Source organism: Candidatus Binataceae bacterium (assembly GCA_035308025.1).
In the GTDB taxonomy this organism is placed as follows: Bacteria; Desulfobacterota; Binatia; order Binatales; family Binataceae; genus JAJPHI01.
Genome location: DATGHL010000048.1, coordinates 1 through 57,003, shown reverse-complemented (window position 1 = coordinate 57,003; position 57,003 = coordinate 1). Strand labels below are relative to the sequence as shown.

The following is a 57,003-nucleotide window of genomic DNA, read 5'->3' as shown; positions in this document are numbered from 1 at the left end:
ATTTGACGGACGATCTTGTGTAGAATCTCAACTTTTCTTTCAGCTTCCATACTGCCGTCGCCCTTTCGAATATTGTGCCCAGACGATCGCGACAATATCGAATTTGGAACGAAAGGTCAAACGAAACAACGGGAAGGGTTTCTTCGCCACTCACAGACGAAGTATTGCCGTATCGGCGTCGGGTTATTGAATACGAGCCTATTAAAGAGCTACCCTTGGATGGTCGTTCCAGTTGGTGCTGTGATGGCGGGTATGAAGAAATTCGACCGTGACGAGGTCCTCGGGCGCGCCATGACGCTGTTCTGGCAACGCGGCTACGCAGCGACCTCGATCGGCGATCTGGTCCACGCGATGGGCATCAACCGGGGCAGCATCTACGCCACCTTCGGTAACAAGCGCAGTCTGTTCCTTGCGGCGCTCGAACGTTATGGGAGGGAGTTCGCCGCGCCGATGTTCGCGGCCCTCGAAGATCCAGACCCGCGCCGCGCGATCGAGCGGATGCTGGAAGCGATTATCTCACGCACAAGCGATCTGCGATGGCCGCGCGGATGCCTGCAGACCAATACGGCGCTGGAATGCCCGGGCGTCGGCGACGCGATCGCCCGCACGATCGCGAACGGAATCGGTTGGCAGGAATCCGCGATCTACGAAGTCTTGCGACGCGCGCAGAGCGCAGGCCTCCTCGACCCGACAGAGGACGCGCGCGGCCTCGCGCGCTTCTTTGTCGCCGTCGCGCAAGGCATGAACGTCGTCAACAAGGCAACCGGCGACACCACGATGCTGAACGACATGGTCAAAGCCGCGATGAGCGTGTGGAAGCGCCCGGCCCAAAACGTCGCGGCCGGCTGAACCGTCTGTCATCACTATTTTGAAAGAGTGAGGAGTACTATGAAATACAACGGCAAATGTCATTGCGGGCAAGTCGCCTTCGAGGTCGAGGGCAATCTCGAAAGCGCGATCGAGTGCAATTGCACTATTTGCTCCCAGTCAGGCTACCTGCACTGGATGATCGAGCCGTCGCAACTGCATATGAAAACCCCGTTGGACAAGGCCAAGCTCTATCTCTGGGGCACCGGTCAGGCGCGCCATTACTTTTGTCCGAAGTGCGGAGTAGCAGTGCTGCGCAACCCGCGCACCGACCCCGACAAAAAATACTCCGTCAATGTCCGCTGTCTCGAGGGCGTCGATATCGCGAAACTCAAACTGTCGCAGTTCGACGGACTCAACAAACTCAAGGTTTAGCTTTCATCCGAGTTCCCTAAAAGCAGCCAACTGATTCCCCTGCCGCCTCGGCTTGATCTGCTGGGCGCTCGCCGCCAAGGTGTTGCAACGAGGTGATCAATGGCTGTCACAACTCTGAGAGCGCTTAGCCACACGTGGCGCCGGGCCGCCGGGATCGTCTGCGTCTTGCTGACGATCGCGCCGGCCGCGTTCGCCCTCGATAATCTTCAGGCCACTGACGGCCTCAAGGAGGCGTTGACCAACGCGACCTCCGGCGCCGCCGGACTGCTCGGACAGCCGGGCGGCTATTTCGAGAATGCCGCGGTAAAGATTCTGCTGCCCAAATCGTTGCAGCCGGTCGCGACCGGGATGCGCGCGCTCGGCCTAGGACCGCAGATCGACAAATTCGTCTTGAGCATGAATCAAGCGGCCGAAGCCGCCGCGCCCAAGGCCGTGCCGATCTTCCAGGATGCGATCACGAAGATGAGTTTTGGCGACGCCCAACGGATCGTCAGCGGCGGCGGAACCTCGGCCACTGACTATTTCAAGAGCAAAACTTCGGGCGAGCTGACCGACGCTTTTACCCCGATCGTCAAACATGAGATGCAAAAATACTCGGTCTCGCGACAATACGAGGCGCTGATGGGCAAGTCGCAGTCCGCCTCGCCGTTGGGCGGACTGCTCGGCGGCGGCGCCTCACAAAAGCTCGATATCGATCACTACGTCGTCAGCAAAGCGCTCGACGGACTGTTTTACGAGGTCGGCCAGGAGGAGAAAAAAATCCGCACCAACCCCGCCGCCCAAGTGACTCCGCTCTTGCGCCAAGTCTTCGGGAGTAAGTAGTAGAAACGACTAAAAGAGGCAGAGGAAGCAAACATGTTTGAGCCTTGGAAAGGAAATCATTATTGCGCGACGCGGTTGCTGCTCCTTGGGGAGAGTTGCTATTCTTGGGAAAAGAACGGGCAACACAAAGACCCCACACAAAATCACTCAATTGATATCATCGAAGGGGTCATATACAACTTCGCTGGCGGCAGCCACTTCTCGAAATGCCTGTCGCGAGCACTCTGCGCCGAGCATGATCCTTCTCCAAAGCGTTTGGAGTACTGTTGGGACCGGGTGGCCTTCACGAACTATGTTCCCATCGCTCTTTCTGGAGTGAATGATCGTCCAAAACCTGAAATGTGGCAGCAAGCGAAACAAGAGTTTTCCCAGGTTCTCAACCTTCTCGAACCAAAGCGCATCATCGTTTTCGGACGGACAATGTGGGCAAATATGCCTGATAACACCGTTGATTGCTTCGACAGAGAAGGCGATGTCCAAACCTACCGTTTGTCCTCGGGTGAGCTTTGCTATTGTCGGGCTGTAGACCATCCACGCGCTGGCCTCGGCTGGCAAACCTTGGCCGGTATCATTCACTTTGCGTGCGGGGATGCGTTTACCGAGCCGAAATAAGTAGTCGTTCAACTCCCGTCCGCCATAAGAGGGCGGAAGCCGATCGGAACCGTTCCGTCACTGGCGCTTAAGCCGCCGAGGGTCGCGTATAGTTCCGAGAGCGAGCGCGGGCCGTCGACGCGCTGCGGAGAACCCGAGCGGGTCAGCCAGACATTCGCTTCCGCGACACTCAACTGGCGAAACTCGATCTGCGAGAGGCATCGGCCCGGCCGAGTGACCGCGGGATTGAGTTTGCCCAGTTCTTCATTAGTAGTAATGAGAATCATCAACTTCCGCCCCTGACCGAGGAGGCCGTCGGTCAGGTTGAGCAGCCGCGAGAGTCCCTGCCCAAAACGGCGCCGCGCGTCGATCCCCATCATCTCGCCGGCGTCTTCGAGTATTATCATCCGCCATTTCGACGCATCCTCTTCATCGTCATCCTCATGCGTGAGTACTTCCATCAGATAGCTCGCGCTGCCGAACAAGCGCTCGGGATCGACTACACATTCAAAGCGGCACCAATCCCGCCAGGCCCACGCGAGCGCGCGGACGGCGTAAGTTTTCCCGGTACCCGGCCGCCCGTGCCAGAGCAGCAGCCGACCGTGATGCGCGTCCGGGGTAAAACCGTCCATCAGCGCGGCGAGCGCAGCCTGCGTCTCCCCCGCGTAGTTCGTGCTGACGTCGTCCCAGCGCACAACCGCGATCTTCCTTGCATTGGCGTTCGGCCCGCCGTCTTCGTTATGCCAGAAAATAAATGGAAGCGCGGGCTCAATGCCAACCGGGATCGGCGGAAATGCTGCCTCGACCTCGCCGACGACCTTTTCTGCGACGTCGACGGCGCTCGCCGCGACCTCGATAATAGTTCGGCTATCGCCCTGAACCACGCGGACTATCGCACCGGTATCGCGCCGGCGAATGACCACGAATCGCCACTTCGGAATTTCGGACCACATGATGAGTTCGCCGCCGATGGAATCTGGCGCCAGCCGCGTCTCGGTGGCGTCCAGGTTGCGCTGAATCAGCACGCTCAGCCCGTGGGTATAGGCGATCGATCGGAAGGCCACATCCGTGGCGTCGCTGCCGCGATTGCAATCAAGTTGCCAGTTCACCGTCGCTGGTGGATACCCTTGCTTTGCGTCCACTGTCCCCTCCGCAAAACATGCCATTATGACAGGCTGCAGGGGATCGCACAGCAAGCTTACATTGCACGATTGAATTTGCGTGCGGCGCTCCATAAAACGCATGGGAGGAGCGCGCTCATGGACCAGCACCTCACCCGCGAGATTCTCTGGACATCGCGGTCGCTGAACATGTCGGCTCAGAAGCGGCTCACAAGCCGGAGAAAAACCGATAAGCCTAGGAGCTTCGATGGTAACGCAGATTATCTTCAGCCTCTGCATCCTTGTTTCCCTGGGCGTCTTTTTCTACCAGCTTTGGCGCCGCTTTCAGCTCCTGCGGAGCGCTGCCCCAGTTTCCCGCTTCGACCGCATCCCCGAACGCGTTCGCGCCGTGCTGGTCTACGCCTTTGGCCAGAGGAAATTCGTGCGCAGCAATCCGGGCGCCGAGCGCTCCGCCGGCTGGATGCACTTTTTCATCTTCTGGGGCTTTATCATCCTCGCGATCCAGATCATCACGATGTTCGGCCGGGGCTACTCGGACTCATTCGTTGTTCCCGGCTTTAGCCTGGATCTCCTCGGCGGCCCATACTTGCTGCTCCGCGACTTCATGGAAGGGGCTGTCCTGATCGCGGTTGGGGTGGCGCTGGTGCGATGGGGAATCACGCATGCGCCGCGACTTTACGGCTTTCTTCCACCCGAACGCCGCCTGCGCGAGAAATCCCACTGGGAGGCCTATGTCATCCTGCTTTTGATCGCGACCATCATGGTGACAGGCCTCGTCTATGATGGCGGACGAATCGTTTCTGACCCGGCCAACAGGCTGATTGCTCAGGGGGCCCGCTGGGAGCCGCTCTCAGCCTTGGTGGGCCGCGGCCTGGCGAAAGTTCTGGGCGCCAGCGGGGCCTTGCAGGCGAGCAACGTCGCCTGGTGGGTGCACAACCTCGTCATTCTGGTCTTTTTGAACTTGCTCCCTCCCTCGAAACACTTCCACATTATCACCGCAATCCCGAACATCTTTTTCGCGAAACTCGAGCCCAAGGGGCAGCTCTCGAAGCAGGACCTCGAAAATGATTCCCGCTTCGGCACCTCGCACATCGATCAATTCACGTGGAAGCAGATGCTCGACATGTTCAGTTGCACAGAATGTGGCCGCTGCTCCTCGAATTGCCCGGCCACCGCCACCAATAAGCCGCTGGCGCCGCGTCAGTTGCTGCTCGATCTGCGCGACTACCTCTACCAGCATCAGGACGAGGTGATTGAAAAAAGGAGCCACCCTAACACCGCGGAGGGCGCGGAACCGGCCGAGGTCGGAGAAAATATCGTCGGTTCCGTCATCCACGACGACACACTGTGGGCTTGTACCACCTGCCGAGCCTGTGAGGAGGCCTGTCCTCCAATGATCGAGTACGTCGACAAGATCGTCGATATGCGCCGACATCTGGTGCAAGAGGAGGCCCGTTTCCCTAAGGAGCTTACCCGCACCTTCAAGAACATGGAGACGCAATCCAATCCGTGGGGGCTCGATTCCGGGCAGCGCTTCGAGTGGGCCGAACGGATGAACGTCCCGACCCTTGCCGACAAACCCGACGCCGAGTTCCTCTACTACGTGGGCTGCGCCGGCGCCTTCGATGATCGCAACAAGAAGACGACGCAGGCCTTCGTCCGCGTACTGCAGAAAGCCGGCGTAGACTTTGCTTGCCTCGCGCGGGAGGAACCTTGCAACGGCGAAACCGCCCGCCGGCTCGGAAACGAGTACCTTTACCAGACGATGGCCCAAACGCTGATCGAAACTCTCAACAACAACAAAGTTCGTAAGATCATCGTGAACTGTCCCCACTGTTTCAACACGATCAAAAACGAGTTTCCGCAATTCGGTGGTTCGTACGAGGTCATTCATGCCGCCGACCTCGTGCAGCAATTGATCGCTTCGGGGCGTCTCAAGATCTCTGAGGAATTCCCGAAGCGGACCGTATACCACGACTCTTGTTACTACGGCCGTTACAACGACGTATATGACGAGCCACGGATGTTGCTCAACCGCGCCGGGGCTCAAGTTCACGAGATGGAACGCCATCGTAAATTCGGCATGTGCTGCGGCGCCGGTGGAGGGCGGATGTGGATGGAGGAAGACCCGGATAAGCGGGTGAATCTGCTGCGCACCGAGCAGGCTCTTCAGACTGACCCCGAGGTCATCGCCGTCTCCTGCCCGTTCTGTATGACGATGCTCGGCGACGGTATCAAGGCCAAAGAGCTAGAGGAGAAGGTCCAGACCCTCGACGTAATGGAAATCGTCGACAAGGCCACCTGGCCCGGTGATGCAGAGGCTTGAAGCGACCTTCTTCGGAGAGAGGAACGCAGCTATTGTAGCGCCGCTCGATTAGATTGATAGGCGGCGTGCTTGCGCCGCACTTACGTCGTTTCTTCGCCCTGGAGACGTTAGGACCTGCCTATTACCTCCAAAAAAATCGGTCTGCTAGGGCATCACGGACCTCGCACCGATGTCAACAGAATTCTGTCCGTATCGCACCGGACAAATTGCTGAGTTCGCCTCCAATGTTCACTGGGATTGAACACGCTGTTCAATCTATTTGAACGCCGCACGTAGTGGATGCAACGGAGCAATCAAGCTCGATCGCAGCCATGCGCAAGAGGAAATAAGTCAATGAGTCAAGCTCTTTTGACCCGCTCAGATCTAACGGCGCTTTTCAACGATCTGGGTGGGGCTCAAGCGTTCAAATCCTCGCTGGCGGCCATCGGAAACGACCGCGACCTACTCTGTTTATTCGCAAGGTATGTCCACTTTAATTCTATCTTCGCCGCTGGCGTCGCCAATCTTGTCGGTGCAATCGCATCCCGTCCCGACCTCTTTCAAAACCCCATCGAGGAGACGGCGCTCACTCGTGATTGCAGCGTTCAAGTCGCGTCCTACTTTTTCGCCACGATCATTGACGAATTCGGCGGAAAAGCCGACCCGCGCCGCGCTACACACCGACTGCTCGCACAAACCGCGCTCAAGCTTTCAGCTCAGTTTTTCAACCATCCGCCGCCACATTTGGATCAACTCGCGCCATTGAATTCCGCGACCCTCGCCGCCGTCATTGCTGTTCTTGACGGCTACGGGCTGGCGCAACCGATGAATGAGGAAAAGCTCTTCAGATCGATGGGTTTTCATCTTGGCTCTGAACTGTACGCTGACCGGGAGTTTTGCGTCCTCGACGAGTTCCTTCGGTCTCACTATCCTCGGCTTGTCGAATATCTGCAGAATAGTTCTAAGCTCGACGGATATAGTGGTGACTCTTGGGTCCGCATTCACACCAGCTTGGAGGCTGATCACTTCGCCCTTACGCTGAGCGGCTGCAACAGCGCGCTTCAATATTATGCCGGCAGGTCCAGACTCGCGGATTTGAAGAGCTGGATTTTAGACGGCTTTCATCATTTCCGCTCGGTGCAATCAAGCTTTATGCGCAACTTGATGGTTGAGGACAATTCGTAAGGCCGACAAGCCCACATAACTAGTAGTAGATTATGGTTTCTGGGAGTTTGACCATGAATGCAAGTGCAGGTACCGCGCCACAGACGAGCTTAAGTTTTCGACCGCTTACCTGGCTCAAGAACAATCAACGTCTTGCGATGCTGATCGCGATAACCAGTTTAGGCTGCTTACTTGTTTTCTTGTTAGTTTTCAATGTCCAGGTTCTGACGTTTTTGTCGATTACCAAGCAGATGACCCATCCCTGGGAGCGCTGGGAGCTCGCGGCGTTAGTCTGGACATTCTCTTTTGGCTTTGTGTATTTCATAGATTTTCCTTATGTTCCGAATCGGAGCATAGCGAATAAGTTAATCAGTCTGCTCAGTTTGGTGCCCGTTATACTTACCATTCCGGCGGCATATTGCCTGTTGCGGCAGAGATTTCTACCGCACTTTTGCCTGGTGTTAGCTTTGGCGACACTGTTGTTTGTAACAGATAGTCTTTTGTATCGTCTTCACGAGGACCGGGACATTAAACTCCAATATCTCGAGACCACAGTGTTGGCGGATACGCCAATGCTCTTGGCATTAATCGTTCTAGGGATTTATTTATGGAGCTTCGGTCAGCTCAAAAGTGAAAATCCAGACGTGTTTCTTGCCGGTGCGATCGCGTTTCAGCTTGTGGCCTCAAATGCGATTTTCGTTTTGATTCAATCGCGCGTAATCCATAAAGTTCGTGAGCGGCTCGCGAGCAATCCGGCCTGAGGCATTATTTTGACACTGACCTTTAGGAAAAGTGTCCGGCACTCTTCCGCCAATGAAATTGGCTCTTGGTTTTGCCAAGGCGGAGAACACCTGGATGGAGAGCCAAGTCCGCAACGCTCGCGGTCGGCTGCCCCGTCGGTATGACCATGATGCAGGATGCGCTTAAATCCCGCTCACTCGAAGATTCAGATGCGCGTGCGCGAGCTCGCCGAGCTAATCGCCGAATCGACCGGAGCAACTCAGACGTAAAGATCAGATTGAGCCGACGGAGGGCAGGATCGGGGCTAATCTGCGGCATGCCAATGTAAATCGGCCTCTCCGCAGCTAGCATCCCGCAGGCTTTTGACGCCACCTTCCCCGGAATATTAATATGCCCATACATGCTTGTTATGCTAACCGTAACCTTTCCTGGCTTACGCGAGCTTGGGTATGATTCTCAAGGCGGAAGGAGACTGATTTGTCACGTAAGAGCTTCCCTGCCGCCTTTGGGTTGGCGCTGGCGATTGCGCTCGTAGAGCTGGGTGGTCTGGCGTGCGCGGCGACCAGTTACTCGCTCAAGCTAATCTCCACCTTCGACTTTCCCGGAGCTTCAATCTTTCCGGCCGGAATTAACAACGCCGGCGATATCGTTGGGGCGGAACAGGATAACTCAACTTTTTCAATCTTCGGCTTCGAGCGCTTCGCCGATGGCGAGTTCGCGCCGCTCGTTGACTTTCCGGGCTCGCAGACCACGGTCGCCACAGGAATCAACGATCACGGCCTCGTTGCCGGGCAGTATGGGCTGGCTAACGGTCAATTCTTTGGTTTTTTCCTGGAAACCGGCAAATACGACAAATTTGACTCGGGAACCCTTTGCGGCGGTCAGCCTTGCGACACCGACGTCAGCGGAATCAATAACCATGGTGATTTTGTCGGGAGCTTTCAGTCGGACGACGGCCTTCAGCCCTTCGTCGATGTTGGCGGCGTTGCCACTACGGTGATGGCGCCGGACTCCGCGACCGTGGCGTTTTTCAATGCCATTGATAACGGTTCTTTGGCCGCGGTCGGGAACTACCTGGACGGTGATGATAATGGCCACTCATTTATCTATATCGTGGCGACGCGGGCGATCGCCCTGATAGATATTCCCAGCGCAACACAGACCTTTTTGTCGGGCATCAACAGCCAGCGGACGCTTGCAGGATACTACGTTGACGCGGAAAACATCGGCCATGGCGTCGTCGTGGTCGGCAAAAAACTGCTTTTCTTCGATTACCCAGGTGCTATTTCCACCAGCCTCACCGGGATCAACGATCGCAATGCCATCTGCGGCAGCTACATCGACGACTTGGGCATTAGCCACGGTATGATCCTGCGACTGGTCACAACGACCACTTCGACCCCTTAAGACTCTCCCTGCAATTCACCAAACAGCCTCTTAAAGTTTTGAATAGCCGATTTCACTCTGTTTTGCCTTGGAGTAACAACAGCATGCCAATGGCTTGCACGATTCGCGAAGATCGTGCTCGCCCCTGCCGCGTGAACTGTGGCCGCCTTACTGATCAGCGCCGAGGCGACGGCCAGCGTCAGGCGGCGGCGCGAATCTCCCCTGGAATGCGTTCTCTAAGCTCGTTGAAGGCGGCTGCGACAAAGCCTTTCATCTTTTCGACGTCGGGCAGCAGCCGAGCATCCGCCATCATCGAAAAAAGGATGTTCTGGTTGTAGCTGCTGATCGCGACGCCATAACCGAGGTTACCGCCCAGCGGCAGCAGCCCGACCATGTCCACAACTTTATAGCCGGCGAAATACCATTGCGCCTGCGGACCCGGTACGTTCGTCGCGACAAAGTTGATTCCCGACGGTGGCATGGCAAAGCCGCGCGGCGTGGGTTTCCAGTCCGTGGCTTTGATCATCGCGGCCGTCAATTCCACGCCGATCGCGCTGATACTGCTCATCGCGCCCATCACCGCGGGCGGGATCGTTTCACTCATGCCGGAGAGCCGCTCCATCTTAAAAGGCGCGCCGGAAGCCTTGATGCGGGCAGTTTCGGCGGCGATCTGCTTGAGCCGCTCAACAATATCCATCGGCGCCGCCGGCGTCGTCGGCATCATCATCGAAACCCGGTTTTCTAAAACCACCTGTTCTTCGGGTCTGCGCACGTTGACCGGACAGCCGAAACGCAGCTTGCCGGTGGTCGCCCAGCCGTGATGGACCAGGTAACGGGCGGCGCCCTCGCCGAGCACGGTCAGCACGATGTCGTTGATCGTGCCGCCGAACGCGGCACGGATCGCGCGGTAATCCGCAAACGGCATCTTGAGATAGCCCAGATTGCGCTCGCTGACGGCGGGGCCAGCGTTCCACGGAGTCGCGGCCGGCGGCTCCGCCATGTCTCCCATCGATTGCATCGCTTCAACCAGCGTTTGCGCCTGCCGGATTGTGCTCGACGGATCGCGCACCAATTCGAGGGCCGTACGGGTGACGCTGTCGATCCCATCGACCACGAGATCGCGCACGGCGCTGAACAATGAAGCCCCGGCGCTCGGCAGCGGTGCCGGGCTCCACGGCTCAGCGGGCTCGTCGGGCGGCGGATGGGCGGTGAAGTCCATCAGCCGATTGAGCATCTCGAAGGCCGAGACGCCGTCGACGATCGCGTGATGCATCGCCCAGACGAAGACCGAGCGTCCCGGCAGCCCTTCGTAGAGCGTGACCCTCCACAGCGGACGCGTCCGGTCCATCAGGCTGCCGAAATGCTCGCGCAGGATTTCGTTGATGGCGTCAGTTTCGCTGATCCCCGGCGTCAGCGAGCGGCGAAAAACGTGGTTCTCGAGCTTGAAGTCGGGGTCGTCCTCGATCGTCGCGTTGGCGAGATTGAACGGCGAAAAGACCAGCCGCTGACGGAAACGCGGACTGATGTGCAGCCGTCGGCGCATGTGATCGAACAGCTTGTCGAAGGGGATCTCACCATCGAGAAAGAAGATGCTTCCGACATGGGTGGGGTTGACCGCCGATTCTCCATAAAGGAAAGAGGCGTCGAGCGGGCTTAAGCGCCGCTTCGGGCCAGTCGCGCTGTTGGGCATTCGGGTTCCTCTTGCGGGTTTCTCCTTCGGTCGTTGGGTTCTTTCGGCCGCCGAGAAGACACTGCGCTTATCGACGATGCGTCAGCCGGGTCCGCATGGTCAAGCCCGCGCGCTGCCAGGTTGTCTCAATCGCGACAGAAACGCACGATTTTGCCTATAGCGCCATCCAGTGTCAAAATCTGCCCGTGTCAAATCCGCGGAGTCCCGATTCTCAAGCTAGTGAGATGGCTGCGGCCGCGGACATTCGCCTCCGCCGATGGCATCCAGGCGACGCCGCCGCGCTGACCCGCTATGCGAACAATCACAACGTCTCGCGCTCGCTCGGCGAACCCTTTCCATTTCCATATACCAACGCCGACGCGGAAGCCTGGATTGCGCTATGCAATCAGACGGATGAGCCCGTACTCAACTTTGCCATTGATCTGAGCGGCGAGGCGATCGGTTCAATTGGTTTCGTGCGGCTTACCGATGTCCGCCGACTGACGGCCGAGATCGGCTACTGGATTGGCGAACCCTTTTGGGGACGCGGCATCGCCACCACCGCGCTAGTCGCCGCAACCACGTATGGGTTTGACGCGCTCGGACTCGCGAGAATCCAGGCGGGCGTTTTCGAGGGAAATCCGGCGTCGGCGCGTGTGCTGGAAAAGGCCGGCTACACCCTTGAAGGCCGCCTGCTGCGCAGCATCATCAAGGAAGGGCGGATTCTCGATTCGCTGCTCTATTCGCGAATCCGCTGACCTCGTCGATCGTCCGCGAGCCGCGGCTCAGCCATGCGCAGAATTGATCCGCAAAAAGGGATAGACTAAAGCGCGGGCTGGCGGCGGAAACGTCCCCTGTCGGCGGCTCGACAAAAACGATTTTTCCTGGAGTAATTATGCCCAACGCCGTTCCGAATCTCGACGAAGAATACAAGTTGGTTCGCGCCTCGCTGTTGCGCGCGGGTCTCGATATGAGCGGCAGCATCGACGCGCTCTATCGCGATTGGCGGCGCTGGCGTGACAAATCGTACGCGCGCTCGACGGCCGACCTCGCTGCGGCGAGCGTTGCCGATCAATGGTGGGCCCGCCATCTGGAGCAATTCCGCGCGCTGATCGATCGTCCGCACGTCGCCGCCCGCGCGGAACGCGTGCGGAAAGATCAGGCCCAGGGTTGAATGGGGGTCAGGAGGCAGGATTAAGGCCGGGGCCCTAGTATTGTTCGTGGGAAAGGGCTAGGATAAGTAATGTAACCGCTCGGATCGTTCTTTTCATCTAGACTCGGGAATCAGCCCGGGTTTTCTGTTCGAGAGCTTCCCGGCACTAAAATCACGGAGGGCAAATGCCCAGCAAATTGTACGTAGGCAATCTGGCCTACTCGGTAACCAACAGCGACTTGGAGAACTTGTTTGCGCAGGCCGGCCAGGTGCAAACTGCCACGGTCATCATGGACAAGTTTTCCGGCCAATCGAAAGGCTTCGGCTTTGTCGAGATGGCGAATTCGGACGAAGCCTCGAAGGCGATCGCGCAGTTCAACGATTCTGAGCTCAAGGGCAGGAATATCAAGGTGAACGAAGCCAAGCCGCGCGAATCGAGTTTTGGCGGCAACCGGAACGGTGGTGGCGGCGGCGGCGGCGGGGACCGCGGCCGCAATCGCTGGTAGTAATTAACTCCGGGGCGGGCCTGCGGGCTCGCCCCGCTTTGAGCATCACTACTAACCGCTTCAGGCGATCTCAACTTAAATCAACCAAGGACCGCGATTTGGAAAAACGCCGCCGAGAACAGACCCGCAAACAGAAGCAGCAGGACAAACAGCAGCGGCGTCTTAAGCGCGACGCTGAGCGCCAGACCAATCCCGGCATGGCTCAGGATGCCGATCTCGCCGGGATGGTTCCGGGACCGCAACCCGATCAGATTATCTCCGACTCGGCGTCAGACTCTCCCCAAGACTCATCCGACAAGTCATCTGACAACTCTTCCGGCGACTAGCAGCTATTCCGCCGCATTTGTGGCAAAATTCTTCCGCATCCTGCGATGGATGCCGGGGGGCGGACGCGGATGGCTCAGGAAATCAAGACCAAGGCGCTCGATCTGGCGTTAAGTCAGATCGAAAAACAGTTCGGCAAGGGCTCGATCATGAAGCTCGGCGAGCAGGCGATCGTGGCCGATATCGCGGTGATTCCCACCGGCTCGCTTGGACTCGACATCGCGCTCGGCGTCGGCGGGCTGCCGCGCGGCCGCGTCGTCGAAATTTACGGCCCTGAATCATCGGGCAAGACCACGCTTGCGCTGGAGTGCATCGCGGAGGCGCAGAAGCTCGGTGGTATCGGCGCGTTTATCGACGCCGAGCACGCGCTCGACGCGAGCTATGCGCGCAAGCTAGGCGTCAATGTCGAGGACTTGCTGATCTCGCAGCCCGACAATGGCGAACAGGCGCTGGAAATCACCGAGACGCTGGTGCAGTCCGGCGCCGTGGACATCCTCGTAATCGATTCGGTCGCCGCGCTGGTGCCGCGCGCCGAGATCGAAGGCGAGATGGGCGAGCCGCAGATGGGCTTGCAGGCGCGGCTGATGTCGCAGGCCCTGCGCAAGCTCACCTCGATCATTTCGCGCTCGCGCACGATCGTAATTTTTATCAACCAGATTCGGATGAAGATCGGGGTGATGTTCGGGAATCCCGAAACCACGACCGGCGGCAACGCGCTGAAATTTTACTCGTCGGTGCGCATCGATATCCGCCGCATCGGCACGATCAAGAGCGCCAACGAAGTCGTCGGCTCGCGCACGAAAGTCAAAGTCGTCAAGAACAAGGTTGCGCCGCCGTTCCGTGAGGCCGAATTCGACATTCTCTACGGCACCGGCATCTCGAAAGAGGGTGAGTTGGTGGATTTGGCGGCAGAGCACAATATCGTCGAGAAACTCGGCGCATGGTACTCGTACGGCGGCGAGCGAATCGGCCAGGGGCGCGAGAATGCGCGCGATCTGCTCAAGGCCAATCCCAAAATCGCCGACGAGATCGAAGCCAAGGTGCGCGACAAGCTCAAGGCGAAAATCGCCGCACCGGCGCCGCTCGCGGAAGACAGCGAGGCCGCAGAGGACGAACCCGCGCCATCGCCGAAACGCCGCGGCTAACCCGCGCTCGCGCGCGGCTCCGGTCGCGGGGCGCTCAGGGCGCGACACTCAGGCGGCCCACCGCGAAGATCACCTTGTAAGCCTTCGCAGGTTGATCGAGCGCGAGCGGACTTAGCTCTTCCACCGTTCCGGTATCACCCTCCAGTTCGGTGGGCGCCTCGACCAGCCGCCCCATAAACAGGCGCTTGAGGAGCTGCTTGCCCTTCATGGTTTTGGGCATCAGCCCCATCGCGATCGCCCCCTTGCGCAACGTCGCGATCGTGCGGCCGCGCATAGAAACGTGATCGATCGGAAACGCGCCTGCGAGCTGCGGCTCGAAACCTTCCGCGCGCATCAATCCGGCCAGTTCCCGCGCGCTCAGATAGCGCGTGCTGAACGGGCTTGGATTGAAGTCTGCGCGCTCGGGATTGGCCGAACAGACGATCAGAGTCCCAGCGCGATCGAGTACCCGGCGCGCCTCGCTGACGAACCGATCGGGCCGCGCAATGTAATAGATCGCTTCAAACAAAATCACGACGTCGAAACTGTGATCGGCGAAAGGGAGCGCCTGCGCATCGAGGCGCACCAAGCCGGCACGCTCGCGATAGTGGCGGCCCGCCGCCGCGATCAGCCGCGGATCGTAGTCGCCGCCAACCACACACGCCGCCCGCCTGGCGAGGATTCCCAGCCCCTGCCCGGCGCCGCATCCAGCTTCGAGCACCCGCTTGCCGTCGCAAAAGCCGGCGGCAAGGACATAGCGCGTGAGCGCCATCGCGAGCGCCTCGCGCGTGATTCTGACGCCGGCGGTCTCCGTAACCGCCTGATAATCAGCTCCAACCATCTGGCAGGACAGTGAATGCGAGCTTAATCGAGACGGGCAAGACGGCGGCAGGCTTCGTCGAGCTCGTCGTCGTGCTTGGCGAAACAAAAGCGTGCGAGGTTGTGGCCGTGATCGTCGTGATAAAAAGCCTCGCCCGGTACGCTGGCGACGCCGGCGCGCTGTAACAGATGCATCGCGCGCGCCTTGCCGGTCGCGCCGGGGAGGCGCGAGGTATCGGCGAGCACGTAGTAGGCGCCCTGCGGGATATGCGGGGTCAGCCCGGCGCCATCGAGGGCGCGGCAGATACGCTCGCGCTTGGCGGTGTATTCGACCGTCAGCGCTTCGTAATAGTCCGCGCCGAGTTCGGCGACGCCGCGCGCGACTCCGAGTTGCAGCGGCGCCGGCGCGCAGACGTAGATCAGATCGTTCATGTGACCGATGATCTCGGCGAAGCGGCGCGGCGCGACGCTGTAGCCGATCCGCCAGCCCGTGATGCTGTAGGTCTTCGAGAAGCCTGAGATCGCGATCGTGCGTTCCTTCAGTTCGGGGAGCGCCGCTGGGCTCAGATGCGGGCGGCCATCGTAGAGAAAGTGCTCGTAAATCTCGTCGGTGAAGACGAACAGATCATGACGCTCCGCAACCCGTGCGATTAGTTCGAGTTCGGCGCGTGTATAAACCTTGCCCGAGGGATTGCCCGGCGTGTTGACCATGATCCCGCGCGTGCGCGGCGTGATCGCCGCCTCGAGCTCGCGCGCGTCGAAGCTCCAGTCCGGCGGATGCGTCCGCACGAAACCGGCCACTGCCCCCACCGCCTCGATCGTGTTGAGGTGGTAGCCATAGAACGGCTCGAACAGGATGACCTCATCGCCGGGATCGAGCAGCGCCAGACAGGCGCAGTAAAAGGCCCCGGTCGAGCCCGCGCTCACCGTGATCTCGGTTTCCGGGTCGGCGATGATTCCGCTCGACGCGCGCAGCTTGCTCGCGATCGCCTGACGCAATTCCGCGAGCCCGTCGAAGCGGGTGTAGCTGTTGACACCCTCCTCGATCGCGGCTTGCGCTCCGCGCCGCACTGGCAACGGAGTCTCGGTATCGCAGACGCCCTGGGCCAGATTGATGCCGCCGGCTTTCTCGCACTCGATCGTCATCACGCGGATCTCGGCTTGCGTGATGCGCGCAGCGCGCTTGCTCAGCCCCAGGGCCATCGATGCTCTCCAACCCGGCTCAGGCGGCCGACGTCACGCGAAAAATTTCCGAATGACGTCTGCCGTATAATCGACCTGCTCGAACGTGGTCTCGGCGCTCATCGGCAGCGAGATGACTTCGCGGCAGATAGCCGCGGTCTCCGGCAAGCCCGGATTCTTCAGGCCCAGCCCCGCATGTTCCCACATCGGTTTCGGCCAATGGACCAGAGTCTCGACCCCCTGCTCGCAAAGATGCTCGCGCAGGGCGTCGCGCCGCGTCGTGCGAATCACGTAGTTCTGAAAACTGTCAAAATAGCGCTCATCGGGAAAGTGCGGCAGGCGCAAGCCGTCACAACCCTCAAGTCCCGCGCGATAGCGCTCCGCGACGGCGCGGCGATGATCGATCCACTGCGGCAAGTGCCGCAGCTTCACGTCCAGCACCGCGGCCTGCACGTTGTCGAGCAGGGCGGTATAGCCGTGATAATGGAATTCGCCGGTCTCGCGATCCTCGCCGTTGAAGCGCAGCAGCGTAACGGTTCGCGCGATCTCGGGGTCGTCGGTCGTGACCGCGCCGCCGTCGCCCAGTCCGCCGAGCGTTTTGAACGGATAAAAACTGAAGCATCCGGTGCGCCCGAACGACCCAGCCATCTGGCCCGCGAAGCGCGCGCCCAGGGCTTGCGCCGCGTCTTCGATAATTGTCAGTTGATGGCGCGTCGCGAGCTGTTGCAGCCGCTCCATATTACAAACCCGGCCGTTCAGATGGACCGGCATGATCGCCCGGGTGCGCGCCGTGACGGCCGCCTCGACCCGGCTCATATCCATGTTGTAGTCCGGCCCGACATCGATCAGCACCGGCCGCGCGCCGGCATTGACGATCGCCGAAACGCTGGCGGCAAAAGTATGCGCCACCGTGATCACTTCATCGCCGGCGCCGATCTTCGCCGCGCGCAGCGAAAGATGCAGCGCGTCGTAACCGCTGTTGACGCCGATGGCGTAATTGACTCCGACGAACCGCGCGAGGTTCTCCTCGAACGAGCGCAGTTGGCCGCGCAGCACGAGATCGCCCCGCGCCAAAGTATCAGTTATCGCGAAATCAATTTCGGCCTTGAGCTTGCGGTAATGCTCGCGCGGATCGACGAAGGGAACCTTATAACTCATGGGCAGGGAGCACCGTCCAGTCGAAAATCCTCAGGCCGAGGCAAAAGTTTCACTCTTCGCGGTTCTCAAGGTTACGCGAACGGTTTCCGCGATCGCGGCGGGCGCGAGGCCATGCTGACCACGCAGATAATCCTGGCCGCCGACGATCGGCGAAAATTCAGGACGCGCGCCAAGGCGTTTGAGCCGCGCGCCACCGCCGGACTCGGCCAGCACCTCGGCCACCGCTCCGCCGAGACCGCCGATTATGCTGTGCTCTTCAAGCGTGAAGATCGCCCCGGTTTCGCTTGCCGCGGCGAGTACCGCGGCGTTATCGAGCGGCTTCAGCGTATGCATACTCAGCACCCGGCAACTCAGCCGGTCGCCGCGCAGCTCGTCCGCAACCCGGATCGCAGTTTCGAGCATCCCGCCGGTCGAGATCAGCGTCAGGTCCCGGCCGCCGCGCAACTGCAGCGCCTTACCCAACCGGAATCCGGCCGGCGGCGCAGCATGCACCTTGGCTTCGCCCGCGCGGCCCAAGCGCAGATACGCGGGACCGCGATGCTCCACTAACGCGCGCGTGAGAAGATCGGTCTCGATCGGATCGCCGGGCGCCACCACCGTCATTCCGGGCAAGCTGCGCATGATCGCGAGGTCTTCGGTCGCATGATGAGTCATGCCGAGCGCGCCATAAGCAAAGCCGCCGCCGACTGCGACGATCTTGACGTCGGCCTTGTGATAGCAGACATCATTGCGAATCTGCTCGAGACAGCGCAGGGTCGGAAAGTTGGCGATCGAATAGGTGAAGACCGTCTTGCCGAACAAGGCCATGCCGGCTGCGATACCGGTCATGTTCTGCTCGGCGACGCCCGCGTTAAGGTAGCGTTCCGGAAAACGCTGTGCGAAGGGCTCGATCTGGCCGAAGCCCAGATCACCGACGACCAGGCACACGCGCGGATTCTCCTCGGCCAGTGACAGCAGCGCGTTAAAAAACGCCGTCCTCACTTCGCCTCCAGCTCCTGCATCGCGCGTTGAAACTCGTCCGGATCGGGCGAGCGGTAATGCCACAGCAGCCGGTTTTCCATGAAGCTTACGCCCTTGCCTTTGACCGTGTGGGCGATGATACAGGTCGGCTGGCGCGCGCTAGCGGGCAATTGACCGAGCGCCCGCAGAATCTCGCCGACATTGTGTCCGTCGATCTCCCGCACGCTCCATCCGAACGCTCGCCACTTGTCCGCGAAGGGCTCGAGTTCCAGAGTCTCGCTCACGCTGCCGAGGCTTTGAATCTTGTTGTAGTCGATGATCGCCGTCAGGTTGTCGAGCTTATGATGGGGCGCGAAGAGCGCCGCCTCCCAGGTCGAACCCTCATCGCATTCGCCGTCGCTGAGCATCGCAAATATACGCGCCGGGTTGTGCTCCCGAAGCGCAATCAACGCCATGCCGCAAGCGAGTGAGAGTCCGTGCCCGAGCGATCCGGTCGAAACCTCGACGCCCGGCGCGCTGGTATGCGTCGCATGGCCCGCCAAGCGCGCGCCGTCATGGTAAAAAGATTCCAGCCAGTCGAACGGGAAGAAACCGCGCTCGGCCAGCGCCGCATAGAGCGCTGCGCAGCCGTGGCCCTTACTCAGGATAAAGCGATCGCGTTCAGGCCAGTCGGGCCGCGACGGTTCCACCCGCAGGATTCGGCCATACAGGACGGCAAGCAAATCGGCCATCGAAAAACAGGTGCCGACGTGCGAGCTGCCGGCCCGATGAACCATATTCAGAACGCGCCGACGCATGCGTCGCGCAAGCGCCGTCAGCTCCGCCTCGACCTCGGCGCCGGCGGCATGATTAGGCGTCGTGGCGCCGGCCGGGTCTTTGCTACTGTTCGCGTGATCCATCCGCCTGCTACTCAATCACCGCGTAGCCGATATAGGGGTCCCATTCGAGGCGCCGCAGCCGCAGCGCGCCGATGCCGAGCGTCTCGAGCAGCGCCAGGGTTTCGCCCGGCCAAATCGGATTATCGAGTTCGTCGAAAGCGATTACCGCGCCCTTCGGCATCCGCGGCACAAAATGCTCGATCGCGGCCTTGGTCGCGTCATATAGATCGACGTCGAGAAACAGCAGGCTGACCATCAGATGACGATTTTTTTCGATGAATTCGGGAATCGTCCGCACCAGATCGCCTTTGACCAGTTCGACCTTATGCATGTGGCCGAGGAAGCGATCAGCGTCGTACTCCTGAATCAGCTCGCTCAATTCGTTGAAGCTATTGGCCTTGAGTTCGCCCTCGCGGCTCTGTTGGAACTCGCTCTGATCGCGCGGACTGACCGAGGGAAAGCCCTCGAAGGTATCGAAGCCGTAGATGCGGCGTGTGAGATTTTCGGGTTCGAGAATCGTGCTGAGCTTGGCCCACGACATCAGGCCGAACCCGCGGAACACGCCGCACTCGACCACCGAGCCTTTGACCGGCAGAACCAGCTTGAAAATTTCGTACAGCGCCAGAAAACGCTTGAGCTGCTGGCGCCGCACGTACTTGGGAAAATTCTCGAGCTTGGTCTCGACGCTATCGCCGCATCGATTGAAGATGCCTTCGATATTGCGGCCGACCTGGCGCTCAGTCTCGGTGCGGAATTGCTTCACGCGCGCTTCCCCTCGACGGGGTGCCGCTCCGAGATTGCGGATTGATCTTCCGCGACGCGCCGCACGCCGAGCAGATTCAACAGAGTAAGCCGGAAGATATGCAGATCGGTCACCAGGCTTTGCTGTTCGACGTAGAGCAGCGCGAGCCGGGTCTTTTCCGGCGCGATCAACTCAAGATAGGCGGCGTCCGGATCGCGACTGCCGCGCAGGATTTCGGCTTCATTGCTGAACTTGATCGAAGCGTAATCGGTGATGCCGGGACGAACCGACAGGATCTTTCGCTTCTGCTCCGGGTCATAGAGTTCGACCGCCCACGCGATCTGCGGACGCGGACCGACGATACTCATCGCGCCGCGTAGCACGTTGAGCAACTGCGGGAGTTCATCGATTTTATAGCGGCGGATCAAATGGCCGCAGCCGGTGATTCGCTCATCGTCGGCGGCCGTCGAGGAAGCGCCGCGACGATCCGCATCGACGACCATCGTGCGGAATTTCAGCATTTTGAAGGGTTTGCCATAACGGCCCACCCTTACCCCTCGATAGAAGACCGGGCCGCCGCCCTCGAGCTTGATCCAGCCGGCGACGAACAAAAAGAGCGGCGAGAGCGCGATCAAGAGAATCGACGCAAAGATCAGGTCGAAGAGCCGTTTGATCATAAACGCTCAGAGGACCGCACGATCCGTTTTCGCCCGGAGATCACTGTCGGCAACCTGACCATTCGCGATCATTTCGAGATGCTGGACGAGCGCCGGATAGACCACGGCGTCGCTGAAGCGCTCCGCAAAGATCCGCCGGCCGTTGGCGCCCATCTGACGGCGCAGCGCCGGTTTGGCGCACAACAATTCGATTGCCGCTGCCAGCGACGCGGCGTCGCCGGCCGTGTAGCCCAGTCCGATCTGTTCGCTCCGCACCAAGTCTCCCAGCTCTCCGCCCAGCGATGATACCAGCGCCAGCCCCGACGCCATATACTCGAACGGCTTGTTTGGCATCGATTGGGGCGCGCCGGATGTATAAGGGGCCAAGCCTATCGCGGAGGCTGCCAACAAATCCTGCAAGGCGAATTGGTCAAGCCACCCGGTGAAGGTTAGATTCGTCAAGCCGCGGGCTCTGGCCTTGAGCTTCGCGGTCTTTTCACCATCACCTGCCAGGACGAGGTGCGCCGCATCAATCCCCGACGATGCGAGCTTACGCGCAGCCTCGATAACAGTTTCAAGATCGTAGGTCGAACCGAAAATTCCAGCAAAGGTTGCGACGATCGCGCCCGCCGGAAGGTTGAAGCGTGCGAGCGTTCGAGCGGATTCTTCAGGGCTCGCGGCCGGCGACGGCCGCGCGGGCGCGGGGAAAGCAAGCGGGAAAGTCCGATCGTTCACTGAGCGCGAGCGGCCCGCGTAGGCGAGCGCCCATGCCAGGTAGTAATCCGACACCGCGGTGAGGCCACGGGCCTCGCGACAGATGCGCGACATCCGGCGGAAGCGGCTGCGCAGCGCCAGCTTGGCGATCCAGCGCAGCGGCCGCGGCACGATCCCCAGATAGGAGTCGGGCCACAGGTCGCGCACGTCGATCACTACGGGAACACCGTCGCGCCGGCCTAGCTCAACCGCTTTTTCCGCAAGCTCCGGCGTCGGCATGCAACAAAAGATCAGGTCGGGCTTCGAGAGCACGGCGGCCTCCCGCGCGAAGGCCTCCGCGACGACCTGGTGATGCCTGATTCGCGCCAGCGACAGGTTGCGGCGATAACCGGGACCGTGGAGCAAGCGCAGCGTCAGGCCGGGCTGCCGCTCGATCGTTTGCGGGGCATCGAGACGATGGACCTTGCGCGCATGATGGAACGTGCTCGTCCACCATCGCACCTCATGGCCGCGCGCGAGCAACGCCGCGCTCAGCATCCCGCATCGCCACGCCCGTTCGCCCTCGTCGATCGGCAGTGGCTCGGTGGCCTCGACCATCCAGACGCGCATGACTCGGAGTGTGAGGCTAAGCCGCCGCCAGATGAGCGGCGAACTGGCGCGCCCAGATCTCTGTAACGATCGGATTGAAGACATCTTTGAAGCTGATCGCGCCGCGGTCCGCCGGCTGCTTCTGATATGCCGCGTAACGTTGACGCAGCGCCGGCTGATCGATCAGTCCGCGACTCGCTGTCAGCATTTCTCCCTTGAGCATCGTCTCAACCTGCGGTTTCAGCTCATGTTTGAGCCATTCACTCTGCGGGTTGATAAAGCCCTGCTTGTCCTTGCGCCAGATGATCGGCGCGGGCAGCAGATCCTCGAGCGCCTTGCGCAAAACCCACTTGGTCCAGCCGTCGCGCAACTTTAACTCCGGCGCCAGCGGCAGGACCAGATTGATCAACCGCGCATCCAGGAAGGGCAGCCGGATTTCCCGCGCCCAGGCCATCGAGCTGCGATCTTCGTAGTGCGTGAGCGCGGGCACGGAAAAGCGCAGAAGATCGGCGCGCTGCCGCGCCTCGAGATTGCCCGCGCCGAGACTTACGTCGAGTGAGCAATCAGTTGCGCGCAGGCGCGGCCCGCGAATATCGATTTCCCGCGGCCGCATGAAGCCGGGCATATAGCGCTTGGCCTCGCTCAGTTCAAACTGCCGCACGACTGTGCCGCGCCGCACGAAGCTCCCGAAGGTGCGGGCCGCACTCCACAGACGACCGCGGCGGACGAGATCGTTGAGATGGAAGCCCAGAAACTTGAGGTAGCCGCAGAGCAGCTCGTCGGCCCCCTGCCCGCTCAGAATCACCGTGATTCCGAGTTCGCGCGCCCGCTCCATCAGCAGATAGTGCGCGACGGTGGAAAAGCTGCCGATCGGCTCGTCGTTCGCGTAGGTCACCTGGTTGAGCAGCTCGAACCAGCGCGCGGGCGCCTGCGCCAGCTTGACGTAATGGACCGGACAATCGAGATGGCTGGCGACCTGCGCGACGAACGCGCTCTCGTCGTAGCGGCGATCGTCCGACGTTGCCGACATCGCGTGCAGGTCTGCGCCAGCGCCGAGCGCCAGGCGCATCGCCGCAGCGATCGCGGACGAATCGACGCCGCCCGATAACAGCACTCCAACCGGCACGTCGCTGCGCAGACGAATCCGCACCGCGTCGAGGAAGGTCTCGCGCACCTGCTCGATGCGATCGGCAACCGGCTGCGCCACCGCCGCGGTCGCGAAGCTCCAGTAGGGCCGCGGGGTCTCTTCGAGCCGGCCGCGATTCAGATCGAAATGCAAATTGTGCCCGGCCGGCAGGGCGCGAATCCCGTCAAAAAATGTCTCGTCTTGCGCGTCGAGCAGACTCTGCCCGAGGTAGCGCCCGACCGCGATCGGGTTCACCGCGAAGCGCCGTCCTGTGCCAATCAGAATTGCCTTGAGCTCGGACGCAAAGAACAATTGATCGTCATCGTCGCGATAGTAATAGAGCGGCTTTTCGCCAAACCGATCGCGCGAGAGCACCAGCCGCGCGGCACGCTGATCGAGCCACGCTAGCGCCCACATGCCGTTGAAGCGCTCGAACGCCTGCTCGCCCCACACCGAGAGCGCCCACAGAATTACTTCCGTATCCGACTGCGTGCGGAAGCTCGCCCCGAGCGCGGTCAGCTCGTCGCGCAACTCGACGTAATTGTAAATCTCGCCATTGAAGACAATCCCATGGCTGCGGTCCGGCAGAAACATCGGCTGCCGGCCGGCGTCACTCAAATCCAGAATCGCCAGTCGCCGGAAACCCAGCGCGACCGTACGCGCGCCGACCACGCCCGACCAGTCGCCCTCGGCGTCCGGCCCGCGATGACGGATTGCGGCGCTCATGCGCATCAGCGCCTGCGCGACCCCTTCGTAGCGCCCCGGCGTTACGATTCCGGCAATTCCGCACATCGCTCAGGCCAAGGCTTGTAGAGCTTGCCTTATAAGCGGATTGAAATGACGGAACTTGCGCATGCGGCGAGACTGCTGCCATCCGCGGGTGTTATGCACCAAGCGCGCAATCGGACGCGAGAGCCGCGGGGACGCGGCGATCCGCTCGAAGCACAATCCGACCAGCCGCCGATTCATTTCCAGCCGCAGGACTCGGCCCGCCGCCGCGGCTGATTCGAGCTGACCGGTTTGAATCGCATGGAGCGCCAGGCGGGCGTAGGAATCGCTGATAACCTCGCGCAGCCGCGCCATGGCCTCAGCGGAACAATCCCGCACGTCGTTCTGGGTCTTCGTGTACATGCGGCGCAGCGCCTTCAGTGAAATCTCCGCCCGCAATGAGTTTCCGACCGAGGCGTCATAGACGAAGTGCAGGACGCCGGGCTGCCGTCCCACCACGATCGGCCAGCGCGCGGCGATGCGCCAGAGGAGATCCGTATCGAAAGAGAAATTTATCTCCGCATCGAGGCCGCCCGCGCGCCGCAGTCCCTCGGTGCGGAAGATGACTCCGCCCAAGCTCTGGCTGCGCATCATTTCCATCAACGCCGGCGGCTGATGCAGCCCCTCGGCGCCCGGCGCGGCCGGCGCGCCGAGACAGTCGCCCGCCTCCGAACAGAACACGAGCAATCCGCAATATATGGGAGCTTCGCTGAAACGCTCCAGTTGCGCCAGACCCGACTCGAGGAAATCCGGCATGGCGACGTCGTCGTCATCCAACACCGTAAAAAATGGCGTGCGGACGTCCTCGGTCGAGCGCACGAAATTACCGATCATGCCCAGATTCTGTGCGCGCCCGACATATTTGACCCGGCGGTCACGAGCGGCGAACTCCGCCGTGACCGCCGCCGTCTCATCGCCGGAGGCATCGTCGCAAACCTGGACTTCAAAGTCTCGGAAGGTTTGCGCCAGCGCACTCTTGAGCGCCCGTCGCAAAGGCTGCGGCCGCCGATAAGTTGGAATCAGAATCGTAACCTTGGGCAACACCTTGGAATCCCTTATGCCACTGTCTATGCGCAATCGTCTCTGCGATCGTCGGTTCAATTTTCAGGAATCGTGCGAGCTCGGCCGGCGTCAGCCTGCCGAGGTTCGCGGCCTATTGTACGGCAAAAGCCCGCCACTGCACGAAGCCTTACCAAGCGCAACGAGCTGGAGTCGAGCAGACGAGTCTGCGAGCGCCGCTCTTGCTGTTGACGATCAGGCCTCATCCGCGCTACGCGACACTATCGACTGACTCGGCGGAGGTTCGACTAATGGCACAAACCAGCAATCGCTACGGCTCATCGGCGTTGGCGGCCACCGTCGCCAACGGATGGAAATGCACGCAACTCACCCCGCCGAGCGCGCTCTACGGCGCCAATGGGATGCGCATCGGACCCGACAAGCGGCTCTACGTCGCCCAGGCCTTCGGCAGCCAGCTCAGCGCGATCGATACGGTCAGCGGCGAAGTTTCGATCATCAGCCCGCAGGGCGGACCGATCATCGCGCCCGACGACCTCGCCTTCGACTCGAAAGGCACCCTCTACATTACCGAGGTGATGAGCGAGCGGGTCTGCGCGCGCTCACCCAATGGCGAGGTGCGGATCATCGCCGACCACGTCAGCGCCGCCAACGGCGTGACGGTTCATCAGGATCGCATCTTCATGGACGAATGCCGGCCCAACGGGCGGATGTGGGAGCTGTTTGCCGACGGCCACGCGCCTCGGCTGATAGCAGATAATCTGCCGCTGCCCAACGCGCTCTTTCTCGGCCCCGACGGCTACATCTATTTTCCCGTGCTCGGCGAAAACGCCATCTGGCGCGTCGCTGTCGGCGGCGGCCGTCCCGAACCCTTTATCAAGGACCTCGGCCTGCCGACCGCGGTGAAAATCAACAGCAAAGGCGAACTCATCAGCACCCAGGGCCGCACCGGCGAGATCCTGAAGATCGATTTGCAGAGCGCCACCAAGCGGGTCCACGCGAAAGTGCGTCCGGGTCTCGACAACTTCGCGCTCACCGCCGACGATCGCATTTTCATCTCACACTTCACCGACGGCGGCGTCGCCGAGTTGATGGCCGATGGCAGCGAACGGCGGCTGATTCCCCCAGGCTTCTGCGAACCGGCCGGGCTCGCGGTCGGCAGTGACGGCGTGCTCTACGCCGCCGACGGCATCAGCATGGCGGCGGTCGATCCCAACGGCGCGCAGCGGCGCGTCGGGATGCTCTTCGATGGGGCCTTCCCGGGCTTCGTGCGCGGACTCGGCGCCGCGCCCGACGGCAATCTCCTTGTTACGACTTCCGCCGGCGACGTCACGACCTACCATCCGACCTCTCATGCGATGACCGAAAACGCCAAGGGCCTGCAGGAAATTCATGGCGTGGCGATGGCGCCGAACGGCGCGATCGTGGTCGCAGAGAGCGGCGGCGGGCGCGTCCTCGTCATTACAGGCAAGGAGACCAAGACGGCAGCCAGCGGCTTGTCGCGACCGACCGGAGTTGCGGTCGCGCCCGACGGCTCATGCTACGTCACCGAAGCCGGCAAAGGCCGCGTCGTTCACGTCAATGGCGGCGTCAGCGAGGTGCTCGGCGGACTGCGCGAGCCGCAGGGCGTGCTGCTCTCAGGTGACGACCTTTATGTCGTGGACCCAGGCGCGCACCAGCTGATTCGCTTCTCGACCAAGTCACGCAAGCAGGAGACGATCGCCTCGAATCTCCCCATCGGCTCGCCGATGGGCGTCGTGCCACACGTTTTGGCCGGCATCCCGGGACTGCTCCCCGGACCAATCCGGCCCTTCGCTGGCATCGCGCAAGACCGCGACGGCTCGATCTACGTCTCGGCCAACGGCGAGGGCAGCATCCTCGCCTTCCGTCAGGCTTAGCAGCGCGACGATGCCGCGCGAGATCAAGCTCGAGGACCTCGATCTCGCGGGCATCATTCATCCGGGCGAGCAGGTCGTCTGGGGCCAGGGGATCGGCGAGCCCGCGACGTTGGTCGAAAAGCTGCTCGAACAGCGGCATCGGATCGGCCGCGCCGAGGTCTTTCTCGCGGGCGTCCGCTCGCGCCAGACTTTGAAGCCCGAGCACGCCGACGTCCTGAGTTTCACCAGCTTCGGCGCGATGGGTAATCTGCTGGCGCTCTCCCGCGCCGGAATGCTGCGCGTCTTGCCGGCTCATCTTTCGCAATTGAAGGGCTACTTCGATAGCGGCGCCATTCGCAGTGACGTGGTTTTCGTCCAACTGAGCGAGCCCGACGAAAGTGGCGCCTACAGCTTCGGAATCGCCAACGACTTCCAACAGTTCGCGATCGCGCGGGCGCGCGTCGTTATCGCCGAGGTCAATGCCGAGCTGCCGTGGACCTATTGCGACGGGCAAATTGCGCCGGAACGCATCGATTACCTCGTGCGCACGTCGCGCCCGCTGCCGCAATCCCGGCCCCAGCCAATTTCTGCGATCGAAGAAAAAATCGCCGGCCACATCTGCGGTTACATCGAAGATGGGACGACGATCCAGATCGGCGTCGGCGCGATTCCCGACGCCGTGCTCGCGCAGCTCGGCGATCGCCGCGACCTCGGCTTTCATTCCGGACTGATCAGCGATCGCGTCGCCGACTTGATCGAAGCCGGGGTCGTCACCAACGCCCGCAAACCGATCGATACCGGCATCACCGCCGCAGCGTTGCTGGTCGGCACCGAGCGGCTCTACCGCTTCGCCCACAAAAACCGCGCGATTCGCCTCTTCACCTACATGCATACGCATGGCGCGAACGTCCTCTGTCGCCTCGGCAAATTCGTTGCGATCAACTCCGCGATTGAGGTGGACCTGAGCGGCCAGATCAACGCCGAGACTGCAGCCGGCGAATATATCGGCGGCACCGGCGGACAGGGCGACTTCGTGCGCGGCGCACAGCTCGCCTCGGCCGGGCGCGCGATCATCGCGCTGCCTTCGACTGCGCGCAACGACATCAACAGCCGGATCGTGCCCGCCCTGGCCGACGGCATCGTTACGACCCCGCGCAGTGACGCCGACGTCATCGTCACTGAGTTTGGCGCGGCCGAGCTGCGCGGCCGTCCGCTCGCCGAGCGTGCCCGCCGCCTGGCGGCTATCAGCCATCCGAATTTCCGCCCAGCCCTTGAAGCCGCCGCCCAGCGGATCACGTAAGATACCTCGGCCACTACGGAGCAGGGGGAAAGGTAGGCGATGAAAAAGCTGGGTTTTATCGGGGGCGGCAACATGGCCGAGGCGCTGATGCGCGGGCTGGTTGAGGGCCAGGTCTTCACGCCCGCCGACCTCATCGCCTCCGACGTCGACGCCGCGCGCCGCCGGCAGATCAAACGCAAGCTCAAGATCGACGCTACCGCCGACAACCTCGAAGTAGTTCGCAACGCGCGCGCGATTCTCTTTGCCGTCAAGCCGCAGAATATCGACGAGGTGCTGCGCGAGATCGCGACCGTCTTCGCCCCGCCGGCCGCGAAAACCACGGCGCGCAGCGGGAAAACTCCGCGCTCACTCGCGGCCAAAGACCGCCTCTTCATCTCGATCGCTGCGGGCATCACGCTCGGTCGCTTTGCCGCCGCCTTCGGAGCCGCCGCGCGGGTCGTTCGCGTGATGCCGAATGCGCCCGCGATGGTCGGGCAGGGCATGGCCGCGATGGTGCGCGCGCCCGGCGCCTCCAAGGCCGACGAAGCTTTCGCGCTGCGCCTCTTCCGCGCCGTCGGCGACGCCGTGGCGCTCGACGACGAGACCTTGCTCGACGCCGTGACGGCTCTCAGCGGTAGCGGCCCAGCCTACGTCTATCTCTTCGTCAAGGCGCTGACCGACGCCGGAGTCGCCGAGGGCCTCCCGCCCGCACTTTCACTCCGGATGGCGCTCAAGACCGTGCGCGGTGCGGAGGAGAATATGCGCCAGTCGCCGCTCGACGCCGCCGAACTCATCCGCATCGTCGCCTCACCCGGCGGCACCACCGAGGCTGCCCTGCGTAAGTTCGCCGAGTCCGGCTTTTCTGATATTGTCTCTAAAGCCCTGCATGCCGCCGCTGAGCGCTCTCGCGATCTCGGCCGCAACTAACCGTTTAGGACATAATCCGTGATCTTCTGGAACCAACTCATCGGCTGGACGCTCACGACTATCTACCAGCTGCTCAACATCTATTTCTGGATCGTCTTCGTCGCCGTGTTGCTGACCTGGATCGAGCCCAACCCGTACAACCCGATCGTGCGCTTTCTCTATTCAGTCACCGAGCCGGTGTTCGACTTCGTGCGCGAGCATCTGCCGACAGTTTTTGGCGGCATCGACCTCTCTCCGATGGTGGTGCTGCTCGCCATCGGCTTCCTTCAGCGGGTTGTGATCACGAGTCTGCTTCAGTACCTGACCATCGGCGCGGCCCCATCGTTTGGATAAAGCGTGCATCCCCGCCGCATCCAGCCGCAAAATCAACTGGCACTCGATGGATGTGATTGACAATGAATCGCCGCATGGTTACCTACGAAGTAGAGCCTTTGCTCGCGTGCAGCAGGCGCGACCGTCAATAGAGTTGCTTGAATCTCATGCCAATCTACGAATATAAGTGCCATAACTGCGGAGTTTTCGAAGTCACCCAGCGCATCACCGAGAATGCCTTGAAAAAGTGCCCGACCTGCAAGGGCAAGGTCGAGCGGATCATCTCGGCGACCTCCTTCGTGCTCAAGGGCAGCGGCTGGTACGCCACCGACTATGCGAACAAAGGCAAGACCGATGCTACCGCCATCGATTCCTCAGCATCCACTGGCGCCGCCAGCGACTCCAGTAGCAATGGATCATCAGACAGCGCCGCCAAAGACGCCGCGACCAAGCCTGCCAAGTCTTCTGAAAAGTCTGCCGAAAAATCGGCTGACAGCTCGAAATCCGCCGGCGCCAGGTCCGTTAGCGCGAAGGCCGATAGCTCCGACAAAGGCGCATCCAAATCCGCCGACTGATAAACGCCCGCCGACTGCTCGCGCCCTAACTTCGTGATCGCCGCCGCAGGTAGCATTGCCTGCGGCTTTTTTGTTTCAATCAGCTCCATGCCTGCGCCGCTCTTCGTCGGGATCGACACCGGCGGCACCTTCACCGACCTCGTCGCTCTGATCGACGGCGAAATCCGCGTCCACAAACTCCCTTCGACTCCGCACGATCCCGCAGAGGCGGTCTTCCGCGGACTCGTCGCGATTATCGACGGCCGGGCTCCAACCGTCGTCACCTATAGCTCAACCGTCGCAACGAACGCCCTGCTGGAGAAAAAGGGCGCACGGGTCGCGCTCGTAACCGATCGTGGCTTCGAGGATCTGATCGAAATCGGCCGCCAGAACCGCACAGACCTTTATGCGCTGGCGCCGAGCCGGCCTGCGCCGCTGGTGCCGCGCGATCGTCGTTTCGGCGTCGGCGGCCGCACGCTCTTCGATGGCCACATCGAAACGCCCCTTCGCGCCACGGAACTTCGCACGCTGCGCACCGCCCTCGCACGCGCCGGCGTCGAGGCGATCGCCGTCTGCCTCCTCCATTCCTATGCCAACCCGAAAAGCGAGCAGGCGATCGCCCGCACCCTGGCCCCGCTCAAGCTCGCGCTCTCGATCTCCCATCGCATCCTGCCCGAGTATCGCGAGTTCGAACGGCTTTCGACCACCGTGGTCAATGCCTACGTTGCCCCACGGATGGTCGCGCATCTGACGCAGCTCGAGCGGCGTCTGGGCGGCTCGGCCCTGCGCGTGATGCAGTCCAACGGCAGCGCGATCGGCGTCGCTCTCGCCTGCGCCGAACCCGTGCGCACCATCCTCTCCGGGCCCGCCGCCGGCGTCGTCGGCGCCGCCACGCTGGCTCGCGATTCCGCGTCATCCGTGCCGCGCAACCGCGGAGCGCGGACGGCGCAATCGACGCAAAAAGCTCTCGACCGCCTTATCACCTTCGACATGGGCGGCACCTCCACCGACGTCGCCCTGTTCGACGGCCGCGCGCGCCTGCGCACCCTCAGCTATCCCTCCGGCTATCCGGTGCGCACGCCGGTGATCGATATTCATACCGTCGGCGCAGGCGGCGGTTCGCTCGCCGCGCTCGACGCCGGCGGTTCGCTCAAAGTCGGCCCCGAGAGCGCCGGCGCGGACCCGGGCCCCGCCTGCTATGGCCGCGGCATCGCACCCACCGTCACCGACGCCAATCTCGTCGCCGGCCGCCTGCTCGCCGGCAACTTCCTCGGCGGCGCGATGCAACTCCATCCCGACCGCGCCGCCCGCGCGCTCGCTCAGCTTGCCCGCCAGATGAGGTCCACTCCTGCCGCCGCGGCGCGCGGCGTGATTCGCGTCGTCAACGCCAACATGGAACGCGCCATTCGCGTCATCACCGTCGAGCGCGGTTTCGATCCGCGCGATTTTACACTGCTCGCCTTCGGCGGCGCCGGACCGATGCATGCCTGCGAACTCGCGCTCGACCTCGGCATCCGCCACATCGTGATGCCGCGAAATCCTGGACTCCTCTGCGCGTGGGGCGCGCTCGCGGCGCCGCTCGGCCGCGAGCTCTCCCTCACGATTCGCGATCCGCATCCGGAACTGCGCGCGCTCGAGCGCCGCGCCCGTCCGCTGATCGAGCGCGCCCGCGCCGCTCTGCTAGCCGATGGCGCAGCGCCCGCTTCCATCCGCCACGAGCTCTGGGCCGATCTGCGCTATCGCGGCCAGTCCTACGAAATAGAAATCCAGCTCCGCCCGCGCTTCCTTGACGATTTTCACGAGCGCCACCGCCGGACCTTCGGCCATGCCGCGCCCGACGCGCCCGTCGAAGTCGTCAACCTCCGCGTGCGCGCCTCCGCGCCTGCACCCGCGCTCGCCCAGACCCGACTCGGCGCGAAGCCGCGACCACAACCACTTGCCCGCGCCTCTGCGATCGTCGCCGACGTCGCGCGCACGATTCCCGTCTATGCGCGCGACACGCTGGGCGCCGGCGCTCGCCTCAACGGCCCGCTCATCGTCGTCGAGCTCAGCGCCACCGCCTACGTCGCGCCCGAATTCGCCGCCCACACCGACGACTTCGGCAACCTGCACCTGGAGTTGCGATGACCATGAAGTTCGATCCGGTCACGCTCGCCGTGATGAACGCGCGCCTCGCCGCCATCGCCGAAGAGATGGGCGTCGTCCTCGGCCAGACCGGCTACTCGCCGAACATCAAGGAGCGCCGCGACTACTCCTGCGCGCTCTTCGACGGCCGCGGCGAGCTGGTCGCGCAGGCCGCCCACATCCCGGTCCATCTCGGCGCGACCCCGCTCTCCGTACGTGCCGTTATCGACCAGCTTGAGCTCGGACCCGGCGATGTCGCCATCGTCAACGATCCCTTCGCCGGCGGCACCCATCTTCCCGACGTCACCGTCGTGATGCCGATCTTTATCGACGGCTCGCCGCGCCCCTTCGCCTACGCCGCCAACCGCGCCCATCATGCCGACATCGGCGGGATGGCGCCTGGCTCGATGGCGCTCGCGACCGAAATCTATCAGGAGGGTTTCCGCCTCCCGCCGGTAAAACTCATGATCGCCGGCGCGCCCGCGCGCGACGTCTTCGCGCTTTTTCTCGCCAACACGCGCGTGCCCGAGGAGCGCGAGGGTGACCTGCGCGCTCAGCTCGCCGCGCTGCAGGTCGGCGCTGAACGCACTCGCACGCTGGTCGCGACCAGCGGACCGCGCCAAATCGCCGCCGCGATGGAGACGCTCAAGGACTACGCCGGCCGCCTGATGCGCGCCGCGCTGCGCCAACTGAAGCCCGGCCTCTACCGCGCGCGCGACTTCCTCGACGACGACGGCTTCGGCAACGGACCGATTCCGATCGCGGTCGCGATCCGAATCGATCGCGGACGCGCCGTCGTCGACTTTACCGGCTCAGCCCCGCAGGTGCGCGGCGCGGTCAACGCCAATTACGCGATCACACTCTCCGCCACTTTCTATGTGATGAAGTGTCTCGCCGCCGAGGCCGTGCCCGCCAACGCCGGCCTGATGCGCCCGATCAAGTTGATCGCGCCGCCCGGCTCGATCGTCAATGCGCTCGCGCCCGCCGCGGTTGCCGGCGGCAACGTCGAGACCTCGCAGCGCATCGTCGATGTGCTCTTCCGCGCGCTGGCGCAGGCCGCGCCGGATCGCGTGCCAGCCGCCAGCTCGGGCTCGATGTCGAATCTCACGATCGGCGGCTACGATCGTTTTCGCGCCCGCCAGTTCTCCTACTACGAGACCATCGCCGGCGGCGCTGGCGCTGCCCCCGGCGCTCCCGGCGCTTCGGGACTGCATACTCATATGACTAATACACTCAACACGCCGATCGAGGCGCTCGAAGCCTACTATCCATTGCGCGTCACTGAGTATCGGATTCGCCGAAACTCCGGCGGGCGTGGCGCGGCGCGCGGCGGCGACGGTCTCATCCGCGAACTCGAATGCCTGATCGATTCCGCTGTCAGCCTGCTCACCGATCGCCGCGTCATCGCCCCCTGGGGTCTCGACGGCGGCGGCGACGGCGCTCTCGGCGCGAACTATCTGATTCGTAAAACTGGCGCGCGTGAAAAACTTCCCGGCAAGACCAACCTGCACCTTAATCCGGGTGATCGCATCCGGATCGAAACTCCCGGCGGCGGCGCCCACGGCCGGATCAATTGAAGGCTTTCTTCGCGCCTTAGCCGAATTGTCGCGCTCGCTGAGCGGGTCGGCCAAGACCGCTGACCAAATTCTCGAATCGGTCGCCGGATTTTGTAAGCTAATTTCAAACTCAGGACGCCAGGCTCCGCTGGTTGCCGGGCCGAGGCCGAGCAAAACAGTTTTGCGCGGTCGGTTGCAAGCCGCGCAGTGTGATAATTTAATAGCGAGTTTCAAGGAGATTGCCGCCGCTGATAGCCGGGTCCTGCGCAAGGGAAGGCCGCGAACCCCGCCAGGTCCGGAAGGAAGCAACGGTACCGGCTGACTCCCTGTGCCGCAGGGTCGCCTGGCTATCATCGGCGGGCAATCTCCGTTTTTGATTTTTGCGGCGACGCGCGCTGCAACTAACCGCCCAAGGATATCGATGGCCGCAAGCCCCTCATCGCATCTGGTTTTGGCGCGCAAATGGCGTCCTGAACGCTTCGAGGATCTGGTCGGTCAAGAGCACGTCACGCGGACGCTGATCCAGGCGCTGCGCAGCGGACGCATCTCACACGCCTTCCTCTTCACCGGGATTCGCGGCGTGGGCAAAACGACCGCCGCGCGCATCCTCGCGCGATGCCTCAACTGCGCGACCGGGCCGACGCCGGAACCCTGCGGCAAGTGCGCCGCCTGTCTCGAAATTCGCGCGGGCGGCGCGCTCGACGCAGTCGAAATCGACGGCGCGACCTATCGCAAAATCGACGACGCCCGCGCGATTATCGAAAATCTCGGCTATCGGCCCGCGCGCGATCGCTTCAAGATCTACATTATCGACGAGGCTCATCAGCTTACGGATCAGGCCTTTAATGCACTGCTGAAAACGCTCGAAGAGCCGCCGCCTCACGTCAAGTTCATCCTGGCGACGACCGAGCCGCAAAAGATGCCCGACACGATCCTGTCGCGGCTGCAGCGCTACGATTTTCGGCGCATTCCGTTTGCCGCGATTCTCGCGCGGCTCAGGCAGCTCGCCGAACTCGAAGGCGCCGCCACCGACGACGCTGCGCTGAGCCTGCTCGCGCGCGAGGCCGGCGGCAGCATGCGCGACGCCGAACGAATGCTCGAGACCGCAATCGCTTCGCTCGAAGGACAGATCAGCGAGACCGATGTCGCCGCGATCCTGGGCGTCGCCAGCCGCAGCCGCGTGATGGAGATGATCGCCGCGGTCCTCGAAAAGGACGCCGCGCGCGCGCTTAACGCCGTGCGCGAACTCCATCGGCGCGGCGCCAATCTTGAATCGATGGGCCGCGACCTGCTCGAAGTCCTGCGCAACCTTGCGGTCGCGAAACTGCCCGGCGCCGACGGCCCGCAGAGTCCGCTGGCCGATCTCCCCGATCAGGAGGCAAGCGGCCTGAAGGCGCTGGCTGCGCAGGCGAGCGCGCGCGATCTGATGCGGCTCTTCCACATTTTGGCCGACGCGCAGGAGCAGCTCATCCGCTCGCCCTATCCCGACCTGATCCTCGAAATGGCGCTGATGCGGATGGCTACGCTGGCGCCAGTGATCGACGCCGACGAGCTGCTTCGCGCGATCGGCGCCGCGAGCGCGAGCGCTGCCGGCGGAGGCGTGACCGCGCCGCCTGCGCCAGTAGCGGCAACCGGCGGGACCTCGTCCGTAAGCGCGACGGCCGGCGATTCGTCGGGCGCACGGCGGATTCCGATTCGCGGCGAGGTCAATGCAAGCGCGCCGCGACGTCCCCCACCTCCGCCATCAGCGGCTCTTCCGGCAGGAACACTCGCCGACCTGCCGGATCTGCGTGATTTCATCCGCAGCCGCCGCGCGGCTCTCGCGGGCTTCATGGAGCAGGGTGCGGGTTTGCGCGTCGCCGACGATATCTTGACCGTGACGCCGCGCAGCGAAATTTACGTGCGCTATCTCAGCGACAACAAGACCGCGATCGCCGAACTCGCAACCGAGCTCTACGGCCGCCGCATCCGGGTCGAAATGGCGGCTGCGGCCGGCGCCGCTTTATCCGCGGAAATCAGCGCGGCGTCGCCGCCTGCAGCGGCTGCCGATCCTGCGCCAAGCGCATCCGCACCACCAGTTATCGGGGCAGCGGACCCCGCGATTCCTTCATCTGTCGAGCGCGACGCGCCCAGCGCGGCGGCACCGAAAGCTTCCGTACAGAAACTTTCGAGCAACGATCGCGACACCCTTTACGCTGACCCAGTAGTGAAACGCATCTTCAGTGAGTTTGAAGCGCGCTTCATCGAAATCCGCTCCGATCCGTCGGTCCCGCGAGTCGCGACCGCCGAGGAATCCGCCTCTACCAAGAAATGATTCGAAGCAATCGCAGCGCGCGCCCGCCAGCCTTTGAGGAGTAAAATCTTTATGCCCCCGTCCGATTCGCCGCCTTTCGACCTTTCTTCCCTCATGAAGCAAGCGCAAGCTTTGCAAGAGAAGTTCAAGCAAACTCAGGACGATATGGCGGCCAAGACCGTCGAGGCGTCGGCCGGCGGCGGGATGGTGCAGGTGGTCGCCGACGGCGCGATGCGCGTCCGCAGCGTCCGTATCGATCCCGCGATGCTTGCCGCAAACGATCGCGAAATGCTTCAAGACCTCGTTGCCGCAGCCGTCAACGAGGCCCTGCGCCGCGCGCAGGAGATGGTGACGCAGGAGATGAGCAAGCTGGCGCCCTTCGGCGGCATGAACCTGCCGGGTATTCTGGGCGGACGCAGCTAATCGAGCCACCGCGGCGCAGTCAGTTTCGTCAATGGCGGAAGATCTCAAGCGCGAAAATCTCGAGCGCCAAAATCTTAGGCGTAACGACGGCCTGCCGCCTGCCATGACGCGACTGGTCAAGGAGCTGGCGCGGCTGCCCGGAATCGGTGAGAAGACTGCCGCGCGGCTTGCCTTCAATCTGCTCAACCGGCCGCGCAACGAAGTCCTCGCGCTCGCGGAAGCCTTGCTCGAAATGAAAGAGCGGGTCGGTCTGTGCAGCGGATGCTTCGGGCTGTCCGATACTGCGCGATGCCCGATCTGTAGCGACCCGGCGCGCGAGCACGATCTGATCTGTGTGGTCGAAGGCCCGGCCGATCTGATGGCGCTCGAGCGTGCGCGGAGCTTCAACGGCGTTTATCACGTGCTGCACGGCGCGATCGCGCCGCTCGACGGAATCGGTCCCGACGACATCAAAATTAACGAGCTGCTCGAGCGAGTGCGCAGTGCCGGCGCGATTCGCGAGGTAATCATCGCGACTAATGCCACGGTCGAGGGCGAGGCCACCGCGCTCTATCTCGCGCGCGCGCTGAAATCCTCCGAGGTCAGGACCACCCGGCTGGCGCGCGGCCTGCCCGCCGGTGGCGACCTCGAATACAGCGATGCGGCTACGCTGTCGAGCGCGATTTCCGGGCGCCGCGACCTGTAACCTTCTCGCTCGCGCCTTAGTTCGTGCCGATCGTCCCGTTGAGGCTGAAGAGTACCAGCGGCACCGTAGCAATGGTACTGCCGTTGACGCTCGCAGTCGCCACCCCGGAGCCGATCTCGTTGGCGAAAGTTCCCGTGCCACCCTCGATGAAATAGGTTCCGCTGAAGGTCTCGGGAACAAACGTCGGCGCGATCGAACAGAGTAGGCCTGCTTCGCCGAAAGCAATCGAATCGCCCTTGGGATTGTTCAGGGTGCCGGTCCCGCTCGCGCCAAAACATTGATTTGTACAGGCTGCATCGATACAGACGAACCCGGCACTGTGATTTATCGTGAGTGTCGCGCTGACTAAAAAGTTGCCGGCTTGGCTAGCCCTCACTCGCCCCGAGAAGGTGGCCGAACACGACGCGCTGGCCGGCGTGCAGTCCGTGGTGAATGACGTGCCGGATCCGATCGCGTTGAATGGATCGACCGTGAGCGCTTCAAGCGGCGCCGCCGCGGCCACGAGTACGCAAGCCATAATCAACATCGAACAAAGCCTGATTGAGCGTTTCATAGCACTCCTCCTATATGACGTGTACGTCGCCTAATCCAATTTGGTTACATTCTAACCCCACCGCGTCAACGTTGATATGAATGAATCCGGCGCGCTACAATTGCGCCGCTCGCTATCGATTCAGAGGAGAGATAGTCGCGATGGATCAGGCGGGAACGATTTCTCCCGCGCCGATTGCGCATCCGGGAACGCTCAAGGTCTGGCTGCAGGCGAGCCGCGCCTTCACGCTCGGCATGCCCTTTATGAGCGTGACCGTCGGCGCTTTCCTCGCGCTCTACGCCGGCGCGCCCTTCTCGCTGATGCGCTATCTGGTCGCCGCCGTCGCCGCGATGCTGCTGCAGGCCGCCGCCAATCTGATTAATGATTACTACGACTTCATCAAGGGCACCGATGGCGATAACTGGGAATCACCTGACGCCTTCGGGCCCGGCCTCGTGATTCAGCAGGGTCTGTTGAGCGCCGAGCAGATCCGCGTCGCAGGACTTGCGACCTTCACCGCCGGCTCGATCCTTGGTCTTGGACTGGCCTGGGTCTGCGGATGGCCGATTCTTATACTCGGCCTGGTCGGCGTTCTGGGCGCCTATTTCTACACCGCCGCACCGCTCAGCCTCGCCTATCGCGGGCTCGGCGATTTCATGGTCTTCGCCCTGATGGGCCCCGGCTACGTGCTCGGCGGCTACTTCGTCCAGATGGGCGCCTTCTCATTGAGCGCCGCTCTGGCCGGCTGCTCGATGGGCTTGCTCTGCTCGAGTCTCCTGCAGGCCAACAATCTCCGCGACATCGAGAACGACCGCGAGCACGGGAAATGGACCGTCGCGGCGCTCGTCGGACGGCGCGCTGCCATCGTCGAGCTGATCATATGCGACGCACTGGCCTATCTGATCGTGCTCGTCGGCATCAGCACGCACCGCTTGCCGTGGCTCTGCCTCGCAGTTGCGATCACCCTCCCCCGCGCGATCGATCAGGTACGCCTGGTCTCGGGTGACGCCGACGCCGAATCGCACAATCGCGCGATGGCACGGTCGGGCCAATTGCAGTTTGAGTTCGGCGCGGTGTTGGTCGCCGCCTTCATCTTCAGCCGCCTGTTTGGCTGGTGAGAAGGCGACGACCGTTTTACTCAACGCGATGAATGCGCCGCCCGCTTGCTCGCCGTCTTGCCGACACGTTGATGGATCCGCGCCAGGTTCGCCGTCAGCGCCTCGAGTTTGTTCCTCCCCTCCTCTGTCGCGTCGCGTCGCTCCTCAGCGGTGAGCGGCGTCCGGCCAGTCTGGCCCAACTGCACCATCGCCAGGTAAGCGTGATAGCCGGCCTGCCGCGTCTGCTCGTCGAGCAGTCCGATCCGTCCGAAAATCTCCTCGAGCCTCTCCTCAACCGTCTGCAGCCTAACCTCGATCTCCTTCTTGGGCATTCGCACCTTGGTCATTATCCCCCCGTTTTGATGTGCATGAATTGACATAACACAACATCAATCATCTTCAATTATCATCCGTAACAAACTGATAGAAACGAATCAACTGAAGGTTATGCCCACGGGTGATGATCTGATTCTTATACCTGTAATCGATGATTATAAAGGCAATAAGTAGCGAATCAACTCTGTGCAGTTCATGCGAGATACAATAGGCCTTAGTTCATCGGTTAAATCGGAATCGCCGATCGCCAAAGCTTTCGACCGCTCGACCAAGGTTGTAGAGTATCCGACGCGGGCAGACCCCTACGCACCGTTAAAAGTTCTGCGATGAGAAAAGTGAAAAAGTGAAGGCTCGATTGCAGAACGATCTCAAGGCCGCGATGAAGTCCGGCGACAAGCCTCGGCTGATGACCATTCGCGGCGTTCTAAGCGAAATCACTCGGCTCGAAAAGGACGTGCGCCGCGAGGCGAACGACGCCGATATCGTGCAAATTGTGAAACGCGAGCGGGCGCGGCGCGAGGAAGCGCTCGAATTCGCGCGCAAGGCGAATCGCGCGGATCTCATCACGCAGAACGAGGCTGAAGCGAAGATTCTCGAAGACTATCTGCCGGCTGCGCTCTCGCCCGTCGAAGTGCAGGCCGCGATTGCGGCGCATATCGCTGCGGGCGTCACCCAGATTGGCCCGCTGATGAAGGCGCTGCGCGATCAGTTCGGCGCCGGTCTCGACGGCAAAATCGCCAGCGACCTCGTCAAGCAGGCGCTCGCCACCAAATAAATGGAGAGACTTGTGCCCAACATCCAACCATTCAAGATCGAAGTCTCCGACGCCGTGCTCAAAGACCTGCGCGAGCGGCTCGAGCGCACCCGCTTTCCCGACGAAGTGCCCGACACCGGATGGGAGTATGGAACCAACCTTGCTTACATGGAGGAGCTGGTCGAGTACTGGCGCACCAAATACGACTGGCGGCGGCACGAGGCCGCACTCAACCGCTTCGATCATTTCAAGACGAATCTTGGCGGGCTCGATTTGCACTTCATCCACGCCAAGGGGCGCGGTCCAAACCCCAAGCCCCTGCTGCTCTCGCACGGCTGGCCGGGGACGATCTACGAATTTATGGAGATCATCCCGATGCTCACCAACCCGGGTGCGCACGGCGCCGATCCAGCGCACTCTTTCGACGTCGTCGCGCCTTCGCTCCCCGGCTATGGCTTCAGCGGCCATCCGCAGGTTCGCGCCACGAACATCCAGGCGATCGCTGATATGTTCCATTGGCTGATGACCGCGACCCTCGGCTATTCGCGCTACTGCGCACAGGGTGGCGACTGGGGTTCGGCGATAACCTCGCGGCTGGGTGAGGTCCACGGCGACTCGCTCTACGGCATCCACGTTAATTTGCTCTTTGTTGGTGGCCGCACCAAGCGTGAGGGCGAGCTCAGCAGCGAGGAGAAGGTCTTCCTCGCCGATCTCGATCACTTCCGCCGCGAGGAGACCGGCTATCAGCAGATTCAGGGGACCAAGCCGCAGACCCTCGCCTACGGGCTCAACGATTCACCCGCCGGGCTGGCCGCCTGGATCGTCGAGAAGTTCCGCACCTGGAGCGATTGCGGCGGCGACCTCAACCGCCGCTTCACGAAAGATCAGCTTCTGACCAACGTGATGATCTACTGGATCACACAGACGATTAATTCCTCGATCCGCCTGTATTACGAATCGCGGCATCATCCGTGGCGGCCCGACCCAGCCAAACGGATCGAAACGCCGACTGCGGCCGCGCTTTTTCCGGGTGAAATCCTCAAGCCGCCGCGCCAATGGGCCGAGGAGGCTTTCAATATCCAGCGCTGGACGGTGATGCCGCGCGGCGGCCATTTCGCGGCGATGGAAGAGCCGCGACTGCTGGCCGACGACATCCGAGCTTTCTTCTGGAGATAAATCGGGTCTTGATTACGGCTCCGCCATCGCAACGCATCGAGCGCCCGCCTGCCGCTGGTAGTTGGCGGAGCTAAAACCCGCCACACCATCGGCGGCCTTTGATCACTTGACATCTGATGATTGATGCTTGATGATCGGTGGATGCGTACCACTCTGGATATCGATGACGACGTTCTGGACAGCGCGAAAGAACTCGCCGCGATGCGCGGCACTACCGCCGGGCGGGTGCTTTCCGAACTGGCGCGCAGTGCACTGGCCCCGCGCGACCCCGCGGGGCGCAAACGCAATGGCGTCCCGCTTTTGCCGCCGCGGCGCGGGGCGCGGCTGGTCTCGCCGGAGATCGTCAACCGTCTTCGCGACGAAGTCTTAGCCCGCACGTGATCGCGCTCCTCGACGTGAATCTCCTGGTTGCGCTGTTTGATCCGTCCCACCTGCACCACGATGCTGCGCATGCCTGGTTCGGACGCAGTCGACGCCATCGCTGGGCCACGTGCGCGCTCACCGAGAACGGGCTGGTTCGTGTGTTGTCCAATCCGGCCTACACCGGCCGGCGCACAACGGTCGCTGATGCGGCCGCGCGTCTACATGCTTTTTGTTCGGCTCCTGAACACGTTTTCTGGGCCGATTCCGTCAGCTTGCGCGAGCCCGAACGCTTCCACTGGAATCGCGTGCAGGGCCATCGCCAACTGACTGACGTCTATCTTCTCGCCCTGGCAGTATCCAATCAGGGTCGGCTGGCGACGTTCGACGCTACGATCTCGCTCAAAGCGGTTGAAGACGCTGCCGAGCAGAACCTTGAGCTTCTCGCAGCCTGACTCCTCACGAAGACCGCCTATAGCGTCCGCCTGCTTCGCGAACTAATCCGCAACAACAGGCAATCCCGATGACCGATTTACCCGAATACGTACGCAGGAATCGGGTGTACTGGGACGCGCTGGCGCAGGACTATGTTGGGGCCGGCGAGAGATCCTGGGCCCAAGCCGCTCCGACCTGGGGTATATGGGGGATTCCGGAGGCCGAGGTTCGCATGCTGCCCGACGATCTCGCAAGCAAAGATGCGATCGAGCTCGGCTGCGGAACTGCATATATCTCGGCCTGGATGCATCGCCGCGGCGCGCGCGTGGTCGGAATCGACAACTCGGAGTCACAGCTTGCCACGGCGCGCCGGCTGCAGCGCATTCACGCTCTCAACTTCCCGCTCCTCCATGGCAACGCCGAGACGGTGCCTTATCCGGCCGCGAGCTTCGATTTCGCCATCTCGGAATATGGGGCCTGCCTGTGGGCGGATCCGGAACGCTGGATTCCGGAGGCCGCGCGCCTGCTGCGTGCGGAGGGTCGATTGGTCTTTCTGACGAACTCGTTCCTGATGACCCTGTGCGCGGAGGCCGAGGACAGTCTGCCGACGACGGAGCGGTTGCAACGTCCGGCGTTCGGGATGAAGCGGGTCGAATGGGGCGGCGATGAAAGTGTCGAGTTTCATCTCTCACACGGCGACTGGATACGGCTGCTGCGGAGTTCGGGCTTCGAAATCGAGGAGCTGCTCGAGCTCCGTCCCTCGGCGCAAGCCACGACGCGCTATCCTCACGTCACCCTCGAATGGGCGCGTCAGTGGCCAAGCGAAGAGGTTTGGAAGGTGCGCAAACGGAAATGAATCACGGGCCGTAGGGACTCGAGTTTGGAGTCCCTGACGGATAACCCGGATAGGGGTTATAGGGTGCGCCACCGAACGTGCCCGGCGGTCCGAAGCCCGGCCCTCCGAAGCCCGGCGATCCTGACGACCCGGAACCAAGCGAGATCATCCCACCCGAGGCAATCGCGAGTCCCAGTCCCAACCCCATAATTAGCAGCGGGCTCAGCGAGCTCATCGATGCGCCGTTTCCGGCGGGTCCGTTGCCCTGGGATTGTGCGTACTGCTGCAAGTCGTTCTGATGCTGGAGGTAGCTGCTCGCGCCCGGCATATTGTCAGCCGGATCGGGCGAGTTGTCGGCGACTGCAGCGCTGCTGGAGCTCGTATTCGCGGCCATGCCAGAGTCATTGGCCGTAAGCAGGCTCGGATTCACGCTGATGCGGTTATCCACTATCACCGTCGAATCCTTCAGGTACGTGCGCGTCTTGCTGACGGCGTCGCTTTTGCCGAAGTCCGTGCCGGTGAAGCCGTAGAGCACCACTTCACGGCCCCCGCTGGGACCCTTTAGGACCTGCGCCCCGACTAGCGGAAGCCGGTGTTGGGTGAGATATTCGGTCAGGGCCCGGCTGGTGGACTGATCCTTGATATAGCGGTTGGTGTTGATAGACGCGCTCGCGCCACTGGCTCCCGGGGCGCTGCCCGTATAATCGGAAGAAGCTGACGGATTATTCGCGACGGGCGCAGCGGTTGTACTCGCCGCGGGATAAGGCGCGGCGCTTTGGGCGCAAGCTTGGCCTAGCGCAATCGTAACCGCCAACGAAACTCCCAGCGCGATGCGGGCACGTCGCATGAGACAATGATACTCCATTACAGTCGCGGGTAGAAACCTCCATGATTTTTGACGCTCAGCAGGGCCGGCCGCTTCATTTGTGCTATTGTGCGGGCCAATCCGGATCTTTGCGAACGGGGATTCGCTATGGAAGGCGCGCGTCATTATCGTTCTGAGTGCTGGCGAGGGGTCACCGCCCTGCTCGCGATCGCAACGATTTGCACGGGATGCTCGACGCCCGGCAAGGTGCCGATGCAGGTCGACATCACGCAACTCGGTCCGTACGCCAATGCCGCCAGATCGCCCGATTGTACGATGCCGGTGCTGAGCACGATGCCGTTAACCACGTACAAGGAGGTCGCGATCGTCGAGGCCTGGTCCGATCTTCAGGACGATCAAGCCGACGTGCTGCCGGCTTTGCGGCGCAAGGCGTGCGAGACCGGCGCCGACGCCCTGGTGGTGATCACCAGCCAGCATCAGGACATCAAGCACTTCCTCTACCAGGCGAGTCCGAATGAAACCTTGACCGAGACCACGCAGCAGAACGTCTATGCCGGACAGGGCGAATACATCAAAGAGGCCGAACACACGCGGCGAATCGGCGAGCCGGGCCACAACGGCTACTACCTTGAAGGGATCGCGATCAATTACACGATCGAGACCGGCAAGCAGTCCGCTGATCCGGATCCGGCGATCGGCTCCCGTCCCAACAGTTGAAGCGCCACCGGTGTGCTTTGCGTCTAACTCAGTTAGTTGGTCGTAGGCGCTGACGCTGCGGGATTCGCGAAGCGCAGCAACTCAACCAGTTCCATGCGCGGGCCGCTTGCGCCGCCCTCGAAGACCTCGGTCTTGACCAACCCGACGTTGGGCGCATACCAGTCGCGATAAAGCAATTTCGAGTCTTTCTTGCTCTTCGCGAATGAACCGCCCTCGTAGATCGCCATCGTGTCAATCCGCATACACCCACTGAACTTGCCCGCGGGAACCGTGACATCGGTCGGGTCGAAGACGGTGTGATGGACCTGATTGATGATGAAAGCGCCTTCGATGTGGCCGAAGGGGAAAATCGTACTGTTCCAGGAAACGTCCGGAACCATCCGCGCGGGCATGAACTCACCCTCTTCTGAACGGCCCCAGGCCGGCGTCTGAATATCGTCCTTGACGGTTTCGAGGCCCGAAAGCCGCGAGAGATAGCCATCCTTGGTCACATATACGATCGGGCGTGAGCCGCCGCGTTCGAGGTTGTAGAACTCCTCGACCACCTGTCCCGTAACGTTGAGCGACGGAACGTATTTGACGCCGAGTACCTTGTCGGTGATCACGTAGGTTGATTTCTGGCTCTTGCTTTCGATGCGATAAGTCCAGGTTGCATCCGGCGTCAGCGGGAAGAAGGCGCCAGCGAGGGCTGGATTGTACTGCGCGGTACTGTGTTGGCATCCGCTGAGTAGCCCCAGCCAGAGCCCGCAAGTAATCGCGAACATTGCCGTGCGACCCACCGCCGGCTTCATCTCTAATCGGTTCGGTTTTGGCATTTTCCGGCTCATCCCCAAGCTCATCCATTAAAGCTAGTCATTATTAAACCCAACCGCTATCGCAAGATTGTGGTTCCCGACCACGAAGCTCTTGTGCGTAAACGAAAGCACAACGGCGGACGCGAAGGGCCACGTCCGCCGTCAACTCATCGAAGCCGAGGACTTTTTCAGGACACCGCCGCCCTTAACTCTCTTTCACGGATCATCGCCTTGCCGCCAAAGACGAACTTCGGTCGCGCCCATGACAGGTAGCAGGGCAGCACAATACAGCCGGCAATCATATTGGTGCCCATCAGGAAGATCAGCAGTGTGCTCATCTGGCTGTGGAAGAGCAGTGGCGAGAAGATCCAAGGGAAGATGCCGCCAATCATGACCAGGAAGGTATTAAAGACCGCGACGCCGGTGGTGCTGAGCGCCAGGACGATCGCGTCGTCGACCTCCATGCCGCTCATCACTTCGTCACGGATGCGCGAGACCGTGTAAATGCCGTAATCGACGCCGAGACCGATACCGAGCGAAATGACGGGAATCGTATCGATCGTCAGGCCGATCCCGCGCAAATCCATGTAGATAAACGCGCCGAAATTGGCGAGCACGCAGGCGAGCAGGAACATGATTCCAGCTACGAACGAACGGAAGGCACCGACGCAGAAGAGCCAGACGACGCCAAGCACGAAGGTGATGTTAAGAAAGTCCAGAGTTTTGAGGACATCGTTGGCCGCGAGATAAAGCCCGGCGATACCAGCGAGGTACTTGACCTGAACGCGTGGTTTTTTGGGATCGGCGGGATTGAGAACCGGGTCCGTCTTCACCCGTTCGTTGACGAATTGCGTAATCTCGTCGCGGACATTGTTCAACGTGTCGTAGGTGTGGTCCCTGAGCAGAACGCGGATACAGGTATCGTCGCTCAGACGATTCGAGATAAAGCGCTCGAGCTCGCCCGGCGCCGAGCCGTTCAGATAGAGAAACCAGAGATTGCCCGACATCTCCATCGAATCGGGAATCTGGAGATATTTCGGGTAGGCGTAATGGAACCGCTCGTTGAAGGGCTTCGAGATGGCCGAGGTGAAAGACACGACCTGGGCGACTTTCGGATCCTTGACAAAAAGAAACGTCCGCAGGTCGTCCACGATCCTGAGAACTGGCGGGCTCAACACCGAGACGTTATCCGGATAAGCGGGCGTTTGCAGAATGACCCAGCCTTCCTCGAGCGGGAATTTATCGCCAACCGCGGCAATATCCTGATTGACTTTCGAGTAAGGCTTATACAGCGGCGTTCCGGCGGTTGAATAGCCGATCTTACTTTTGGCGCCTGCCACCACGCCATAAACCAGAAACAGGGCGGAGCCGCCGAGCAGAACGACCCGCAGCGCGCCGGGACGGGTGGGCACATGCACCAGCCAGTCGAGCGCGCCGCTCATGGTCGCACCGACACTGTGCTCGCCCGCGGCTCTCTTGCGCCTGTGCTTGATTTCAGGAATGGCCAAATAGCTCATCAGGATCGGCTGGAAGATGAAGACCATCGTCAAGCTGCCGGCGAGCCATACCGTGCCGGCCAGAGCAATGTGCTGGAGCACCGGGATGCCGCCGAAGGAAATAAAGACGATGCCGCTGATGTCGGCCATGATCGAAAGGAAGCCCGGCGGCAGCATGTAGTCGGTTGTTGCCGAGCAGGCAGCAAACTTGTCGCCGAGCCGATCAAGTTCGTCGTGATAACGACCCTGCCACTGGATGCCGTGGCTCATGTCGCGGGCAGTCAGGATGAACGGAATGACCAGCATCACCGGGTCGAAGTCGTAGCCCATCAGACCGACGAAGCCGAGGCCCCAAATCGCCGAGAGCGTACCGGTCACGATCGGCGCCCACCAGCGGCTGCGCTGACCGCCGGTGAGGTACAAGATCAGGATCATGATGCCGACCGCGATCAGGAAAAGGACGTTGACCACCGGCTCGTAGTAATAGCCGTAACCGCGGATGATCGGTTCGCCGGCTACGTAAATCTTGTTGTTCGCATCCTGATACTTCTTGACGATGTCCTGGACCTGGTAAAACAACTGGCGATAGTCGAGTCCGCGTTCATTAAAGGACGCCGCGACCAGCGCGCTCTTGAGGTCCGGATTGACCAGTTGCGAGATCGTTGATTGATTCGCCTGAACCTTGCGCTTGAGGTCCTGGATTCCCGCTTCATTGGGCGGAATCTTGGGAAACATGAAGGGCTTGATCAGCATCGAGCCCGGCGAGGCCTCGGCGTAGCTCACGCGGTACGAGGCCAGCGAAAGGACCTGGTTGTGATCAACGCCCGGGAGCTTATCGACAGCGGCCTGGATGTCGTTGATTTTCTGCAGCGTGTCCTTGTTGAAAATGTCGCCGTGCTGAACCTGGATCATCACCGACAAGGTCTGCGCGCCGCCATATTTGTGCCACTCGTTGTAGAGCTGGACGTTCGGATGATAACTCGGGAAAAAGTCATCGAATCTGGTCTGAATGTTGACCTGGGTGCAGTAATAAAGGGCGACCGCACTGATCAAGAGCAGTAGGCCGCCGATGATTGCCCGGAAGCGGAGAACGAAATCTCCGATCTTGAAGGACCCCAGATTTACTGAGCTGCTTGCCATTTTTCGCCCGCATCATCCGTGATGAGAATTGTGCCGTTCGAACCGACCATCACACCTTCATTGCCCGCTAGCGCGATGTCGGTGAGATCGTTGAACGTATTGCGTTGATCTTCCTGCCACTGCCCGCTCGGCGACTCGGTGAAAACCCGTCCACCCGTGCCCAGCGCCCAGATTTTCTTGCCGTCCGCGGTGGTGGCAAGGGCGTAGATGCCGATGTCAGCGGGCAGCGCCCCTTTCTTCCAGGTTTTGCCGCCGTCGTCGCTGGTGGACAATTCTCCGGAGAGTCCGGCGGCGAGGGCGTGCTGCGGATCAATAAAAGTGATCGAAAAGAACGGCCCGATAGTAAAGTCCTCGATATTACCGCCGGTTACGATCTTCCAGGTCTGGCCGCCATCGGTGGAATTTAGGACGGTTGAGAATTCACCCGCAATCCAGCCAGTGTTTTTATCGGTGAAAGTGACGTCAAAGAGGGTCATCAACTTGGGAGACTTTTCAGTCTGCCAATGGTCGCCGCCATCGGTGGTGCGGACGATGATGCCGTCGGCACCCACCGCGACGGCGTTCTGCGCATCGATCAGGTACACCTTCATCAGATTTTTGGTGGTGCCGCTGTCGAGGGCTTTCCAGGTTTCGCCGCCGTCGGTCGAGCGCAGGACAGTACCGAGCTCGCCTACAATAAGGGCGGTCTTGCCATCCGGCGCGAAACGGATCGAATAGAGGTCGCGGTCTTGAAAGAGTTCGTTGCCATCGCGCTCGTGCAGGGTTTGGTGAGTCCAGGTTTGACCCTTGTCGGTGGAGACCAGCAACCCGGCTTTGGCGCCGACCACAAAGATCGCGCCGTCCGGCCGGATGGCCGTCCCATACAGATGCATCCAACGCGGCGCACCTGTGAGCTTCTGCCCCTCGAGCGCGGCGTGCGCGCACAGCACGCCGACGACCATCGTCAGCGCGCAGGCGAGCGCCAGCGTCCAGAATTTCTTGCTTACCCAGCGATGATCATTCAAGACCGAACCCCATCCGCTTTAACTTGTATGAAACGGCCGCATCGGACATGCCTAGCACCAGTTTCAGCTTCGATTTAACCGGCGTTCCGGCTCTTCCGCAGGTTCATGTCCGGCCCCGGCCGGAATGAGCCTCCCCGAATCCTGCCCCAAGTCAGCCATCGACTACATCACGTTCGGCGCGGCTGTCAAGAGAAAGTTACGCCGAGATTTGGTAGAACGGACGATTGAGATTCATTCCATGGTCGGTAAGGCCAAACGCGCCCTAAGCAAAACGCGGAAACGGTGTCGATGATGAAGAATATCGCGGTCTGCCTGACGTTTGACTTCGACGCGATGTCGGTATGGATCGGGACGTTTCACGCGCGTTCGCCGAGCGCGCTGTCGCGCGGCGAGTTCGGCAAAATCGGGGCTGAGCGGCTGCTCGGCCTTTTGCGCGAGCGCGGATTGCCTTCGACCTGGTTCATCCCCGGCCACACCGCCGACGCCTTCCCGCAGACCACTGCGGCAATCGCGGCGGCCGGCCATGAGGTCGGCCATCACGGATATTTTCACGATCGCGCAAAAACCCAGCAGGACGAAGCCCGTGACTTTGAGCGGGCGATTGCCTCGCTCCGGCGCATCACCGGGCGCGCGCCCGTGGGCTATCGCTCGCCCGCGGCTGGATTGTTGCCGAGCACCCTCGAACGTCTGCTCGAGAAGGGCTTTCTCTACGACAGCAGCATGATGGGAAACGATTTTTTACCCTACTACTGCCGCGTTGGGGATCACGCGCCGGTTGACGGGCCCTACGTCTGGGGCCGCGAGACCGAGCTCGTCGAGTTACCCTTCACGTGGGGCCTCGACGACTTTCCCATCTTCGAGTACGTGGCGGCCCGCAACGGCACGAATCCCGGATTGGCGGCACCGTCACGCGTTTATGAAATCTGGGCGGGTGACTTCGACTATCTGTACGAGCGCCTGGGCGAGGGAGTTTATATCCTGACGATGCATCCGCAGACCATCGGCCGGGGCCATCGGCTGCTGATGCTTGAGCGGCTGCTCGATCACATCAGCGGGCGCGCGGGCGTCGTCTTCAAGACGATGAGCGAAGTCGCGCAGATGTTCCTTCGCGACCATCCGAGAAGCAAGTGAGCGAATTTCCGAACGTGCACGACCACGCGGCCGCTCATCCATCAAAGTCGCAGCAATCCAAATTCGTCGTCGATACGAATACGTCGCTAAACCACAAGAAATCGATCTGGCGGCGGGTTATCGTGGATGCAGTGAACGCGGTTGACTGTGAGACGCCTGGTGGCATCGCGCCCCCGGGCGTCTTTTTTTGTGCGCTTGCACTCATGCAACGTGCAGGACGATTTTGCCGAAGTGCTCGCTCGCCTGCATCATGCGATGGCCCTCGGCGGCGGCCGCGAGCGGCAGGACCTGATGGATGGGCGGGCGGAGCCGTCCCGCGATTAACGCCTCGCCGAAGCGCGCGAGAAAGGCGTCAACGATCGCGGCCTTCTCGGCCACCGGACGCGTGCGCAGGGTCGAGCCGATGATCCGCAGATGGCGGCGCAGGACTGGAGTGAGCTCGATCTCGGTCTTTGCCCCTTTCATCAGGCCGATCAGAATCAACCGCCCGCCGTGGGCAAGGGCGTCGAGGTTTTGCGCCAGATAAGCCGCGCCAATACTGTCGAGGATGACGTCGACGCCGCGCTCGTTGGTGGCGGCCTTGACCTGCGGCGCGAAGGGTCCGGAATTATAATTGATTGCGAGATCGGCGCCGAAGCGGAGGCATTGCTCGCATTTGGCGTCGGAACCCGCGGTGACGATCGCGCGCGCTCCCGCTTCGCGCAGTAATTGAATCGCGGCCGTGCCGACGCCGCCGCCGCCGCCGTGAATCAGCACGTGATCGCCGCGGCGGACCTCAGCCAGCATGAAAAGATTCAGAAAGGCGGTGAGAAAAACTTCAGGTAACGCGGCCGCCTCGGCATCGCTGAGCGAGTCCGGCACGTGCATCGCGGAACCGTGATGGACGACCGCCAACTCGGCGTAGCCGCCGCCCGCCAGTAAGGCCATAGCGCGATCGCCGACGCGCCAGCCGCTGACCTCTGCGCCGACCCCGACGACTTCGCCGGCGCATTCGAGACCAAGGATCGGCGAGGCCCCGGGTGGCGGCGGATAAAAGCCCTGCCGCTGCATCACGTCGGCGCGATTCAGGGCGGCGTGAGTCACCTTGATCAGCAGGTCAGCGGGACCAGCGACGGGCTCGGGAGCGTCGCCGAGTTTGAGAACGTTTTCGTCGCCGGGCTGATCGATAAGAATCGCTTTCATAGGCGGAAACCTTGGGTCGGGTAACAGACCTGACGAATGTACCATGTCAGACCTTCGCACAGATTTACTTTGCGGAGGGAAGCTTTTCATCCCTGAGTTCCGGTTTGCCGCGCGTTTGCTTCCGGACTTTTCGGCAGCCTTTCCTGTTGGGCGCCATGAGCGGCGCGGTCAACTTTTCGTATAGTCCGAAAAGGTACTCGACCCGATGACGATCGCTGTCGAAGGGCTGCGAGCGGTAACAACGTTCGACCGCGCGATCCAGTTCGGCGTGGGCTTTGACGAGCGCCGGCGGCATCGCGAGCGGGTCGTAAAGGTCGGCGAGCGTCGCGCCCGGAAAGGCTTTGCGCGTATCGAGCACCGCCTGCGCGGCGGCTTCCACCGCGGCGCGCAGTCCGTCGCTCGGAGCTTCGGGCCACGGATAGTTGTTGTAAACGATCTGACTCGAATACTGATAATCGCTCTTCATTCGACCGCAGACCTGGCGCATCCAAGCCATGTGCATTCGTGAGGCCAAAACGCCCAAGTGGTAGAGCGTTGCTTCTGGGATGATGAGTGCGCTGCCGTTGGCGATAACACTGGGGCTCATGAAGCCGACCGGCATGTATGGCCGCGTCTCCGAAGACACCTTGGGAATTAGCAGGTAAGGCGTGTCGGGTTGCCGAATCTCGCCAAACAGTTGCGGGGTTGCCGCAAGGCGCCGGGTTTCCGCGCGTCCGCTGTCAAGGCGCGCCTCTCGCACTGCGTCTATACGTCTTCGCACGCTAGGACTGGCGCGAAGGATCGCAGGCTCAGCGTCGACCAGCCACAAGCACCATCGTTGTGTGCCGTTGAGAAACTCCTCGCTGCCAACAAAACGTCGGATGCAAGGAGCAATAGCGAGACTCTCCGTCAAAAGTCTCGCGCGAGATTCCGCATCGAGGATAAGGTTGCCCAGCCCTTTGTCCGTCTTTCGCCGGTCGTTCGCCATGCTCCCGTAACTAATTGCGGGACCGCTACTTACCTGGCTTCCACGCTTCAGGATTAGAGTGTCGGGCGCGTCCGCGAGATAGGGATTGATGTTCTTCGCAGGAAAAGCGACTGGCTCGCCTTTCAGGTCGTGGTAGTCGAAGAGAGTTCGCGACGCTGCTGCAAAAGACGAAAAGCCGATAATCACGACGTGCACATGAGCATTGCCGCGGGCTTCGCTCTGCCATGCAAAAGTGCGATGAGCAAAATGTATTTCCAGGTGAAATCGCTTGAAAAGCTCGTCCCAGAGGATACCGACCTGTTCGCCCTGCGTTATTGAGTTCGTGGAGACGAACGCCACTTTGATTCGCGTTCCCTTGACGTAATCGCCAGCCTTTACGTACCAGGCGCATACATAGTCTAGAACGCCCGCTCCACTTACGTTACTAAAAATCAGCTTCATGTCGCTCTTTTGTCCGTCCGTCTGCTCCTTTTTTCCCACAAACGGCGGGTTGCCGAGCACATAACTGCATCGTTCGGGCGGGAGGATTTTCTTCCAATCGCGGCGGAGCGCATTGTCGCAGACGATCGTCGGCGATTTCCTGAGCGGCAGCCGCACGAAGTACTGCCGAAAGCTTCCGACAGCCAGATATTCATTTGATGGTCCATCAGCCACATCGCGACTTCCGCGATGCGCGCGGGCCACTCGCTGATCTCGATGCCGTAAAAGGCGTCTACATCGATGCGGGAGGGATGCTGGATTCCATCTAGTTCCCGCTGCGTGCCGTAGAGCAGCTTCAAGATTTCGATTTCCAGCAAACGCAATTCGCGGTAAGTGATTACCAGGAAATTGCCGCAGCCGCACGCTGGGTCGAGAAAGCGCAGCCGCGCGATCTTCTGGTGGAAACGTTTCAGTTCCGCCTTGCTGTTCTTGACGCGTTCGAATTCAGCGTGCAGATCGTCGAGGAACAGCGAGCGGATGACCTTGAGTATGTCGCGCTCGCTGGTGTAGTGTCCGCCAATTTGCCGCCGCTTCTTCGGCTCCATCACCGCCTGAAACAGCGAACCGAAAATCGCCGGCGAGATGCGCGACCAGTCGAAATGTGTGCAAGCAATCAGGGCTTTCCGCGTGTCGCTATTGAAATCAGCAAAACCCAGATTTTCAGCAAAGAGCTCCCCGTTAACCCATCGGAAGGAAGCGAGGTCTTCGTCGAGGTTTTTCTGCCGCTGTTCCGGCGGCGTATTCAAGACGTCGAAAAGGCGCGCAAGGTGCGGACCGAGGTCCGAGCCATCCTCGGCAGCGCGGTTCTTTAGATAAAGCGTGAACGATTCGCGCTCAAAAATCCCCGTGTCCTGGCCGAAGAGGCAAAAGAGGATGCGTACGAGGAAGCGTTCGAGGCGATGGCCGGAGTAGCCGCCGGCTTCGAGCGTGTCGTGCAGATTGCCCAGGATCTCGACCGCGCGCAGGTTGATCGGGTCTTGATCCGCGAACTTGTGCTGCTGGTAACCTGCGAGGAACGCGAAGGAACGAATGTGCTGGTGAAAGTCGGCCAGCGGAAATTCGAGCCGCGCGGCGCTTTGCTCGCCAGGCTCGAGATCGTGCAGCGTGAGGCGCGCGAAATCCGAAACGATTACGTAGCGCGGACTTTCATCGGCGCGCCCCTCGCGCGCAAGGTCTTGGATATAACGGAACGCCTGCGACTCCGCCCGACCGAGGTCTTTGCCGAAGCTCTTGTGCTCGACCAGCACGACCGCGGGCCAGAACAGATCGATGAAGCCGAAGTCGCCGGAGATTTTCCTGACCGGCTCCTCAAAGCTGGCGACTGTGCGGCGGCGGATGCCGAAAACATTGAAGAATTCGTTCCAGAAGGTCTGCTTTTCAGCCTGTTCACGCTTCGCTCCGGTCCATTCCTTTGAAAAGCGAATCGCGCGATCACGGATTTCATTCCAGGAAAGCGGCATCGGCGGATGATAGCAAAAAGCCGCCGCTGATTGAGCCGAGGATTCTTGATCGGAAAGGCACGAGCCCGAGTCATTGAGAGGCAGAGAGCCAAAAAGGAAGGCCCGCGCGGGCGAGCCTTCTTTGCGAATCGCAAGAGTTGCGCGGTCAGTACTTGTCGATGATCGAGACGCCGACGTTCTGGAACGTGGTCATCTCTTCGAGGACCCGGTTGGCGCCGTCCAGGCTGACGGTCTCGGTAATCATGGATTTGGGATCGAGCTTCTTTGCGTTGACCATCTGGAGCATGCCCGGATAGTGCGACGCCGGCATCCCGAGCGACGCGATGAGCTGCAACTCCATCACGACCATGCGGTCGATCGGCAACGAAACCTCGCCCTTTTCGGCTTGCGTCGTGAGTCCGATCTGGAGCGCGCGGCCCTGTTTGCGCAGACTCATGATTGAGTTGCGGCAGGTGGTGGCGATGCCCAGCGCGTCCACCGAGACGTGCGCGCCGCCCTTGGTGATGTCGAAGATCGCGGCGGCCGGGTCTTCATTGCGCTTCGCGTTGACGATATGTTGCGCGCCGACCTTTTTGGCCAGCTCGAGCTTGCGGTCATCAAGATCGACTGCGATGACATTGGCGCCGATCGCGGCGGCGATGTGGATCGCCGAGAGGCCGATACCGCCACAGCCGTGAACCGCAACCCATTCGCCGGGGCGGACCTGCGCGCGATCAACGATCCCGTGGTAGGAGGTCATGAAGCGGCAGCCCATCGACGCGCCTTCGAGGAAGCCGACATCGTCCGGCATCGGCACGAGGTTGAGATCGGCGTTGGGTACGCCGACGTAACGGCCATAGCCGCCCCAATAGGAGAAGCCCGGGAGCTGCGGATTCGCGCAGACGTGCGACTGACCGTTGCGGCAATACTCGCAGATGCCGTCGCCCTGGCTGAAGGGCACCAGCACGCGGTCACCCTTTTTGAAATTCTTGATGCTCTTGCTGACTTCCTCGACGACGCCGCAGAATTCATGGCCCATCACCAGCGGCAGCGCCGGCGCGAGCCCCACCCAGGTCCAGTCACCCGACCAGGCGTGCCAATCCGATCGGCAGACGCCCTCAGCCTCGGCCCGCAGGATAACCCCATCGGGAGGGCACTTAGGATCGGGGACTTCCTTGACGACCAGCGGTTTGCGCACCGCCTCCATTACTGCTGCTCTCATGACGCGTCTCCTTGGGCTTTTTCGACTTTTTTACTTTTTCACCGGTTTTGCGTTTAGCCGTCGTGGCAACCCGGTTTATCGCGAAACCGATCCTTTCATATAGCGCCTTCCTGCGGTGAGGGGCAAATACCTCGCATCGGCGGGTGCTGTCAGTTTAGGCAATGATTGACTTGACGCACAATTCAGTTTCGCATAGGCTCGGCTCAACCATGACGGTTAGCGCTTCTTGGCCCGTTTCTGTTCCGCGATCCGACGGTCAACTTCGGTCTTCGGAACGCTGACGATTTTGCGAAGCGCGACTTTCATCTTGTTGAGACCGTAGGGTTTTTTCATAGGAGAATCCGCCTGTATGGCTAACGATGATCAAAATGCGGGGAATCCGAGTGCTGGTACGGGGCAGGGAACTCAACAGCAAGACGCGCAAGCGGCCAAGCCGGTGGTAGTTGTGGTGCCCGTTGCTCCCGCTCCTCCACAGATCCTGCAACAGCGAGGCGGTAGCAGTGAACCGAGCCAGCCTTCACAACATCCTTCTCGCGATGTCAACCCACGACCAAACATCGCCATCAAGAGCAACCAAGCTGGAAACCTGAAAAAACTGAGATAGAACCCGCGCAACCAATCCTGCTGCCAAAAATGCTGCTGCGGAGAGTAACAAACGTTGACCGGACAACAGGAGCGTTCCCTTTTGCTCAGCTAAAGAATTTTGGGATTTGCGCACTCCGTGCCAACAGCGGATATGAAAGCGCTTCAATTCGTCTCCATTGATTAGCGCGCTTTTCTCGAACCAATCGGCATCACTTGGACACTCCCAATCTTGGCGCGCACGCAAGGCCCGGTATCCTTGAAGCGCCGCGAATAAAGCGCAAAGGCCGCCCGCCACGCTAAGCCCTAGACTCAACGTGGCGGATACACCACCCCCACGAAGGGGATTGAGAAGAAAGGCCAGGACCGCAGTGGACCAGCCGAGGATCATTGCAGCTTTGGAGTCAATTTGGCTGCTGCGCTGCTGTACTTCCGCCATTAACAATTTGGCCGAAGGATGCCAGTTCATTAGTTACCTCACTTCCTTCGTATGAATAAACAAGCTCTTTTACCTCTTCACTGGAAAGGTCCTTCTGTTGCACAATAAACGCAGTCATTTGATAAAACTCCGGTTGCTAATTCACTGGGCTCTTACTGGTTCCGGTTAATTCCTTCCAAGTCAGCCGCCGACCATCAGCCTGCGCACAGGCCAACGCGAAGCGCGCACCATCGCTCAGTTTTCGATTGTTGTAGCGGAAAGTCGCGTCGTCCAAATAGCGGTCAACTTGCCACGGCATCACAAAGTGATGCGTACCATAAACCGTCCGCTTGAATAGGCTCCAGAAGTTCTCAATGCCGTTGGTATGCACCCGGCCGCGCACGAACTCTTCGGCATGATTGATTACTTCGTGCGCGTATTCATCTTCGAGTCCGAAACGAAACGCGCCTGCGGCATCGGTAAAAAGGTCCGAACCGCTCTCTACGTTCTTGCGGATCAACGGATGGAGGGTTTGGCCGCTCTCGTCGCTTACGGTCGCCGCGCGTACCTCGCCATGACGGGAAAGCAGCCCGAATACAATCGCCTTCCCGGCGAAGCCCGTACCACGATGCAGCCGTTTGCTGGCGTGTTTGTTCTTCTCTTTTCCGCCGACGCCGGTGGTATCGGCCTCTACCTCGCCGGACAGTGGGGTCTCGAAACTCCCATTTTTCAGCGCGGCGCGGATGCGATGCAGCATAAACCACGCGGTTTTCTGGCAGACGCCGATCGCAGCCGCGAGGCCGTGCGAGCTATATCCTTTCTTTGACGCGGTGAGTATCCAGACCGCCGGAAGCCACTTATCTAAACCGAGCGGCGAATCCTCAAAAATGCTACCAACCTTGACTGAGAATTGCTTCTTGCAAGATTTGCAGCGCCACAGGCTACGCGTCTTGATGAACCAATGGTCCTTACTGGCGCATCCTTTACGCGGGCACGTGACGCCGTCCGGCCAGCGCGCAGCGGCCAGAAAATCGCGACATATAATCGGATCGGCAAAGTAGCGAACTGCATCAAGTAAAGTCTTTGGAACCCCTGTTTTCATAGAGCAAATCTTAACAGTTTTTGTGCGTCAAGTTAATCATTGCCTTAGTTTGGAAGAACATACTTGACTCATCAGACTTAGACTGTCAAGCTTTCGCCCATGCTTACGAACGAGGGGCCGCCGCGCGTCCTTTTGCGGATTGGCCTCGATTCTGGAATCTCTACGACATGATTCAGTTCATGGCGTGGCAGT

56 protein-coding genes and 1 other RNA gene (1 of these 57 only partly in view) are annotated in these 57,003 nt (G+C 61.2%); 31 read left to right on the top strand and 26 right to left on the bottom strand.

Going from position 1 to position 57,003, the window contains the following annotated elements; genetic code table 11:
• Positions 1–50, bottom strand: partial view of a hypothetical protein gene (locus VKS22_15130; protein ID HLW71946.1) — the start only. It extends 205 nt beyond the left edge of the window; the window shows 50 of its 255 coding nt (coding positions 1–50); the start codon lies at positions 48–50; the stop codon falls past the left edge of the window.
• 202 nt (positions 51–252) lie between these two features.
• On the opposite strand from VKS22_15130, the gene VKS22_15125 reads away from it, so the two are divergent.
• The 4 genes from VKS22_15125 (at position 253) to VKS22_15110 (ending at position 2,676) form a co-directional block, all read left to right on the top strand.
• On the top strand, positions 253–849 hold the full coding sequence (locus tag VKS22_15125) for a TetR/AcrR family transcriptional regulator (GenBank protein HLW71945.1): 597 nt from the start codon (positions 253–255) through the stop codon (positions 847–849).
• Positions 850–888: 39 nt separating this feature from the next.
• The gene (locus VKS22_15120; protein HLW71944.1) at positions 889–1,242 is read left to right on the top strand and encodes a GFA family protein; all 354 of its coding nucleotides are present in this window, start codon (positions 889–891) and stop codon (positions 1,240–1,242) included.
• Between the two features lie 99 nt (positions 1,243–1,341).
• Positions 1,342–2,064 (top strand): DUF4197 domain-containing protein, encoded by a 723-nt coding sequence (locus VKS22_15115; GenBank protein ID HLW71943.1) that lies wholly within the window; start codon positions 1,342–1,344, stop codon positions 2,062–2,064.
• 33 nt (positions 2,065–2,097) lie between these two features.
• The gene (locus VKS22_15110; GenBank protein ID HLW71942.1) at positions 2,098–2,676 is read left to right on the top strand and encodes a hypothetical protein; all 579 of its coding nucleotides are present in this window, start codon (positions 2,098–2,100) and stop codon (positions 2,674–2,676) included.
• An 8-nt stretch (positions 2,677–2,684) separates the two neighbouring features.
• On the opposite strand, the gene VKS22_15105 is transcribed toward VKS22_15110, so the two are convergent.
• Entirely contained in the window at positions 2,685–3,797 is a 1,113-nt protein-coding gene (locus VKS22_15105; GenBank protein ID HLW71941.1) for an AAA family ATPase, read from the bottom strand.
• Positions 3,798–4,023: 226 nt separating this feature from the next.
• On the opposite strand from VKS22_15105, the gene VKS22_15100 reads away from it, so the two are divergent.
• The 4 genes from VKS22_15100 to VKS22_15085 all read left to right on the top strand — a co-directional run bounded on the left by VKS22_15100 (position 4,024) and on the right by VKS22_15085 (position 9,393).
• Positions 4,024–6,102 carry a (Fe-S)-binding protein gene (locus tag VKS22_15100; protein HLW71940.1) on the top strand — a complete coding sequence of 693 codons (2,079 nt, stop codon included), beginning with the start codon at positions 4,024–4,026 and terminating at the stop codon, positions 6,100–6,102.
• 333 nt (positions 6,103–6,435) lie between these two features.
• On the top strand, positions 6,436–7,266 hold the full coding sequence (locus VKS22_15095) for a hypothetical protein (protein HLW71939.1): 831 nt from the start codon (positions 6,436–6,438) through the stop codon (positions 7,264–7,266).
• Positions 7,267–7,319: 53 nt separating this feature from the next.
• The gene (locus tag VKS22_15090) at positions 7,320–8,006 is read left to right on the top strand and encodes a hypothetical protein (GenBank protein HLW71938.1); all 687 of its coding nucleotides are present in this window, start codon (positions 7,320–7,322) and stop codon (positions 8,004–8,006) included.
• 457 nt (positions 8,007–8,463) lie between these two features.
• Entirely contained in the window at positions 8,464–9,393 is a 930-nt protein-coding gene (locus tag VKS22_15085; GenBank protein ID HLW71937.1) for a hypothetical protein, read from the top strand.
• A gap of 178 nt (positions 9,394–9,571) precedes the next feature.
• On the opposite strand, the gene VKS22_15080 is transcribed toward VKS22_15085, so the two are convergent.
• A complete protein-coding gene (locus VKS22_15080) occupies positions 9,572–11,062 on the bottom strand; it encodes a wax ester/triacylglycerol synthase domain-containing protein (protein HLW71936.1) in 1,491 nt (496 codons plus the stop codon).
• A 224-nt stretch (positions 11,063–11,286) separates the two neighbouring features.
• On the opposite strand from VKS22_15080, the gene VKS22_15075 reads away from it, so the two are divergent.
• The 3 genes from VKS22_15075 (at position 11,287) to VKS22_15065 (ending at position 12,700) form a co-directional block, all read left to right on the top strand.
• Positions 11,287–11,799, top strand: a complete 513-nt coding sequence (locus VKS22_15075; GenBank protein ID HLW71935.1) for a GNAT family protein — start codon at positions 11,287–11,289, stop codon at positions 11,797–11,799.
• A 137-nt stretch (positions 11,800–11,936) separates the two neighbouring features.
• Entirely contained in the window at positions 11,937–12,215 is a 279-nt protein-coding gene (locus VKS22_15070; GenBank protein HLW71934.1) for a hypothetical protein, read from the top strand.
• Positions 12,216–12,379: 164 nt separating this feature from the next.
• Positions 12,380–12,700 (top strand): RNA-binding protein, encoded by a 321-nt coding sequence (locus VKS22_15065; GenBank protein HLW71933.1) that lies wholly within the window; start codon positions 12,380–12,382, stop codon positions 12,698–12,700.
• Positions 12,701–12,780: 80 nt separating this feature from the next.
• On the opposite strand, the gene VKS22_15060 is transcribed toward VKS22_15065, so the two are convergent.
• Positions 12,781–12,942, bottom strand: coding sequence for a hypothetical protein (locus VKS22_15060; GenBank protein HLW71932.1), 162 nt, complete (start codon positions 12,940–12,942; stop codon positions 12,781–12,783).
• Between the two features lie 153 nt (positions 12,943–13,095).
• Between VKS22_15060 and recA the strand changes: the two genes are divergently transcribed.
• Positions 13,096–14,169, top strand: coding sequence for a recombinase RecA (gene recA / locus VKS22_15055; GenBank protein ID HLW71931.1), 1,074 nt, complete (start codon positions 13,096–13,098; stop codon positions 14,167–14,169).
• Between the two features lie 34 nt (positions 14,170–14,203).
• Here recA and VKS22_15050 read toward each other — a convergent pair whose 3' ends face one another.
• From VKS22_15050 to VKS22_15005, 10 genes are read right to left on the bottom strand one after another with little or no spacing between them, the layout of a single operon-like run.
• Positions 14,204–14,989 (bottom strand): class I SAM-dependent methyltransferase, encoded by a 786-nt coding sequence (locus VKS22_15050; GenBank protein HLW71930.1) that lies wholly within the window; start codon positions 14,987–14,989, stop codon positions 14,204–14,206.
• 23 nt (positions 14,990–15,012) lie between these two features.
• The gene (locus tag VKS22_15045; GenBank protein ID HLW71929.1) at positions 15,013–16,170 is read right to left on the bottom strand and encodes a pyridoxal phosphate-dependent aminotransferase; all 1,158 of its coding nucleotides are present in this window, start codon (positions 16,168–16,170) and stop codon (positions 15,013–15,015) included.
• Between the two features lie 33 nt (positions 16,171–16,203).
• Positions 16,204–17,307 carry a DegT/DnrJ/EryC1/StrS family aminotransferase gene (locus tag VKS22_15040; protein HLW71928.1) on the bottom strand — a complete coding sequence of 368 codons (1,104 nt, stop codon included), beginning with the start codon at positions 17,305–17,307 and terminating at the stop codon, positions 16,204–16,206.
• Positions 17,308–17,337: 30 nt separating this feature from the next.
• Positions 17,338–18,288, bottom strand: a complete 951-nt coding sequence (locus VKS22_15035; protein HLW71927.1) for a transketolase C-terminal domain-containing protein — start codon at positions 18,286–18,288, stop codon at positions 17,338–17,340.
• Positions 18,285–19,166: a transketolase gene (locus VKS22_15030; protein ID HLW71926.1), complete on the bottom strand. Its 882-nt coding sequence runs from the start codon at positions 19,164–19,166 to the stop codon at positions 18,285–18,287. Before VKS22_15030 ends, VKS22_15035 begins: the two co-directional genes overlap by 4 nt.
• A gap of 7 nt (positions 19,167–19,173) precedes the next feature.
• Positions 19,174–19,908 (bottom strand): class I SAM-dependent methyltransferase, encoded by a 735-nt coding sequence (locus VKS22_15025; GenBank protein ID HLW71925.1) that lies wholly within the window; start codon positions 19,906–19,908, stop codon positions 19,174–19,176.
• Positions 19,905–20,564 carry a sugar transferase gene (locus VKS22_15020; GenBank protein ID HLW71924.1) on the bottom strand — a complete coding sequence of 220 codons (660 nt, stop codon included), beginning with the start codon at positions 20,562–20,564 and terminating at the stop codon, positions 19,905–19,907. The genes VKS22_15025 and VKS22_15020 overlap by 4 nt, the downstream gene beginning before the upstream one ends.
• A gap of 6 nt (positions 20,565–20,570) precedes the next feature.
• Positions 20,571–21,854 (bottom strand): glycosyltransferase family 4 protein, encoded by a 1,284-nt coding sequence (locus tag VKS22_15015; GenBank protein ID HLW71923.1) that lies wholly within the window; start codon positions 21,852–21,854, stop codon positions 20,571–20,573.
• Between the two features lie 28 nt (positions 21,855–21,882).
• Positions 21,883–23,763: an asparagine synthase (glutamine-hydrolyzing) gene (gene asnB / locus VKS22_15010; protein ID HLW71922.1), complete on the bottom strand. Its 1,881-nt coding sequence runs from the start codon at positions 23,761–23,763 to the stop codon at positions 21,883–21,885.
• A 3-nt stretch (positions 23,764–23,766) separates the two neighbouring features.
• The gene (locus VKS22_15005; protein HLW71921.1) at positions 23,767–24,783 is read right to left on the bottom strand and encodes a glycosyltransferase family 2 protein; all 1,017 of its coding nucleotides are present in this window, start codon (positions 24,781–24,783) and stop codon (positions 23,767–23,769) included.
• Positions 24,784–25,049: 266 nt separating this feature from the next.
• Between VKS22_15005 and VKS22_15000 the strand changes: the two genes are divergently transcribed.
• The 11 genes from VKS22_15000 to recR all read left to right on the top strand — a co-directional run bounded on the left by VKS22_15000 (position 25,050) and on the right by recR (position 36,786).
• On the top strand, positions 25,050–26,654 hold the full coding sequence (locus VKS22_15000) for a hypothetical protein (GenBank protein HLW71920.1): 1,605 nt from the start codon (positions 25,050–25,052) through the stop codon (positions 26,652–26,654).
• 10 nt (positions 26,655–26,664) lie between these two features.
• Complete coding sequence (locus VKS22_14995; GenBank protein HLW71919.1) at positions 26,665–27,933, top strand: acetyl-CoA hydrolase/transferase C-terminal domain-containing protein; 1,269 nt, start codon at positions 26,665–26,667, stop codon at positions 27,931–27,933.
• 39 nt (positions 27,934–27,972) lie between these two features.
• Positions 27,973–28,839: a pyrroline-5-carboxylate reductase gene (proC, locus tag VKS22_14990; GenBank protein HLW71918.1), complete on the top strand. Its 867-nt coding sequence runs from the start codon at positions 27,973–27,975 to the stop codon at positions 28,837–28,839.
• Positions 28,840–28,857: 18 nt separating this feature from the next.
• On the top strand, positions 28,858–29,172 hold the full coding sequence (locus VKS22_14985; GenBank protein HLW71917.1) for a YggT family protein: 315 nt from the start codon (positions 28,858–28,860) through the stop codon (positions 29,170–29,172).
• A gap of 146 nt (positions 29,173–29,318) precedes the next feature.
• Positions 29,319–29,726, top strand: coding sequence for a zinc ribbon domain-containing protein (locus tag VKS22_14980; protein ID HLW71916.1), 408 nt, complete (start codon positions 29,319–29,321; stop codon positions 29,724–29,726).
• Between the two features lie 87 nt (positions 29,727–29,813).
• Positions 29,814–31,832: a hydantoinase/oxoprolinase family protein gene (locus VKS22_14975; GenBank protein ID HLW71915.1), complete on the top strand. Its 2,019-nt coding sequence runs from the start codon at positions 29,814–29,816 to the stop codon at positions 31,830–31,832.
• Between the two features lie 2 nt (positions 31,833–31,834).
• Positions 31,835–33,406, top strand: coding sequence for a hydantoinase B/oxoprolinase family protein (locus tag VKS22_14970; GenBank protein HLW71914.1), 1,572 nt, complete (start codon positions 31,835–31,837; stop codon positions 33,404–33,406).
• 232 nt (positions 33,407–33,638) lie between these two features.
• Positions 33,639–33,737, top strand: an RNA gene (ffs, locus tag VKS22_14965) — signal recognition particle sRNA small type.
• Between the two features lie 69 nt (positions 33,738–33,806).
• Positions 33,807–35,699: a DNA polymerase III subunit gamma/tau gene (gene dnaX / locus VKS22_14960; protein HLW71913.1), complete on the top strand. Its 1,893-nt coding sequence runs from the start codon at positions 33,807–33,809 to the stop codon at positions 35,697–35,699.
• A gap of 51 nt (positions 35,700–35,750) precedes the next feature.
• The gene (locus tag VKS22_14955) at positions 35,751–36,101 is read left to right on the top strand and encodes a YbaB/EbfC family nucleoid-associated protein (protein ID HLW71912.1); all 351 of its coding nucleotides are present in this window, start codon (positions 35,751–35,753) and stop codon (positions 36,099–36,101) included.
• 31 nt (positions 36,102–36,132) lie between these two features.
• Entirely contained in the window at positions 36,133–36,786 is a 654-nt protein-coding gene (gene recR / locus VKS22_14950) for a recombination mediator RecR (protein HLW71911.1), read from the top strand.
• A gap of 16 nt (positions 36,787–36,802) precedes the next feature.
• On the opposite strand, the gene VKS22_14945 is transcribed toward recR, so the two are convergent.
• Positions 36,803–37,303: a hypothetical protein gene (locus VKS22_14945; protein HLW71910.1), complete on the bottom strand. Its 501-nt coding sequence runs from the start codon at positions 37,301–37,303 to the stop codon at positions 36,803–36,805.
• A 176-nt stretch (positions 37,304–37,479) separates the two neighbouring features.
• On the opposite strand from VKS22_14945, the gene menA reads away from it, so the two are divergent.
• Complete coding sequence (menA, locus tag VKS22_14940) at positions 37,480–38,436, top strand: 1,4-dihydroxy-2-naphthoate octaprenyltransferase (protein HLW71909.1); 957 nt, start codon at positions 37,480–37,482, stop codon at positions 38,434–38,436.
• Positions 38,437–38,456: 20 nt separating this feature from the next.
• On the opposite strand, the gene VKS22_14935 is transcribed toward menA, so the two are convergent.
• Positions 38,457–38,762 carry a hypothetical protein gene (locus VKS22_14935; GenBank protein ID HLW71908.1) on the bottom strand — a complete coding sequence of 102 codons (306 nt, stop codon included), beginning with the start codon at positions 38,760–38,762 and terminating at the stop codon, positions 38,457–38,459.
• Positions 38,763–39,094: 332 nt separating this feature from the next.
• Here VKS22_14935 and VKS22_14930 point away from each other — a divergent pair, with 332 nt between their 5' ends.
• From VKS22_14930 to VKS22_14910, 5 genes are all read left to right on the top strand, one after another.
• Positions 39,095–39,526 (top strand): GatB/YqeY domain-containing protein, encoded by a 432-nt coding sequence (locus VKS22_14930; protein HLW71907.1) that lies wholly within the window; start codon positions 39,095–39,097, stop codon positions 39,524–39,526.
• Between the two features lie 12 nt (positions 39,527–39,538).
• Complete coding sequence (locus VKS22_14925) at positions 39,539–40,681, top strand: alpha/beta fold hydrolase (protein HLW71906.1); 1,143 nt, start codon at positions 39,539–39,541, stop codon at positions 40,679–40,681.
• A gap of 141 nt (positions 40,682–40,822) precedes the next feature.
• Positions 40,823–41,062, top strand: a complete 240-nt coding sequence (locus VKS22_14920; protein HLW71905.1) for a hypothetical protein — start codon at positions 40,823–40,825, stop codon at positions 41,060–41,062.
• The gene (locus tag VKS22_14915) at positions 41,059–41,496 is read left to right on the top strand and encodes a TA system VapC family ribonuclease toxin (protein HLW71904.1); all 438 of its coding nucleotides are present in this window, start codon (positions 41,059–41,061) and stop codon (positions 41,494–41,496) included. The genes VKS22_14920 and VKS22_14915 overlap by 4 nt, the downstream gene beginning before the upstream one ends.
• A gap of 68 nt (positions 41,497–41,564) precedes the next feature.
• The gene (locus VKS22_14910; GenBank protein HLW71903.1) at positions 41,565–42,332 is read left to right on the top strand and encodes a class I SAM-dependent methyltransferase; all 768 of its coding nucleotides are present in this window, start codon (positions 41,565–41,567) and stop codon (positions 42,330–42,332) included.
• A 1-nt stretch (position 42,333) separates the two neighbouring features.
• Here VKS22_14910 and VKS22_14905 read toward each other — a convergent pair whose 3' ends face one another.
• Positions 42,334–43,158 carry a hypothetical protein gene (locus VKS22_14905; protein ID HLW71902.1) on the bottom strand — a complete coding sequence of 275 codons (825 nt, stop codon included), beginning with the start codon at positions 43,156–43,158 and terminating at the stop codon, positions 42,334–42,336.
• A 126-nt stretch (positions 43,159–43,284) separates the two neighbouring features.
• Between VKS22_14905 and VKS22_14900 the strand changes: the two genes are divergently transcribed.
• Positions 43,285–43,854 carry a hypothetical protein gene (locus tag VKS22_14900; GenBank protein HLW71901.1) on the top strand — a complete coding sequence of 190 codons (570 nt, stop codon included), beginning with the start codon at positions 43,285–43,287 and terminating at the stop codon, positions 43,852–43,854.
• A 32-nt stretch (positions 43,855–43,886) separates the two neighbouring features.
• Here the strand turns inward: VKS22_14900 and VKS22_14895 are convergent, their stop codons facing one another.
• From VKS22_14895 to VKS22_14885, 3 genes are all read right to left on the bottom strand, one after another.
• Positions 43,887–44,669 (bottom strand): hypothetical protein, encoded by a 783-nt coding sequence (locus VKS22_14895; protein HLW71900.1) that lies wholly within the window; start codon positions 44,667–44,669, stop codon positions 43,887–43,889.
• Between the two features lie 167 nt (positions 44,670–44,836).
• A complete protein-coding gene (locus tag VKS22_14890; GenBank protein ID HLW71899.1) occupies positions 44,837–47,284 on the bottom strand; it encodes an MMPL family transporter in 2,448 nt (815 codons plus the stop codon).
• Entirely contained in the window at positions 47,266–48,225 is a 960-nt protein-coding gene (locus VKS22_14885; protein ID HLW71898.1) for a YCF48-related protein, read from the bottom strand. Before VKS22_14885 ends, VKS22_14890 begins: the two co-directional genes overlap by 19 nt.
• A 351-nt stretch (positions 48,226–48,576) precedes the next feature.
• On the opposite strand from VKS22_14885, the gene VKS22_14880 reads away from it, so the two are divergent.
• Positions 48,577–49,419 (top strand): polysaccharide deacetylase, encoded by an 843-nt coding sequence (locus VKS22_14880; GenBank protein HLW71897.1) that lies wholly within the window; start codon positions 48,577–48,579, stop codon positions 49,417–49,419.
• Positions 49,420–49,620: 201 nt separating this feature from the next.
• On the opposite strand, the gene VKS22_14875 is transcribed toward VKS22_14880, so the two are convergent.
• From VKS22_14875 to VKS22_14850, 6 genes are all read right to left on the bottom strand, one after another.
• Positions 49,621–50,601, bottom strand: coding sequence for an NAD(P)H-quinone oxidoreductase (locus tag VKS22_14875; GenBank protein HLW71896.1), 981 nt, complete (start codon positions 50,599–50,601; stop codon positions 49,621–49,623).
• Positions 50,602–50,665: 64 nt separating this feature from the next.
• Positions 50,666–52,009, bottom strand: coding sequence for a type IIL restriction-modification enzyme MmeI (locus VKS22_14870; GenBank protein ID HLW71895.1), 1,344 nt, complete (start codon positions 52,007–52,009; stop codon positions 50,666–50,668).
• On the bottom strand, positions 52,006–53,508 hold the full coding sequence (locus tag VKS22_14865; GenBank protein ID HLW71894.1) for a type IIL restriction-modification enzyme MmeI: 1,503 nt from the start codon (positions 53,506–53,508) through the stop codon (positions 52,006–52,008). Before VKS22_14865 ends, VKS22_14870 begins: the two co-directional genes overlap by 4 nt.
• A 145-nt stretch (positions 53,509–53,653) precedes the next feature.
• Positions 53,654–54,709, bottom strand: coding sequence for a zinc-dependent alcohol dehydrogenase family protein (locus VKS22_14860; GenBank protein ID HLW71893.1), 1,056 nt, complete (start codon positions 54,707–54,709; stop codon positions 53,654–53,656).
• A gap of 517 nt (positions 54,710–55,226) precedes the next feature.
• Positions 55,227–55,760, bottom strand: coding sequence for a hypothetical protein (locus VKS22_14855; protein ID HLW71892.1), 534 nt, complete (start codon positions 55,758–55,760; stop codon positions 55,227–55,229).
• Between the two features lie 106 nt (positions 55,761–55,866).
• Positions 55,867–56,811 carry an IS1595 family transposase gene (locus VKS22_14850; protein HLW71891.1) on the bottom strand — a complete coding sequence of 315 codons (945 nt, stop codon included), beginning with the start codon at positions 56,809–56,811 and terminating at the stop codon, positions 55,867–55,869.
• Between the last annotated feature and the right edge of the window lie 192 nt (positions 56,812–57,003).

Excerpts from the sequence above, each read along its gene's own strand:
- VKS22_14875 (HLW71896.1), bottom strand. The coding sequence starts at position 50,601 with ATGAAAGCGATTCTTATCGATCAGCCCGGCGACGAAAACGTTCTCAAA.
- VKS22_14870 (HLW71895.1), bottom strand. The coding sequence starts at position 52,009 with ATGAAGCTGATTTTTAGTAACGTAAGTGGAGCGGGCGTTCTAGACTAT.
- VKS22_15090 (HLW71938.1), top strand. The coding sequence starts at position 7,320 with ATGAATGCAAGTGCAGGTACCGCGCCACAGACGAGCTTAAGTTTTCGA.
- proC (HLW71918.1), top strand. The coding sequence starts at position 27,973 with ATGAAAAAGCTGGGTTTTATCGGGGGCGGCAACATGGCCGAGGCGCTG.
- VKS22_14970 (HLW71914.1), top strand. The coding sequence starts at position 31,835 with ATGAAGTTCGATCCGGTCACGCTCGCCGTGATGAACGCGCGCCTCGCC.
- asnB (HLW71922.1), bottom strand. The coding sequence starts at position 23,763 with ATGTGCGGAATTGCCGGAATCGTAACGCCGGGGCGCTACGAAGGGGTC.
- VKS22_15070 (HLW71934.1), top strand. The coding sequence starts at position 11,937 with ATGCCCAACGCCGTTCCGAATCTCGACGAAGAATACAAGTTGGTTCGC.
- VKS22_14910 (HLW71903.1), top strand. The coding sequence starts at position 41,565 with ATGACCGATTTACCCGAATACGTACGCAGGAATCGGGTGTACTGGGAC.
- VKS22_14980 (HLW71916.1), top strand. The coding sequence starts at position 29,319 with ATGCCAATCTACGAATATAAGTGCCATAACTGCGGAGTTTTCGAAGTC.
- VKS22_15125 (HLW71945.1), top strand. The coding sequence starts at position 253 with ATGAAGAAATTCGACCGTGACGAGGTCCTCGGGCGCGCCATGACGCTG.
- menA (HLW71909.1), top strand. The coding sequence starts at position 37,480 with ATGGATCAGGCGGGAACGATTTCTCCCGCGCCGATTGCGCATCCGGGA.
- VKS22_14935 (HLW71908.1), bottom strand. The coding sequence starts at position 38,762 with ATGACCAAGGTGCGAATGCCCAAGAAGGAGATCGAGGTTAGGCTGCAG.
- VKS22_14900 (HLW71901.1), top strand. The coding sequence starts at position 43,285 with ATGGAAGGCGCGCGTCATTATCGTTCTGAGTGCTGGCGAGGGGTCACC.
- VKS22_14855 (HLW71892.1), bottom strand. The coding sequence starts at position 55,760 with ATGAACTGGCATCCTTCGGCCAAATTGTTAATGGCGGAAGTACAGCAG.
- VKS22_15120 (HLW71944.1), top strand. The coding sequence starts at position 889 with ATGAAATACAACGGCAAATGTCATTGCGGGCAAGTCGCCTTCGAGGTC.
- VKS22_15020 (HLW71924.1), bottom strand. The coding sequence starts at position 20,564 with ATGATCAAACGGCTCTTCGACCTGATCTTTGCGTCGATTCTCTTGATC.
- VKS22_14920 (HLW71905.1), top strand. The coding sequence starts at position 40,823 with ATGCGTACCACTCTGGATATCGATGACGACGTTCTGGACAGCGCGAAA.
- VKS22_14895 (HLW71900.1), bottom strand. The coding sequence starts at position 44,669 with ATGCCAAAACCGAACCGATTAGAGATGAAGCCGGCGGTGGGTCGCACG.
- VKS22_15075 (HLW71935.1), top strand. The coding sequence starts at position 11,287 with ATGGCTGCGGCCGCGGACATTCGCCTCCGCCGATGGCATCCAGGCGAC.
- VKS22_15100 (HLW71940.1), top strand. The coding sequence starts at position 4,024 with ATGGTAACGCAGATTATCTTCAGCCTCTGCATCCTTGTTTCCCTGGGC.
- VKS22_15000 (HLW71920.1), top strand. The coding sequence starts at position 25,050 with ATGGCACAAACCAGCAATCGCTACGGCTCATCGGCGTTGGCGGCCACC.
- VKS22_14885 (HLW71898.1), bottom strand. The coding sequence starts at position 48,225 with ATGGTCGTCGGCGTGCTGTGCGCGCACGCCGCGCTCGAGGGGCAGAAG.
- VKS22_14865 (HLW71894.1), bottom strand. The coding sequence starts at position 53,508 with ATGCCGCTTTCCTGGAATGAAATCCGTGATCGCGCGATTCGCTTTTCA.
- VKS22_15095 (HLW71939.1), top strand. The coding sequence starts at position 6,436 with ATGAGTCAAGCTCTTTTGACCCGCTCAGATCTAACGGCGCTTTTCAAC.
- VKS22_15040 (HLW71928.1), bottom strand. The coding sequence starts at position 17,307 with ATGAGTTATAAGGTTCCCTTCGTCGATCCGCGCGAGCATTACCGCAAG.
- VKS22_15030 (HLW71926.1), bottom strand. The coding sequence starts at position 19,166 with ATGGATCACGCGAACAGTAGCAAAGACCCGGCCGGCGCCACGACGCCT.
- VKS22_14890 (HLW71899.1), bottom strand. The coding sequence starts at position 47,284 with ATGGCAAGCAGCTCAGTAAATCTGGGGTCCTTCAAGATCGGAGATTTC.
- VKS22_15015 (HLW71923.1), bottom strand. The coding sequence starts at position 21,854 with ATGGTCGAGGCCACCGAGCCACTGCCGATCGACGAGGGCGAACGGGCG.
- VKS22_15045 (HLW71929.1), bottom strand. The coding sequence starts at position 16,170 with ATGGCCCTGGGGCTGAGCAAGCGCGCTGCGCGCATCACGCAAGCCGAG.
- VKS22_14850 (HLW71891.1), bottom strand. The coding sequence starts at position 56,811 with ATGAAAACAGGGGTTCCAAAGACTTTACTTGATGCAGTTCGCTACTTT.
- recR (HLW71911.1), top strand. The coding sequence starts at position 36,133 with ATGGCGGAAGATCTCAAGCGCGAAAATCTCGAGCGCCAAAATCTTAGG.
- VKS22_15115 (HLW71943.1), top strand. The coding sequence starts at position 1,342 with ATGGCTGTCACAACTCTGAGAGCGCTTAGCCACACGTGGCGCCGGGCC.
- VKS22_15080 (HLW71936.1), bottom strand. The coding sequence starts at position 11,062 with ATGCCCAACAGCGCGACTGGCCCGAAGCGGCGCTTAAGCCCGCTCGAC.
- dnaX (HLW71913.1), top strand. The coding sequence starts at position 33,807 with ATGGCCGCAAGCCCCTCATCGCATCTGGTTTTGGCGCGCAAATGGCGT.
- VKS22_15110 (HLW71942.1), top strand. The coding sequence starts at position 2,098 with ATGTTTGAGCCTTGGAAAGGAAATCATTATTGCGCGACGCGGTTGCTG.
- VKS22_15065 (HLW71933.1), top strand. The coding sequence starts at position 12,380 with ATGCCCAGCAAATTGTACGTAGGCAATCTGGCCTACTCGGTAACCAAC.
- recA (HLW71931.1), top strand. The coding sequence starts at position 13,096 with ATGGCTCAGGAAATCAAGACCAAGGCGCTCGATCTGGCGTTAAGTCAG.
- VKS22_14905 (HLW71902.1), bottom strand. The coding sequence starts at position 43,158 with ATGCGACGTGCCCGCATCGCGCTGGGAGTTTCGTTGGCGGTTACGATT.
- VKS22_14995 (HLW71919.1), top strand. The coding sequence starts at position 26,665 with ATGCCGCGCGAGATCAAGCTCGAGGACCTCGATCTCGCGGGCATCATT.
- VKS22_14975 (HLW71915.1), top strand. The coding sequence starts at position 29,814 with ATGCCTGCGCCGCTCTTCGTCGGGATCGACACCGGCGGCACCTTCACC.
- VKS22_14880 (HLW71897.1), top strand. The coding sequence starts at position 48,577 with ATGATGAAGAATATCGCGGTCTGCCTGACGTTTGACTTCGACGCGATG.
- VKS22_14860 (HLW71893.1), bottom strand. The coding sequence starts at position 54,709 with ATGAGAGCAGCAGTAATGGAGGCGGTGCGCAAACCGCTGGTCGTCAAG.
- VKS22_14945 (HLW71910.1), bottom strand. The coding sequence starts at position 37,303 with ATGGCTTGCGTACTCGTGGCCGCGGCGGCGCCGCTTGAAGCGCTCACG.
- VKS22_14955 (HLW71912.1), top strand. The coding sequence starts at position 35,751 with ATGCCCCCGTCCGATTCGCCGCCTTTCGACCTTTCTTCCCTCATGAAG.
- VKS22_15050 (HLW71930.1), bottom strand. The coding sequence starts at position 14,989 with ATGGTTGGAGCTGATTATCAGGCGGTTACGGAGACCGCCGGCGTCAGA.